We start from the raw sequence: 56,308 nt of genomic DNA, 5'->3' as shown, positions 1-56,308 counted from the left end.
GTGCCGTACTGCCTGGACGAGCAGGGCCGCCCGCTGATCCTGATCAGCCGCATCGCCCAGCACACCCATAACCTGCAAAAAGAGCCCAAATGCTCGCTGCTGGTCGGTGAGCGTGGGGCGGACGATGTGCAGGCGGTAGGGCGTCTCACCTACCTGGCCGAAGCCGAGCAATTGCATGACGATGCCGCCATCGAGGCCGCAGCCGAGCGCTATTACCGCTACTTCCCCGAATCGGCCAATTACCACAAGGCCCACGATTTCGATTTCTGGGTGCTCAAGCCGGTTCGCCACCGCTACATAGGCGGATTCGGCGCGATCCACTGGCTCGATCAAATGACCCTGGCCAACCCCTTCGCCGGCGCGGCAGAGCGCAGCATGGTCGAACACATGAACAGCGACCATGCCAAGGCGATTGCCCATTACGTCGACCTGGCCGGTTTACCCGTCAACGAGCCTGCGCAATTGGCCGGCATCGACAGTGAAGGCATGCACCTGCGGATTGGCCAGTCGCTACATTGGTTGCCATTTGCCGCGCCTTGCAACACGCCGACACAAGTGCGCGAAGCCTTGGTTTCACTGGCTCACGCCGCAGCCTGGCCGAAAAAAGCGGCGGCTGACGCTTGAATTCACGAAACGGCGACGTCATCTAAGGTGGACTGGCAAGGCATTCTTGCGTTGAGGAAACATTTGATGCGCCCTTTTTTATTGCTCTTTCTGCTGTTCCCGGTGTTGGAGCTGTTCGTCTTCGTTCAAGTCAGCGGTGCGATCGGGTTCTTCCCAGCATTGCTGTTGATTATTCTGGGCTCGATGCTCGGCGTTCTGGTGCTGCGCGTCGCGGGCCTGGCCACGGCACTGCGTGCCCGTGAAAGCCTGAATCGCGGCGAATTGCCCGCTCAGACCATGCTCGAAGGTCTGATGATGGCCCTGGCCGGTGGCCTGTTGATCCTGCCGGGTTTCATCAGCGACGTGGTGGGCCTGGTGATGCTGCTGCCGGTCACCCGCAGGCTGCTGGCCGGCAAGATGCGCCAGCGTGCCGAGGAGGCAGCTATTCGTCAGCGCGCGTTTGCCGAAGACCTGCAACCCCGTGGCGGCCCGGCTCCGCGCCAGCCCCTGGGCCGTGAAGGCGATGTGATCGAAGGCGAGTTCGAGCACCGCGACAGCAAATAACCGCTCCATTGGCACGGCACCTTCGGGTGCCGTGCTGCGTTTACCCGCTCCCGGACATAAAAAATTTCATTTGCCGCCCCTTGTAATAAGCCCAGGCGCCCTTATGTAACGGTCACCGCAAGGTTTCTGGTGGTGACACTAGACAGACTTCCGCGTTTCGCTCAGCGAACCGCGACCGGCACCGCCGGAATTTAACCCGCCGGAATTGATACCGGCCGATGAAAAACACAATTAGGAGAGATCGACAATGAGCAAGCTTCGTCCTCTGCACGACCGCGTCGTCATCCGTCGCAGCGAAGAAGAAAAGAAAACCGCCGGCGGCATCGTGCTGCCAGGTTCGGCTGCTGAAAAAGCCAACCACGGTGTGATCGTCGCTGCTGGCCCAGGCAAAACCCTGGAAAACGGTGAAGTACGCGCGCTGGCCGTGAAAGTGGGTGACAAGGTTGTTTTCGGCCCTTACTCCGGTAGCAACACTGTGAAAGTCGACGGCGAAGACCTGCTGGTAATGGCTGAGAACGAAATTCTCGCTGTACTGGAAGGCTGATTTCCCGCTCATTTTCCCGTTACTTCAAAGTATTTAAGGAATATCGATCATGGCTGCTAAAGAAGTTAAATTCGGCGATTCCGCCCGCAAGAAAATGCTCACCGGTGTCAACATCCTGGCTGATGCAGTAAAAGCGACCCTGGGCCCGAAAGGCCGTAACGTGATCATCGAGAAGAGCTTCGGCGCTCCGACCATCACCAAGGACGGCGTTTCCGTAGCCAAAGAAATCGAACTGGAAGACCGTTTCGAAAACATGGGCGCGCAGCTGGTCAAAGACGTTGCCTCCCGTGCCAACGATGACGCAGGCGACGGCACCACCACCGCCACCGTTCTGGCTCAGTCGATCGTCAACGAAGGCCTCAAGGCCGTCGCTGCCGGCATGAACCCGATGGACCTCAAGCGCGGTATCGACAAGGCGACCATCGCCATCGTTAAAGAGCTGAAGAACCTGTCCAAGCCATGTGCCGACACCAAGGCCATCGCTCAGGTGGGTACCATCTCGGCCAACTCCGACAACTCCATCGGCGACATCATTGCCGAAGCCATGGAAAAAGTCGGTAAAGAAGGCGTGATCACCGTTGAAGAAGGCTCGGGCCTGGAAAACGAACTGTCGGTTGTTGAAGGCATGCAGTTTGACCGTGGCTACCTGTCCCCGTACTTCGTCAACAAGCCAGACACCATGGTTGCCGAGCTGGACAGCCCGCTGATCCTGCTGGTCGACAAGAAAATCTCCAACATCCGCGAAATGCTGCCGGTGCTGGAAGCGGTTGCCAAAGCCGGTCGCCCACTGCTGATCGTGGCCGAAGACGTCGAAGGCGAAGCCCTGGCGACTCTGGTTGTGAACAACATGCGTGGCATCGTCAAAGTCGCTGCCGTCAAGGCGCCAGGCTTTGGTGACCGTCGCAAGGCCATGCTGCAGGACATCGCCGTTCTGACTGGCGGTACCGTTATCTCCGAAGAGATCGGTCTGAGCCTGGAAAGCGCCACTCTGGAAAACCTGGGTAGCGCCAAGCGCGTGACCCTGTCCAAGGAAAACACCATCATCGTTGACGGTGCTGGCGTTGAAGGTGACATCGAGTCGCGCATCGCTCAGATCCGCGCCCAGGTTGCCGAGACTTCCTCGGACTACGACCGTGAAAAACTGCAAGAGCGTCTGGCCAAGCTGTCCGGCGGCGTTGCAGTGATCAAGGTTGGCGCCGGTTCCGAAGTTGAAATGAAAGAGAAGAAAGCCCGCGTTGAAGACGCCCTGCACGCAACCCGTGCAGCCGTTGAAGAAGGCGTGGTACCTGGCGGTGGCGTTGCGCTGATCCGTGCTCTGGAAGCCCTGACTGGCCTGACTGGCGACAACGCCGACCAGAACGTCGGTATCGCTGTACTGCGTCGCGCTGTAGAAGCACCACTGCGCCAGATCGCTGCCAACTCCGGCGACGAGCCAAGCGTTGTGGTCAACGAAGTCAAGAACGGCAAAGGTAACTACGGTTACAACGCCGCCACTGGCGTCTACGGCGACATGATCGAAATGGGCATCCTGGATCCAACCAAGGTTACCCGTTCCGCTCTGCAGGCAGCATCCTCCATCGGCGGTCTGATCCTGACCACCGAAGCGGCCATTGCTGACAAGCCGAAGGCTGAAGGCGCGGCTGGCGGCGGTATGCCAGACATGGGCGGCATGGGTGGCATGGGCGGCATGATGTAAGCCAGCCTTACCCCCGTACTGAAAAGCCCCGCCTGCAGTGATGCAGGCGGGGCTTTTTATTGCGCGTTCGATAAAGAACGTACCTAGCGCTCGGTCAGCCGTGGGCTTGCCTCCTTGGGCGCTTTCCAACTCAATAACTGCTGTTTGAAATCATAGCTGGCGGCCTGGTAGTAGGTGATCGCCCGCTGAATCAACGGATCATCGCCGCCCACTCGCGATTCCTGACTCTCCGCCAACGCCTGATCGTGGCGACGCAAGCCCAAGCGCGGACTGAGAATGGCCAAGTCCTTGCCGTCGAACAGTCCCAGGTGCTGGTAGTTGCCGACTACCACGCGCGGCGGTAGCGGGTTGTCCTGAAGCAAATCGCGGCCAAAGAACGTCGACTCGTAGCTCAGGTTGATCAGGCCCAGCAGGGTCGGCGCCAAGTCGATCTGACTGGCCAGTTGCGCGGATTCCCGAGGGGCGATCAGCTTGGGGGCATAAATGAACAATGGAATCTGGTAGTTGGTGATGGGCAGGTCCTCTTTGCCCGCGCTGCCGGCCGTGTGGTCGGCGACGAACACAAAGATCGTGTTATCGAACCAAGGCTTCTGGCGTGCCGCATCGAGGAATTCGCCGATGGCATGGTCGGTGTATTTCACCGCACCGTCGCGGCCATTGCCGGATTTGATATCGATACGCCCATCCGGGTAGGTATAAGGGCGATGGTTGGAGGTGGTCATCAGTTGTAGCAGGAATGGCTGCTGCTTAGCGTAATCGGCATCGGCCAGTTTCAGAGTTTGTTTGTATAGATCCTCGTCGGCCATGCCCCAGGCGTTTTTAAACGAGATTTCGGTCTCGGGCACGCTGCTCTGATCGACCACGCGATAGCCGTTGCCGCTGAAAAACGCGTTCATGTTATCGAAGTAACCGCGCCCACCGTACACGAACACGCTGTCATAGCCGACCGCGGAAAGCTGTTGCCCGAGGCTGGCAAAACCGCTTTCACGACCGATGCGTTTGACGATTGAGCGCCCGGGTGTAGGGGGAATCGCCAGGGTGATCGCTTCCAGGCCGCGGTCGGTTCGGGTACCGGTGGCGTAAAAGTTATTGAAGTACAGGCTTTGTTGGCGCAGCGCGTCCAGATTGGGTGTGAGGTTACGCCCGTCGCCGTTGCTGCCCATGTATTTGGCGCTGAAGCTTTCGATGGTCACCAGCACGATATTGGGCGTGCGCAGCGGGCCCGGGTGGCTGATGGCGCGACGGATATCCAGTGGGTCCTGGCCGATGAAGCGCGCGTTGGGCTCGCTGAGTTCGGCGCGCAGTTGCCTGGCGACAACTTCGGTCGGCAGGCTTTTATAGAATTGTGCGTAATCCAACTCGTTGTTACGGAAGGCTGCGAAAAACTGATAAGGGCCGTTGCTGGCCAGTTCGTTTTTGTAGGCGTTACCGCCTTGGGTGCGGGGGCTGTCCTGACTAATCAACTGCAGGCTGAGGCCGACGGCCAGCACCAGCACCAGTGCATTGAGCAAACGGCCACGCAACGGCGGCAACGGGGCGTCCATGGCGGCGTTGAACGGTTTGCGCAACACCAGGCTCAACACAACGGCCAGCATCGCCAGCAAACTGAGCAGTTTGCCGATCGGGTAAGACTCCAGCAGGTTGTTCAACACTTCATCGGAGTACACCAGATAGTCGACGGCGATAAAGTTGAAGCGCACACCGAACTCGTCCCAGAACAGCCATTCGGCCACCGAGGTAAACAGCATCGCGAAAACGCTGACAGTGAGTACCGCCTGCAAAAACCAGCGATGGCCGCGACGCCGCCACAGACCGGGCGGGCAAAGCAGCACATACAGGCCCAGCGGTAACGCTGCGTAGGCCAGGAAACCCAGGTCGTAAACCAGGCCCACCCCGAACACCGGCAGCAGATTGCCGCCGACTTCGTCTAGGTGGGTGAGCAGCAGCACGGCGCGCGTCAGCAGGAATATCAATAACCAGGCACCGGTTATCAACAGCAGATAGCGCATTGGCGCTGTTTTGACGAAACCCATGTCTATGTTCCTTATATAAATGGGGGGCGATATTCGTCCTGACACTGTAGTCAGTTTGTGAAGCTATAGTGAAAAACTCGTTGCCCTGGCTATTTGATTGAAAACCTTGATCCACGGGCCTTTCAGGTCTATCCCTGAGCCCCACTTGGCCTTAAGCTGCGCGAGCCAACACGGCCGTTACCGCGTACGGAGACACTGCCCATGCGAATTCTATTGGTTGAAGACAACCGCGATATTCTGGCCAACCTGGCCGATTACTTGGGGCTGAAGGGCTACACCGTCGACTGTGCGCAGGACGGTCTGTCGGGCCTGCATCTGGCCGCAACCGAACACTACGATCTGATCGTGCTCGACATCATGCTGCCTGGCATCGATGGCTACACCTTGTGCAAACGCCTGCGCGAAGATGCGCGGCGCGATACGCCGGTGATCATGCTCACCGCACGCGACCAATTGGACGATCGGCTGCAAGGCTTCAAGTCCGGCGCCGATGATTACCTGCTCAAACCCTTCGCCCTATCGGAACTCGCCGCGCGCATCGAAGCGGTGCTGCGTCGTGCCCAGGGCGGCGGGCGCCGGGCGTTGCAAGTGGGCGATCTGAGCTACGACCTCGACACCTTGGAAGTGACCCGTGAAGGGCGCCTGCTCAAACTCAACCCGGTCGGCCTGAAGCTGCTGGCGGTGCTGATGCAAAAAAGCCCCCATGTGCTGCGCCGAGAAATTCTCGAAGAGGCGTTGTGGGGCGATGACTGCCCGGACAGCGACAGCCTGCGCAGCCATGTCCACCAATTGCGCCAAGTGATCGACAAACCTTTTGCCAAACCGCTGCTGCATACGGTGCACGGTGTGGGGTATCGCCTGGCCGAGGGTCGAGATGGAGTTTAAGCAGAGCCTTGCCCAGCGGATCATCATTGCCTTTGCCTTGATGAGCGCGCTGGTGGCGGGGGCTTTCGCCATGGGCATCGTGGCAACGGTGCACCTGGTGGAAGAGAAGCTGATTTCGGCGGGCCTCGGCGGCGATTTGCAACGCTTGCTGCTGATGGACAGCGTCGAAGACTGGAGCCATCGACCTGAGCCGGATCAGCTGTTCTATTTCAGCGGCGGCCGTGGCGATTTCGAATTACCCAAAGATCTGCGTCACCTGGAGCCTGGCTTTCACGAGGTATTCCGTGAGTCGCTGTCATACCACGCCATGGTCGAGGTCATAGACGGGCGGCGCTACGTGCTGCTGCAGGATCAGAGTGACTTCGAAGAGCGTGAGCGCGTGCTGTTCGCCGTGGTGCTGGTGGGCTTCGTGCTCAGTCTGGCCCTGGCCGTGTTCCTCGGTTGGGTGCTGGCGCGCAAAGTGATGGCCCCGGTGGTGCGTCTGGCCCGCCAGGTGCGCCATCGTGACCAGTTGCTGGGCTTGGCGCCGCCTTTGGCGCCGGACTACGCGGCCGATGAAGTGGGCGAATTGGCGGTGGCGTTCGATGCCACATTGGGCCGTCTGCGCCAGGCATTGTCCCGCGAGCAATTGTTTACCAGCGATGTGAGTCACGAACTGCGCACGCCGTTGATGGTGCTGGCCAGTTCTTGCGAACTGCTGCTGGAAAACCCGGCCATCGACCAGCGCGGGCGTAACCAGGTGCTACGCATTGCCAGGGCTTGCGAAGAAATGCGCGAGCTGGTGCAAACCTTCCTGATGCTGGCGCGGGCCCAGCACAACGATGCGGTGATGTCGCCCCAGGTCAGCCTCACTCAAGTGGCGGAGGACCTGTTGGGAATCTGGCGTGAGCCTATCGAGCAGAAGGGCCTGCAACTGATCTATCAACAGGGCAACCCTCTGGACACGCGCTATAACACCACCTTCCTGCACGCGGTAATGGGCAACCTGCTGCGTAATGCGTTGCACTACACCGAGCAGGGCTTTATTCGCCTGACTCTGGAACCGACCGGTTTTGTCGTGGAAGACAGCGGCGTCGGCATTCCCGAAGAAAAACGCGAAGCCATGTTCGAGCCGTTCGTACGCGGTAGTGAGAAACGCGGCGAGGGCCTGGGGCTGGGCCTGTCGCTGGTACAGCGCATCTGCGAGAACCAGGGCTGGAGCGTTAGCCTCAGCACCATGGAGCCTAATGGTTGCCGCTTTCATGTCGAGTTGAGTCAGGTCAAACCCTGACTCCACCGCCTGCCGTTATCCTGCCAATGGTCGCCGTAATTCGGCGAATATGGCCCGTTGATACTATTTGTCTTTGTAAAGTCTTGAAATGTATGAGATTGGACAGGACAAGTTTTTCACAACGAGTTGACCTATTGATCACGCGGCGCTGAATAGTTTGTAGGCATCAGTCATTGGAGACCTGTTGATGCCTACCCCGATCAAGCTCGAATTTTCCGAAAAGTACGACGATCAGCACGCAGAGAAATATTTGCTCAAGCATCAGGACAATCTGGCTCGCCGGTTGTCCCACAAACGCGACGAGCAATTGGCCCGTGGTGCGCTGGCCATGGCCGGTGAGCCTGGACTGGTGTTGGACTTGCCGTGTGGCGCCGGTCGTTTCTGGCCGCTGCTGGCGGAAAAGCCCAACCGCGTGATTATCGGTGCCGATAATTCCGCGTCGATGCTGAAGGTGGCCACCCAGGCGCAGCCGGCAGAGGTGGTGAAACGGGTACGTCCTTTGCACACCTCTGCCTTTGATATTGATTTGCCAGATAACGCGGTCGACAGCATTTTCTGTATGCGCCTGCTGCACCATATTGGTGATCCGGCCCATCGTCTGGCGATATTGCGCGAGTTTCAGCGAGTTACCCGTGACAGCGTGATTATTTCGCTGTGGGTCGATGGCAATTTCAAAGCGTGGAAACGTAAGCGCACCGAAGATCGACGTCGTAGGAAAGGTGAGCAGGACGGTTACCAAAACAGGTTTGTGTTACCGGCTGCTACTGTAGAAGCAGAATTCGAGCAGGCGGGTTTTCGTGTTCAGGACGCTCTGGACTTCATACCGCTCTACGCCATGTGGCGAGTATATGTATTACGCAAGAGGTAACAGGATGGCAGTTGAGTGCGTAGCAGGCAGTCACGTAGCTCCAGAAGAACGATTCGACTATTTCTGGCGTCAGCAGGGCGAATGGGTGGAAGAGCCCAATCGTCGGCGCGGCGGCGAAAGCGGTGTACAGCGGGTCATGAGCGCCAGCGGGCGTTTGCTCTATTGCAAGCGGCAGACCGGGCATATTTACCGCAGTTGGCTGCACCCGTTCGGGCGTCCTACGGTGCTGCGCGAGCGTGATGCGCTCAAGGGGCTTCGCCTGCTGGATGTGCGAGTGCCGGAAATGGTGTTCTGCGAAGCGCGTCGTGATCCTGAACACCAGTGGAAAGCCATATTGGTGACGGCTTCTTTGGATGGTTTCGACGAGATCGAAAAATGGTACGCCGCCGGCGGCCGTGAGCAGTACGGTGAACAGGTGCATGAGCGTCTGCTCAAGGAAGTGGCGACCACCCTGGCACGTATGCACAAGGGGCGCTGGCAGCACGGCTGTCTGTACATCAAGCATATTTTTGCGCGCGTGACGGGCGAGGGTGACTCGGCCACCGTCGAAGTGGCGTTGCTGGATTTTGAAAAATGTCGCCAGCGCCTTACCGCTTATCGGGCGGCTTCCCACGACATGCTGCAACTGCGGCGCCATTCGTCGTGGAGCAGCGCTGACTGGGAAAAACTCAGCTACTTTTACGAGACGGCGTTTGGCAGCGCTATCAAGGGTTTAACCAGATGAAGCTAGAAATAGCACGAGGTTTTTTTTTGGTGGGAGCGTTAGGCGTAGCAGCCTTGGCGCTGGCCGCCTGGGAGCAGCCTCGTACCCAGGTACTCAGCGCGTCGCAGGGCGGCGCGCAATGCCTGTTGCCGCGTGTCGCCAAGGCGAGCACCGCGGCCAAGCCCGATCATGAACTTTTGCTGTTCATGTTCGGAATGTCTCAAGGGATGAGGCCGCAAAGTTGAAACCTTTAAACCTCCCGAACAGGGCCTTGCGATGCGAGGCCCTTTTTTTTGCGGATTTTTCAGTCTGTCAGCGGGCGTTTATGCCAGATGCAGATGGTTATCCCAAAGCCCGGCCGGCAATTCCAACGGTTTAGCGACCAACTGTTTCTGTCGGCAATCGTAGAAGCGGCAACGGCCCTGGCCCGAGGTGACCACAAACCCATCCGCCACCGCTCCCACGCCCGCGCAGTCGGGCAGTGGGCCGTCCAGGCGCAGCTCACCGCTGTCCATGTCCCAGATAAAGAAGCGATTGCCGCGCGGGGCCGTCAAGGCGACCAAGCGCAGTTCGCTGTGCACGGCTACGCTGGCGGTGTAATGCCCCATGGCTTGCAACTGCGCATCGGCCACCGGAAATGCCACGAACGGTTGGCCGGGACGCTTGATGGCCAACAGTTCGGAGCGCTCCTGGGAAGGGCCCATAAACTGTTGGCCGGTAAGGATCGTGCCATCGCTGGCAATACCCATGTGACGTACGCTGTTCATCTGCTGGTTTAGGGTTTCCTTGCTGATCAGCGCGCCGTCGCGACGCATCAGCACCAGGCTCGGCTCCATGGCGTTGAGGTTCATCTCCACGCGGCTTTCCGCTTCGGTGCGGATGCCGCCATTGGCCACCACCAGGGTTTCGCCGTCGGGCATCCACGACACTTGGTGCGGGCCGATGCCATGGGTGGACAGCTCGCCGCTATGCACCAGGCGCTCACCCTCGAACTTGTACACACCGAGCAGGCCGCGGCCGGGGTCGGAGGTATCGTTTTCGGTGGCGTACAGCCACTCGCCACTCTTGTGGATGACCGCGTGGCCATAGAAGTGGCGATTGACGTTTGAGGAGATGGTTTGCAGCAGCGCGCCATCGCGCAGGTCGATCAGGTAGCTCTCGGTGCCCGGACGACGGGCCACAAACAGCGCAATCGGCAGCGTCGGGTGGTTGATGATGTCGTGGCAGCGCTGGCCGACCTGGGTGGCGAACACCCGCGTGCCGTCCAGGCGATAGCCCACGGCGTAGTGCTTGCCGTCCCCATCATCCCGCGCCGACAGCAGCAACGGTCCGTTGTCCTTGTGCTTGAACAGCGTCCAGCCGCCCAGAGTGATCGCGCTGAGCAGCACGCTGCCAATCGCCAAAGCCTGTCGCCTGAGCATCATCAGTCACCGTCGTTGGCGTTAAAGCCCAGTTGGATCCCCAGCGCCTTGGCCAGCTCACCTTCATGCAGGCGATGCACCACGTTGAGGCTGTCGTAGAGGTCGTTGAGTTGCTGACGCCCGGCGTCGTCGTTCAACAGTTCGTTGAGGCTGCGCTGGTTGCTGGCGAACAGTTTCAGGGACGCTGCATAGGCGGCGTCGATCTTGTCGGCCAAGGCTTTCTGATCCGACGGCAGCAAGCCACGCAAGCCTTTATTGTCGACGCCGACCCACACGGTCTGGGCGGCGGCGAGGCTGGCCTCCAGGCTTTGCAGCGACGACTGGCTACGCCAGGCATCGGCCTGGAACGGTTGCGGGATGCCTTTGGTCTGGCGGCCCATGGGCGTGCCGAGTTTTTTCTTCAGGGTGTCCAGCGCGGTCACTTGCACACGCAGCAGATCGGCGATCGCTTCGTGGGAATCGGCATAACGCTGGTTCGGAAATTTGCTCATCTGCGCGAGCATACCGTCGGTGCTGTTCCAACTGGCCAGGATCTCTTCAGCCAGGGCTTTCTGGCGCTCACCGATGGCCATTAGCAGCGGGCAATAGCGGGCTTTCTGGGCGCTGTCGGCGAGGTCGGTCTTGGCGTCGTAGAGGATGTATTCGTAGGCCGACAGGCCTTGCACAACCACGCTGGCCTTGGCCAGGGCGGCGCCGTCGATCTGCGGCTGGGCTTCCACCAGTTGCTCGACCTGGCGACCCACCAAGTTCTTTTTGTCCGGCCAGAACTGCACTTGCCACGCGCGGTTGCCTTCGGCCAACGGGCCGATCAGCAGCGGTTGCAGCTCGGCCCAGGCTTTTTGTGCGTGCAGGAAATCGGCGCGGGCGGTGTCCAGGCTTTCCTTGCCTTGGCAGTAGGCCAGCGCGCTGACCGCCAATTGGCGATCGGCGTCGACCCAGCGGCTGTAGGTAGGCAGGATCACTTGCTTGGCGATGGCCGCCGAGGTCACGGCTTGCGGGTCCTGGGGCGAACAGGCGCCAAGGGCGAGGGCGGCCAGGCTGGTGAACAACAACTTGGGACGGAACATGTCGAGCTCCCTTCTGTAATTGGGGCGAAGCTTATAAAGAGTTCAGAAACGCCAGCAACGCAGCGCGCTGCTCGGCATTGAAAGACAGCACATGCTGCTGCGCCGCCTGGGCCTCGCCGCCATGCCAGAGCACGGCTTCGAGCAGGTTGCGGGCGCGGCCGTCATGCAGAAACTGGGTATGACCACTCACGGTTTGCGTCAAACCGATGCCCCACAACGGCGGCGTGCGCCAGTCACGGCCACCGGCCTTGAATTCGCTGCGGTTGTCGGCAAGGCCTTCGCCCATGTCGTGCAACAACAAATCGCTGTATGGACGGATGGCTTGATTGGCCAATTCAGGCTCGGCGGCGTCGGCGGCGGTGGTGAACGTCGGCTTGTGACAACCCTGGCAACCGGCCTGATAGAACAGGTTTTTCCCGGCCAGCACCTGCGGTGCGTCGACATCGCGGCGCACCGGCACGGCCAGGTTGCGAGTGTAGAACAGCACCAGGCGCAGAATGTTATCGCTGACTTCCGGCTCGCCGTCGGGGCCATTCCCGTTGGGCGCCTGTTTGCAGGCGACTTGGGCGTCGGTGCAGTCATCGAAAGGTCTCAGGGTTGTGGTGAGGCCCATATCACCAGAGAACGCGTGAACATTTTGTTGATTGAGCGTGGGTTGCCCGGCTTTCCAGCCAAACCGGCCCAGCACGGTTTTCTGCTGGGCGTCGTCCCAGACCCAATTCGGCCGACCGACAATGGCGTCTTTGTCGGCGGTTTTCGGGTCGGTGTTGCGCAGGATATCCGCGTCGCTGATGGCTTCGAGCAGGCCCAGGCCGATCATCGGTGGCGCAATGCGGGCGGAGAAACGCGTGTCGGGGTGCATCGGGCCGTAGCCCAGTTGGGTGATTTGCAGGTTCGGCTTGCGCAGCTCGACCACGGTGCCGTCTTTGAATGTCACCTTGACCGGGGTGTAGTCGACCCGCACCTTGCCTTCCGGCACCACGCCCGGTACGGCCATGTCCTGCAATTGCCCGCCGTACACCGGCTCCGGCACCACGCCGAGTTGTTCGATCAGCTTGGCGTAGGGCGGTGCATCCGGTATCGACAGGCGCACCAGCATGGACACTGCGTTGGGCGCATCGGCCAGCGGCGGGTGCCCGCGACCGTCCTTGATATGGCAGTTCTGGCAGGCATTGGTGTTGAACAGCGGGCCCAGGCCATCACGGGCGGTGGTGGTGGACGGTGCAATCACCCAGGGGCTGCGGAAAAAACTGTTGCCGACGCTGAAGTCCAGGCGGCGCGTGGGTGACAGGTTGGCCGAGGGCAGGGAAAACGCGTTCTGGTCGCCTTTGTTTACAGTCGTCGCACCGCCGGCGCGCGCTTCACCGGGCTCGGCCTGGGTAAAGCGCGGGGCGTTGTCGCACGCAGTCAGGCCCAGGGCCATACATGCGACAGACAGACGAAAAAGCGAACGGAACATCGAGTTTCCTGAACGAATGCGAAAAAGGTGGGCGCAAAGTCTAACAGGGCGGGGCGGATTGAATAAGAGCAATTATCGTTTGATGGACTCACGGTTCATTCCCGCTAGAATGACCGCACATTTTTTTCTGGAGGTGGCCAATGCAGGCTCTCGACGCTTTGCTCAACCGTGTTTCCGTGCCGCGTTTGCTGGAGCCGGCACCGACCCCGGCGCAGCGCGAGGTGCTCTTCGCCGCCGCCATGCGCGCGCCGGACCACGGTCAACTGCGTCCGTGGCGCTTCCTCACCGTTGAAGGCGCGGCGCGTGAGCAAATGGGCACGCTGCTGGCCGAAGCCGCGCGCCTGCAAGACCCCCAAGCCCCGCAGGCCGCCATCGACAAGGCCCAGAATGGTCCGTTGCGGGCGCCGCTGGTGGTGGTGGTGATCGCGCGTCTGCAGGAGCATTTCAAGGTGCCAAAATCCGAACAACTGCTGGCAGCCGCCTGCGCCGCCCACGGCATTCTGCTGGCGGCTTATGCCCAGGGAATCGGTGCGGTGTGGCGCACTGGTGAATTGTCCTACTCGGCCCACGTCGCCAAGGGCTTGGGGCTGGCGGCGAATGAGGAAGTGATTGGCTTCCTCTATTTGGGCACACCGCAGAACCCGCCGCGTACGGCACCGAAGGAAGATGTGGCGGCGTTTGTGCAGGCTTGGCCCGGTCTTTGACAATGTGGGAGGGGGGGCTTGCCCCCGATAGCGATGTGTCAGCTACAGATGAGTTGACTGACACACTGCAATCGGGGGCAAGCCCCCTCCCACATTGGCCCCGTGGTGTTTGTTAAACCTTGAACTGATCCATGAGTTTCATCTGCTGGCTGGCCAACGCATTGAGCTGGCTGCTGATGGCCGCCGATTCGGTGGCCTGGCCGGTAAGGGTTTCGGTCACGGTGCGGATCGCCGAGACATTGCGGTTGACCTCTTCGGCCACCGCGCTCTGCTGCTCGGCGGCGCTGGCGATTTGCAGGTTCATGTCGCTGATCACCGTAACTGCGTCGCTGATCTTGCCAAGAGCCTGCACGGCCTGATGGATCTGTCCGGCATTGCTCTGGGCTTGGCTTTGGCTGGAATGCATGGTCGCCACCACGCCACGGGTGCCGCTCTGGATGCGTTCGATTACCTGGCGGATTTCCTCCACCGAATCCTGAGTGCGTTTGGCCAGGTTGCGTACTTCGTCGGCCACCACCGCGAATCCGCGTCCGCTTTCCCCGGCGCGCGCTGCTTCGATCGCCGCGTTGAGCGCCAGCAGGTTGGTCTGCTCGGCGATGCTGCGGATCACCTCCAGCACTGAGCCGATCTGCTCGCTGTTGACCGCCAGCGCTTCGACTTCACCCACCGCCTTGCTGACTTCGTCGGCCAAGGTGGTGATGTCGCGGGTGCTCTTCTCGATAATCTGCATGCCTTCACGGGCCGACTGGTCGGCGCCGCGCGCCGCACTGGCGGCGTTGGAGGCGCTGTTGGCGACGTCGTGGGCCGTGGCACTCATCTCGTTGGAGGCGGTGGCCACCTGGTCGATTTCGCGGAACTGCACTTGCATGCCTTCACTGGTCTGGCGAGCAATGGCCGACGATTGATCCGCTGTGCCCCGGGCTTCGGTGATGCTTTGCTTGATCTGTGCAATGGTCGGCTGCAGCTTGTCGAGGAAGCGGTTGAACCAGTTCACCAACTCGCCTAGTTCGTCCTTCTTGGCGTAGGCCAGACGCTGCGTAAGGTCGCCTTCACCGCTGGCGATATTCTTGAGCATGGCCGCCACGCTGTTGATCGGACGGGTCACGCCGGTGGCGGTGAGCCAGATCAGCAGCAGGCCCAGCAGGCCGGCAGCGGCCCCTACCAGCAGCGCCTTGATTGTGCCGCTGGCCTGGGCTTCGTCGAGTACCGCTTGGAGCTTGACGTTATCGGCCAGCATCACGCTTTTGGGCAGTTTGATCACCACGCCCCAAGGCTTGGCATCGGCGAGTGGTTTGACCGGGTACACCGCGCGGATGGTGTCGCCCTGTTCGCGGATCATGCGGCTGTCACTTGCCAGCAACTGCACGATCTCCTTGCCTTCTTCACCCAGGGTGTCGATCAAATTCTTGCCGACCCTGGCCGGTTCGCCGCTGTAGGCCGCAATCAGACCGCTGCTGGAGAGTATCTCCAGGTGCGCAGCCCCGTTGAACAGGTCTTTTTGTGCGACGTCGGTGGTTTCCTGCAAGGCGGTCAGCGCAATGTCCACGCCGACGACGCCGATAAGCTTGCCCTCTACAATCAACGGCGATGCGATGGTGGTCATCAGTACCTTTTTGCCACCTACCGTATCTTCATAGGGTTCCAGCAGGCAGGTATTGCGGGTGTCGCGTGGGCACGTGTACCAGATGTTGTAGGGCGTACCGTTGAGGGTGACGGTGGTCTTGTTCAGGTCCTCTTCAACCATGATGGTGTTCAAGCTTTCGCCGCCGGCACGGCTCCAATAACTGGAGAAGCGCCCTTTCTCATTGGAAGCGCGGGCCTTGTCATCAAGGAATTCGCTGTCCTTGCCGTCCAGAGCGTTGGGTTCGAACGACAGCCAGAAACCCAATACTTTGCTGTTGCGATCGAACGTGGTTTTCATGCTCTGATTGAGGTCCTCGCGCAGCGCACCGGCTTCCAGGCCACGTTTGTTGGCCATGATGCGCAGGTCCTTGATCTGGTCGGCCAGTGCGGTCAGCGCCAGCAGGCTGTCGCCGAATGTTTCCTGCAACTGCACCGCCTGTTCGGCCGCCTTGGCCTGCAGCAACTGTTCCACGCCGTCAGTGAGCATGCGTGAGCTTGAGTCACTGACCAGTTGATCATTCTGGTTGGTGTTGTAAATGTTGATGCTGACCACCAGCGCAATCACCCCTAACAGGCAAAGCCCGGACAGCAGCACGATTTTCAAGCGGATAGAGAGGGTGTCGAACATAGGTTCACTCACGAATGGACGTAGTGGTGGGCAAGGCACGGCCAAGTCCATTCAGCGCTATGTCTGCAACATCGGCGCAACGGATCGATTCATGAGCAGAAGGCGATAAGCGGTAGGAAAACAACTACAGCCTTTGTTACGCGGGGGCTGGCAGCCTTTCGGGGCGCGACCAGATCCACAGGTTGCCCAGGCTCATGCCGACGATTGCCAGGTACACCGGCCAGCCATGGTCGAGCATCACCAGCATCAGGATCGCGCACAGCAACATGCTCACGGTGGCGCTGATTTTGGCGCGACGGGCGATGATCTTGCCGTTGCGCCAGTTGAACAGGATAGGTCCGAACAGGCGGTGGTTCTCCAGCCACGCGCTCAGGCGCGGTGAGCTTTTGGTCGCGGCCCAGGCGGCCAGCAGGATGAATTCGGTGGTGGGCAACCCCGGCACCACAATCGCAATCAAGCCGATGCCCAGGCTCACATAAGCCAGCAGGCCGAAGAGGAGCTGGGCGATTTTCGAGGTGGATTGGGTCTGGCGGGTCATGGGATATGCAGATTCGGGAAAAAACAAAGACAAAGGTGGGAGGGGGCTTGGCCTCGATTGCCGTGCATCAGCCAACAAATAGGAAACTGACCCGCCGTCATCGGGGGCAAGCCCCCTCCCACAGTCGATTGCATTTCAAAAGCGAGATCAGGCCAGTTCTGGGGCGCTAGCGTACGCCTGTTCCAGCAAAACGGTGAAGCGTACAAACGCGTCAATCGCGCCTTTTTCCGCTGCCGCTTCTTCTTCGGCGCTCAATTGCAGTGCATCCAGGGTGCGGGTGAAGCTTTTCCAGCCTTCGGCGCGTCCGCCGGCCGGCTCACCCAAATGGCGTGCGCCAAAGGTGTCGCTCAGGCCCAGGCCCACGGCGCGCTTGATCAGGAACGCAGCGCCCAGCTTGGAACCTTCGGACACAAACAACCAGCCCAGGGCTTCGGCCTTGCTTGGGTTTTTCAGTGCGCCCGGGGCCGGGGCTGGCACGTCGGTCTCCAGGTCGGCCAGGTCCAGCCTGGCGGCTTCGGCGCGGCAGCGTTCGGCCAGGTCCGGTACCAGCTTGATCAGCTCGGGATCGGTGTACAGCGCCACCAGTTCCGATTGGAACAGGTATTGCGCCACCACGAACCGCGCGAAGTTGGCCTGGGTCTCGAATGGGGCGTGGGCCTTGACCAGCGCGTCGAGCTTGGCGTGCGGGGCGTGGGTGATCTGGTTCAGGCGCTGGGAGCGCAGGCTCGGGCGTTCTGCGGTAGGGGAAGCGGTCATAAGAAAGTCCTTGATGGGGGGGCGCCGGGTTGTTCTTAAAGAGAGTGGTTATCAACTAGACGAACAAGAAGACGCAGCACAGTAAAAAATCCTCACCTCGCCGCTGACATTTCGGCGAAGTGAGGTCGATGCGGTCAGATATCCCAGATCACATTGACGGCAAAGTTGCGGCCGGGCTGGGTCAGGCGGTCGAGGTTGGCCGGACCGGTCACAGCCGCTTCGCCGACGCTGTCGTAGCTGCGCACGTCATCCCAGTTCCAGTATTTCTTGTCGGTGAGGTTGTAGACGCCGCCGTTGATGGTCACGTCGTCAGTCACTTTGTAGAAGGCCGTCAGGTCGACCACGCCGAATCCTGGGGTTTTGAACGGGCCGCTGGTATCGCCGTCCGGCGCGTGGAAGGTACTGCTGTCAACGCGGTTCTGTTTTTTCACCAGGGTCCAGCTCAACAGGCCACCGTAGTTGTCCTGGTCATAGCCCAGGCCCAATACGCCCTTAAGCGGGTTGACGCTGTTCAGCGGCTCGCCGTTATCGTCGTTGCGGCCGTAGGCATAGGAAACCGCACCCTGGGTATAGAGGCCTTGCGGGGCGCCGAAGGCATCCAGGTTCAGGCGACCTTTGGCTTCCGCACCCTTGATGGTGGCGCGCTTGATATTGACCGCCTGGAACTGTTCAACCGTGCCCCCGACGACGGCATTGTCTTCGTCGATAAAGTCGCGGTATTTGTTGTAAAACAACGCGATTTCAAAAGAGCCCTCGTTGAACTTGCCACGAATCCCGGTTTCGACGCCTTTGCTGGTTTCTGGCTTGAGGTCGGGGTTCGGTTCGACCGTGTAGCCCAGGTTGAGGTTTTCAAAGCGCCCGTACAGGGCCTTGGCTGACGGTGTACGGAAACCTTCGGCGTATTGGCCGAACCAGGTGTATTGATCGGTCAGGGCGTACGTCAGGCCAAACTTGGGCGTTATACGGTGCCAGGTTTTTTCCTTGTCACTCACCGGGTCCGCGCCGGTCGGGTTGACGGTGTTGAGGAACTCTTGGGTCAACTTGGGCTTGAGCCGGGTGTAGTCGTAGCGCACGGCCGGCAGGAAGGTCCATTTGTCCCAGGCGATCTGGTCCTGGGCGAACAGCGAGTAGGTATTGATGGTCGGGTCGGGAAAGTCGCTGGACTTCTTCACGCTGTCACTGGCCATCGGGCTGGGCGCGCCGATGGCGGTGCAACCGCTGCCGACGGCCAGGCACGTCGCGCTGCCCTCCCGCGAGCCGGTGACCTTCTGCTGCTTGAGGGTGGTGCCGTAGGTCACTTGGTGATCGGTGGCACCCAGGCTGAATGCTTTGTCCAACTGCGCATCGAAAACCCACTGTTTTTCCTGGTACAGGGTGTCGCGCGTGCGCAGGACGCGACGGCCTGACTGATAGATCTCGGCAGTGGTCTGGTCGGTCTTGGCGATCTGGTAATTGAGGCTGGTCTTGATGCGATCGGCAATCGGCGACTCAAGCGCGAAGCTGTTTTCCAGGCCGAAACGCTCGCGGGTGATGGTGTCGTTGCCTCGACGATCACGGTAGAGGTTGAACCCTCGGCCACCGATGAACGGACCACCCACGGCGTTCTTCAAGTTGACGTCGCGGTCATCCTTGTACTTTTCGTAGGTCAGGCCCAGGCGGTTGTCCTCGCCGTAGTTCCAACCGAGCTTGGCCAGTACGTTGGTGGTGCGTGCGTCTTCCGGGTTGGCGCCGGTGCGGGCCAGGCCGGTGGCGTTGTTGCCGTTGTAGGATTCGGTTTCATGGCCGTTGCGCTGGCTCAGGTGCAGCAAACCGTCGACGTCGCCCACGCGGCCGGCGAAGGTGCCGGAGGTCAGCCAGCTCTCGTCGGCGGAGCTGTAGCCGGTCTTCAGGCGCGCACCGACATCCTGGCCGGGCTTGATGATGTCGTCCGGGTCGAGGGTGAAGTAACTCACGGCACCGCCGATGGCGCTGCTGCCGTACAGGGCGGAGGCCGGGCCGCGCAGGATTTCCACGCGCTTGACGATTTCCGGATCGACGTAGTTGCGGCGCGTCTTGGCGTAGGGGCCGTTGAAGAAGTTGTCCGGCACTTCCACGCCGTCCACCTGGGTGAGGATGCGGTCGCCGTCGATGCCGCGGATGTTGAAACCGGCATTGCCCGAACGGGTGCCGGCGCCGCCCACCGAAACCCCTGGTTCATAGCGGGCCAGGTCGCGAATGGTGTTGACGTTCTGGCGGTCGAGTTCCTCGCGCTCGTGCACGCTGACGGTGCTCGGTACGCTGTCGACGTCCTGGGCGTTGCGGGTGGCGCTGATGGTCACCTGTTGCAGGTTGAGGGTGCTGCCGGCGGCGCGTCTCTCTAGAACAATGTTGTTATTGCCCAGTTTGCGATAGCTCAGGTTGGTCCCCACCAACAGCCGATCCAAGGCTTTTTCCGGCGGCAATGGGCCGCGCACGCCCGGAGAGGACACGCCCTGGCCGAGTTCCGCCGGCAGGCCCACTTGCCAGCCAGTCACCGCGGTAAAGGCATTGAGGGCCGAGACCAGCGGCTGTTGTTCGATGCTGAATTGATAATTGCCGTGGCTGCGCGGCGCCGGTTCGGCGGCCGTGGCGCTGACGGCGGGTATGCCGGCCAACAGGATGGCGGCGGTGAGCAAGGACAGAACGGGCGAAGAAGACCGGCGGTTGAAACGAGAGGACATCGAGAGCGCTCCGGGGTACGAATCTTATAGTTGCAAACCTTTCCAAATAGGAATTAGTTGCATTGGCTAAGACGAGACGTACCACCGCCGGCTATCGAGTAAAAATAATTCTCATTTAGTTCAATATCACCAAGGCGGGGTATTCCGAGAGCGTGGCTGAAGTGATGTGGGCCAGTGAGCGCACTACATCCAGAGGTTGGTCGAGGCGGTAATTACCGGTGACGGCCACACTGGCGAGTTGCTCGTTGGTGTTGACGATCCAGCCGGGGTAGTAGCGACTTAGTTCAGCAAGCACCTCGCTCAATGGGCAGTTTTCGAAAATCAGCCGGCCCCGCACCCAGGCCAGGTCTTTGTTGGCATCCAGCTTGGCCGGCTGGCCGAAGCCCTTGGGGCCGATGCGGATACTTTCCCCGGCGCTCAGGCGCACCCGGGCGTCGTCGAAGGTGTTGCTCAGGTCCACATCGCCGCGTTGCACCTGCACTTGTGCCTCGCCATTGAGGTAGCGAACGGCGAACGCGGTGTCACTTACGCTGGCGCGCACCGGGCCGGCATCGATTTCCAGGGGCAGGCCATGGGTGGCCGCCACGTCGAAAAACGCTTCGCCCTGATAGAGGCGGGCGATGCGCTGGTGGTTCTGAACGCGGCTGGAAAACGCCGAGTTGGTGTTGAGCAACACGTTGGCGCCTTCGTCCAGTTGCAGGCGCTGCCGTTCACCGACCACGGTGAGGTGGTCGGCTTGCAGGCGCATCGGCAGACTGCTGAAGCTGAACAGCCCGATCACCAGCACGGCGGCGGTAGCCAGGGGTTTCCAGTGCGGTTGGATACGGCGCCAGGCGCTCGGTTTGCGCGGCGCGGCCAGGGCCACGGCGGCGCTGTGTACCGGCGCGCCGCCCCAGGCGGCTTGGGCTTTATCGAAGGCGTGAGCATGGGCCGGATCGCGGGCCAGCCAGGCTTGGAACTCAGCCTGCTGGCCGGGCTGCGGGCACTGCAGGGCGATCAGCCAATCGAGGGCATGGTCCATCGCCGGGTCTTGCAGCACCTCATGCGCCAGCGCTTCGGGGCGCGGGTTATTCGGGTCGGTCACGGGGTTCCTCGGGTCTTCGCCACGTTTTTATTCAATTTTCCTACGGCCTGCGTCGACACTTCTGTGGGATGCAGCTTAAGACTGATCCAGCCGTTCGGCCACACCTACGCAGATGGCCATGATCAATTTCAGTTCCTTCTGCACCGTGCTCAAGGACACACCCAACTGGTCGGCAATCTCCTGATAGCTGCAACCGTGCAGGCGACTGAGGATGAAAATCTGCTGCTGACGCGCGCTCAATTGGCCCAGGCTGACGCTCAGGTGCTCCAGCAGTTGCTCGGCCTGGGTCGCGTCCTCGGGGGTGGTGGTGGGGGCGACGACGCTTTGCAGAATCTGCAGCGGTACGTCTTCTTGTAGGGTGCGGGCCTGGATTTTGCGCGCGCGTAGATGATCCAACGCCAGATTGCGCGCTGTTTGATAGACGAAAGGTTCGAGGTGATCGATCGGCCGCTCGTTCAGGGCCCGGGTCACGCGCAGGTAGGTTTCCTGCAGCAAGTCTTCGGCGGTGCTGTGGTTATGCACCATGCGTTGCAGGGTGCGCAGCAGAATCGCCCGTTGAGTGAGGAAGACGTGGTTGAAGCGAGATTGGCTCACAGTGACACCAGACCGATAGGCAGTTAATGATAATGCTTATCATCAACGCAAATGGCAAGTGGCTATTCCTCTGTTGCTCAATACAAAGCCAATGCGGGAGGAGGCTTGCCCCCTCCCGCACAACCCCCATTACTCGGCGTTGCAGAGTGCCAGGCAGTTATCCAGCATACGGTTGGAGAAGCCCCACTCGTTGTCATACCAGGCGAGCACTTTCAGCAATTTACCGCTGACCTTGGTGTGATTGGCGTCAAAGATCGACGACAGCGGGTTGTGGTTGAAGTCACTGGAAACCAGCGGCAGGGTGTTGTAGCCGAGGATCTTGGAGTGCTGGCTGGCGTCCTTGAGCAGCGCGTTGACTTGCTCTGCCGTGGCTTCTTGCTTCAGTTGCACGGTGAGGTCCACCAGGGACACGTTGATCACCGGCACGCGCACGGCCATGCCGGTCAGTTTGCCCGCCAGTTCCGGCAGCACCAGGCCGACCGCTTCGGCAGCGCCGGTCTTGCTTGGGATCATGTTCTGGGTGGCCGAACGCGCGCGGTATGGGTCGGTGTGGTAAACGTCGGTCAGGTTCTGGTCGTTGGTGTAGGCGTGGATCGTGGTCATCAGGCCGCTTTCGATGCCCAGCTCACGGTGCAGCACCTGGGCCACCGGCGCCAGGCAGTTGGTGGTGCACGAAGCGTTGGAGATGATCTGGTGGGATTGGCGCAGAATGTCATGGTTCACGCCGTAGACCACGGTGGCGTCCGCGCCCTTGGCCGGGGCGGAGATGATCACCTTGCGCGCGCCGGCGCTGATATGGGCGGCGGCTTTGGCGCGGTCGGTGAACAGACCGGTGCATTCGAACACCACGTCGATATTCAGCGCGGCCCACGGCAGCTCGGCCGGGTTGCGAATGGCACTGACGGCGATCCGGTCACCGTTGACGGTCAGGCTTTCCTGATCGTGGGCGACCTCTGCATCGAAAGTACCGTGTACGGTATCGAATTTGAGCAAGTGGGCATTGATCGAACTGTCGCCCAGATCATTGATGGCGACGATCTGCAAATCCTGGCGGTAGCCTTGGGTATACAGTGCGCGCAGGACATTGCGGCCGATACGGCCAAAACCATTGATTGCGATACGAAGAGTCATTGGAAAGTGCCTGTCGTCGATTTGTTGTAAGAATTACAAGATTATTCGCATAAAAATAGAAAACAAGCCTTTTTAGTGGCAATATTTTGTTCAATCTACAACGAGTGACCTGAATCAACTGGTCCGATGATCCAAACGACACCCTGCCATCCCATGCGCTGTGGGCGTTTGATCAGCATAGACACTCAGGTCGCCACATCCGTTAGCCTGGAGTTCTACACATGCATCCCCGCGTCCTTGAGGTCACCGAACGGCTTATCGCCCGCAGCCGCGCCACCCGCGAGGCTTACCTTGCGCTCATCCGCGGCGCAGCCAGCGACGGTCCGATGCGCGGTAAGCTGCAATGCGCCAACTTCGCCCATGGCGTGGCCGGGTGCGGCACCGAAGACAAACAGAGCCTGCGCATGATGAATGCTGCCAACGTGGCAATTGTTTCTTCATATAACGACATGCTCTCGGCGCATCAGCCCTACGAACATTTCCCTGAACAAATAAAGAAAGCCCTACGTGAAGTGGGCTCGGTCGGCCAATTCGCTGGCGGCACTCCGGCGATGTGCGATGGTGTGACCCAGGGCGAACCGGGCATGGAGCTGAGCCTGCTCAGTCGTGAAGTCATCGCCATGTCCACGGCGGTGGCGCTGTCCCACAACATGTTCGATGCGGCGCTGATGCTGGGCATCTGCGACAAGATCGTGCCTGGCCTGATGATGGGCGCGCTGCGCTACGGGCATTTGCCGATGATCTTCGTGCCGGGCGGGCCGATGCCGTCGGGCATCTCCAACAAACAGAAAGCCGATGTGCGCCAGCGCTACGCCGAAGGCAAGGCCAGCCGCGAGGAGCTGCTGGAATCGGAGATGCAGTCCTACCACAGCCCCGGCACCTGCACCTTCTACGGCACCGCCAACACCAACCAACTGCTGATGGAAGTGATGGGCCTGCACCTGCCGGGCGCGTCGTTCGTCAACCCGTATACACCGCTGCGCGATGCGTTGACCCGCGAAGCCGCGCACCAGGTCACGCGGCTGACCAAGGCCAACGGCAACTTCACACCGATCGGCGAGATCGTCGACGAAAAATCCATCGTCAACTCCATCGTGGCCCTGAATGCCACCGGTGGCTCCACCAACCACACCCTGCACATGCCGGCCATCGCCATGTCGGCGGGCATCATCCTGACCTGGCAGGACATGGCCGACCTCTCCGAGGTGGTGCCGACCCTGTCCCACGTTTATCCAAACGGCAAAGCCGATATCAACCACTTCCAGGCAGCGGGCGGTATGTCGTTCCTGATCCGTGAACTGCTGGAAGCCGGGCTGTTGCATGAAGACGTCAACACCGTGGCCGGCAAAGGCCTGAGCCGCTACACCCAGGAACCGTTCCTGGTCGACGGCGAGCTGATCTGGCGCGACGGCCCCATCGAAAGCCTCGACGAAGCCATCCTGCGCCCGGTGGCCCGTGCGTTCTCGCCCGAAGGCGGGCTGCGGGTAATGGAAGGCAACCTCGGTCGTGGTGTGATGAAAGTCTCCGCCGTGGCCCTTGAGCACCAGATCGTGGAAGCGCCGGCGGTGGTGTTCCAGGACCAGCAGGACCTGGCCGACGCGTTCAAGGCCGGCGAGTTGGAAAAAGATTTCGTGGCGGTGATGCGCTTCCAGGGCCCGCGCTCCAATGGCATGCCGGAACTGCACAAAATGACGCCGTTCCTTGGCGTGTTGCAGGACCGTGGTTTCAAAGTGGCCTTGGTAACAGATGGGCGCATGTCCGGCGCGTCGGGTAAGATTCCCGCCGCGATCCATGTGAACCCCGAAGCCCAAAGCGGCGGGCCGCTGGCGCGCGTGCGCGATGGCGATATCATTCGCGTGGATGGCGTCAAAGGCACCCTGGAGCTTAAGGTGGACGCCGAAGAATTTGCAGCGCGAGCGCCTGCCACGGGCCTGTTGGGCAATAACGTGGGGGCCGGTCGCGAGCTGTTTGCATTTATGCGCTTGGCCGCAAGCTCCGCAGAGCAGGGCGCCAGCGCCTTTACCTCTGCCCTGGAGACGCTTAAGTGAAGTTAGCGCTGGTCGGTGACATCGGTGGTACCAACGCCCGTTTCGCGTTGTGGCGGGATCAAGCCCTGCATTCGATCCGCGTGCACGCCACGGCGGATCACGACAGCCCTGAGGCGGCCATCCAGGTCTACCTCAAGGAAGAGGGCCTGAGCGTCGGCGACATCGGCGCGGTGTGCCTGTCGGTGGCGGGGCCGGTGAGTGGCGATGAGTTCAAGTTCACTAACAATCACTGGCGCTTGAGCAAGACCGCATTCTGCAAAACGTTGCAGGTGGATGAACTGCTGCTGGTCAACGATTTCTCGGCCATGGCTCTGGGCATGACGCGCCTGCAACCCGACGAATTCCGCGTGGTTTGCGAAGGCACGCCCGAGCCGTTGCGCCCAGCGGTGGTGATCGGCCCAGGCACCGGGCTGGGGGTCGGCACCTTGCTGGACCTTGGCGCCGGCCGGTTCGCGGCGTTGCCGGGGGAGGGCGGCCATGTCGACCTGCCCCTGAGCAGCCCACGGGAAACCCAGCTGTGGCAGCACATTTACAACGAGATCGGTCATGTCAGCGCCGAAACTGCCTTGAGCGGCGGCGGCTTGCCGCGTCTGTATCGGGCGATTTGTGCGGTGGACGGCCATGTGCCGGTGCTGGACACGCCCGAAGCCATCACGGCGGCGGGCCTGGCCGGCGATCCGATCGCCATGGAAGTATTGGATCAGTTCAGCATCTGGCTGGGTCGTGTGGCCGGTAACAACGTGCTCACCACCGGCGCGCGCGGTGGCGTGTATATCGTGGGCGGGGTGATTCCGAGATTTGCCGACTTCTTTATCCACAGCGGCTTTGCCAAGAGCTTTCGTGACAAAGGCTGCATGAGCGAGTACTTCAACGGTATTCCGGTGTGGCTGGTGACGGCGCCGTATTCCGGCTTGACCGGGGCGGGGGTGGCGTTAGAACAGGCATTTGCTTAGGCAGTGATAGCCACCCTCAGCCGTGTGGAAGGGGGCTTGCCCCCGATGAGGCCAGCAACAACACCCCATAACAACAAGGAGGCCCCTCGTGAGCGTTATCAGTAAATCCATTCTCCTGGTCGACGACGACCAGGAAATCCGCGAATTGCTGCAAACCTACCTCAGTCGCGCCGGCTTCCAGGTGCGGGGCGTGGCCGATGGCGCGGGGTTCCGTCAGGCGATGAACGACGCGCCGTGCGATCTGGTGATCCTTGATGTGATGTTGCCGGACGAAGACGGTTTCAGCCTGTGTCGCTGGGTTCGCCAGCACCCGCGCCAGGCGCAGGTGCCGATCATCATGCTCACCGCCAGCTCCGACGAAGCCGACCGCGTGATCGGCCTGGAGCTGGGCGCCGATGACTACATCGGTAAGCCGTTCAGCCCACGTGAGCTGCAAGCGCGGATCAAAGCGCTGTTGCGCCGTTGTCAGTTCGGCCAGGAGCGCAATACTGGCGGCGACGTGGTGGTGTTCGACGAGTGGCGCCTGGACATGATCAGCCACCGCCTGTTTCACGTCGATGGCGAAGAAGTGATTCTGTCCGGCGCCGACTTTGCCCTGCTCAAATTGTTTCTCGATCATCCCCAGGAAATTCTCGACCGCGACACCATCGGCAACGCCACCCGTGGCCGCGACCTGATGCCGCTGGACCGTATCGTCGACATGGCGGTCAGCCGTCTGCGCCAACGCCTGCGCGATACCGAAAAGCCTCCACGGCTGATCCGCACCGTACGCGGCAGCGGCTATCAACTGGCAGCCAACGTGGTTGCCGGCAATGCCCACTGAACCAGTAGCCGAACGTCGCCGCCGCTTTCCGGTGCCACGCTCGCTATTGGGGCGCATGTTGTTGCTCACGCTGCTGGTGGTGCTGTTCGCCCAGGCGCTGTCCAGCGTGATCTGGGTCTCGCAATTGCGCGCCACCCAGCTCGAAGGTCTGGTCACCAGCGCGCGCAGCCTGGCGCATTCGATGACCGCCAGCGTGAGTTACTTCCGTTCCCTGCCGGTGGCCTATCGCCCATTGGTGCTCGACCAACTGCGCAGCATGGGCGGCACTCGCTTTGTGGTGACCCTCAACGATCGCCCCCTCGACATGCAAGTGCTGCCTGAAACTCCGCGCAAACAAGCGGTGCTGGTAGCGGTGGATGAAGTGTTGCGCCAGACCCTGGGCGCTGATGTGCACATCTCAGTGGAATTCGTCAGCGCCGAAGACCTGCGGATTTTCAACGCGGGCCTCAAGCTCGATGAATTGCCACGGTCCTGGGCCCATTACGCGCTGACCCTGGAGCCGGTGAACCCGCCAGTGCTGGTGACCCAGATCCAACTGGCGCCTGGCGAATGGCTGTATATCGCTTCGCTGCTGCCCGAACCCTACACCAGCCTCGAAGAACAGGGCCTGCCGTCTCAGCAGGTGTGGTTCATCGTGTTGACCAGCGGCCTTCTACTGCTGTTTATCGGTTTGTTGGTGCACTGGCAGAGCCGGCCCCTCAAACGCTTGGCGCGGGCGGCGCGGGACATGTCCCTGGGCGCCGACGTCGAACCGGTAGCCGAAGGCGGCGGCAGCGAGGTGGTAGAAGTGGGGCGTGCATTCAATGCCATGCGCGAACGCATCAGCCGCTACCTGACCGAGCGCAGCCAGTTGTTCAGTGCAATTTCCCACGACCTGCGCACGCCGATCACACGTCTGCGCCTGCGCGTGGAGCTGCTTGAAGATGAGAACCTGCAAGCCAAGTTCGGTCGCGACCTGGATGAGCTGGAACTGCTGGTCAAGGGTGCGCTGCAATGCGTGAAAGACACCGATATCCACGAGAACATCCAGCCGGTGGACCTCAACCATGTGCTCGAATGCCTGGTGGAGCCCTACGTGGCGCCCAGCGGCAACGGCCGCGTAACCCTGGACGGCATGGCGCTGGCGACGTACCCGGGCAAGCCGCTGGCCCTCAAGCGCTGCATCGGCAACCTGATCGACAACGCGTTGAAGTACGGGCAAAACGCTCATCTGCATATCGAGGACGATGGCGTGCAGTTCATCCTGCATGTGGACGACGAAGGCCCCGGGGTGCCGGAGCAGCGTCTGGAGCAAGTCTTCGAACCGCACTTTCGGCTCGCCGGCCAACAACAGGGCTACGGCCTGGGGTTGGGTATCGCACGCAACATCGCCCACAGCCATGGCGGCGAAGTGAGTTTGCAGAACCTGCGCGAGGGCGGCTTGCGCGTCACCCTGCAACTGCCCCGAACCCTGGACTGATAAGACTATCGGACAAATATGGGAGGGGCGGTGCGACGATTCGACTGGCCCCCGATAGCAGTGGCTCAGTCAGCCCATTTGCCGCCGACGCACTGCTATCGAGCACACCCTCGGCTGCAATGGTTTTCTCTGGTGTATCAGATGCTTTGGCGCAGCCGCGCCAGATCCCGCAGCGGTGGTGCGCCGAACAAGCGGCTGTACTCGCGGCTGAACTGCGATGGGCTTTCATACCCCACCCGATAGCCTGCCGCCGACGCTTCCAACCCTTCGGCGATCATCAGGCGTCGCGCTTCCTGTAAACGCAGCTGCTTCTGGTACTGCAGCGGGCTCATTGCCGTGATCGCCTTGAAGCGATGGTGCAAGGTCGACACGCTCAGGTTCACTTCCTTGGCCAGGTCATCGATGCGCAGGGGTTGCTCATAGTTGCCGTTGAGCCATTTGATCGCCTGGCTGACTCGATGGCTCTGGCTGTTGGCCACGGCAATTTCATACAGCCGATAGCCCTGCGGCCCACGCAGCAAGCGGTAGAGGATCTCCCGATTGATCAACGGCGCGAGCATGGCGATATCTTTGGGCGTGTCCAGCAAACGCGCCAGGCGCAGCACGGCGTCGAGCAGCTGGGTGTCGATGCGGTCCACGTACATCCCGCGGGAGGTCGGGCGCGTGGGCACGCCCATGGGGCCGGCTTCGGCGATCAGGGCGGTCAACTGGGCCGGGTCGATATTGATACGCACCGACAGGTTCGGGTCCTCGGGTGTGGCGTCGATGATCCGCCCGGCCACCGGCATCGCCACCGAGAACACCAAGTAATTGAGGGGGTCGTAGGCGAAGACCTCGTCGGCCAGGCGCACTTCCTTGCTGCCACTGGCGAGGATGCACAGCGCCGGCTCCACCAGCACCGGCGCGAAATCCCGCGGCGTGTTGTGGCGGTTCATGAACAGCGAAGTAATTGCCGTGCCGTAAGAGCCGTCTTCCCAGGTATGCCGATGCACGATGCTGGCGAGTTCGGCACGCTGTTTTTCCATCTCGGCATCGAGGGGCGGGGAGAGGTGGTCGAGCGACGGCATGGGATGTCCTCTGGGCGGTGCTTGGATGGAGCTCAGCTTAGTGGCGGCTATTGAAAAAGTGTTAGGTCGATTCTGCACAATCCTTGCCTGATCCTGCGGCCCGTCGTGAATCAGGCAAGCCCGTTACCGGTCACGGGCCTGTAATACGGCGTTCTTGCTTTGCCTGAAACCGCGGGTCTGCACAGCGGTTTCAGGCTTCTCGCAGGATTGTGCAATAAGCCGGCAGGAATCGACTAACCGACTACGCGCCCGCGCCGCTATTGTTGATCCTGTGGCAACACGCCCCTCACAGTGCTTGCCGAGCATCACTTCTCAACGGGAGAGTCGAATATGTCCACCCCCATTCCCGCAAGCCATATGGCCTTTATCCGCGCCCGCAGCGGGTGCAGCACCGAACTGGGTGCACGCTTGAGCAGTTTGATTGAACCGGGCCGTCAGGCGCAGGGTTGTCTGCAATTCTCCTTGCAGCATTCCCAGGTCGACCCCGATGTGTGGCTGGTCTCAGGTTTTTGGAGCAGTGAGCAGGCGATGAGCGCTTACTTCAACTCGCCGGCCCTGATGATCTTTACCGAGCTGTTGAACGACATGGTCGTGCGCAGCATGGACTTCCAGACCTTCACCGATGCGTCCGCCGCCCACGCCTATGGCGAGTACCTGCAACTCGCCGGTTGAAGCGGTTTAGAATGGCCGACTTTTCATTGGCCAGGACCTGCAATATGGCACGTAAACAATTTGCCCATCACGAAGCCGTTTCCGCTGTTGTACCGGGGGAAGGGGGCTACAGCGCCGCCGTCGCCGTGAAGGCGCTGGACGGCATGGGCGCCCCACGGTTTCACAAGATCCTCGACGGGCAGACGTTCAAGACGGCTTCGGATGCCGATGATGCGGCCGTCGTGCAGCTTGAGCAGTTGGTCGATGTCGATGAAGAGGGTCAACTGACCTGGGCGAATGCCGCCAGCTGAAACTGCGGCAGGGGCCTTCGGTTATTTCAGTCAGGGTTTGCTGGCGCCTGGGCGGTACATCTTGAACAGCGCCTCCGGCCCTAGCTGGAAGTAGTCCGCCGGGCCTCCGCCGCGCAGAATCGGCTCGGCCGCGGCGGTGTCATAGATGCCGTCCTTGAGCAGCCATTTGGCGATGTGCACCGCAACCACTTCGCCCAGCACCAACCAGCTCGGTACCAGGGTTTGATCGGCGCGTTGCAGCTGGATGATCTGGGTGACTTTGCATTCGAACGACACCGGGCTTTCACCCACCCGTGGCACGCTGACGATCTTCGACGCCACCGGTGTCAGGCCGGATAACGCAAATTCATCCACCTCGGGCGCCACCGCCGCGCAGCTCTGATTCATCTGCTCGGCCAGCGGGCGAGTCGCCAGGTTCCAGACGAACTCGCCGGTCTGTTCGATATTGTTCAGGCTGTCTTTGCGCCCAACGCTGGAGAACCCAATGATCGGCGGAACGTAATTGAACGCATTGAAGAAACTGTAGGGCGCCAGGTTCAGGCGGCCTGCTTGGTCGTGGGACGAAATCCAGCCAATCGGCCGGGGACCGACGATGGCATTGAACGGATCATGAGGCAGGCCGTGGCCGTTGGCGGGTTCGTAGAAGTGGATATCGTCAGGCATGGCCGGGTTCCTGCTGCGGGGGTTCTGGAAGGCAGCCATAGTGCAATCCATAGCGACGAATTTCCATCCGCCCATAGAATTTTCATTCAGCGTCCACCTCTTTTTCACAGCGGCCCGTTCAGTCTGCGCCAAGGTCGACACCCCTTATAAGACTGAGCCTCGGAGCCTTCTACCGCATGAATAAACTTCCTCAGATCACCCTGGCGTTCTGGGTCATGAAAATCTGCGCAACCACCCTGGGCGAAACCGCCGGTGACTTGCTATCGATGACCCTCAACGTCGGTTACGCCCTTAGCTCGATGATTTTGATCAGCGTGTTCCTGGTCACTCTGGTGACACAACTTTGGTCGAAAACCTACAACCCGGTGCTGTATTGGATCGTGATTTTATCCACCAGCACTGCAGGCACTACCATGTCCGACTTCATGGATCGCACCCTGGGCCTGGGGTACGCCACCGGTTCGATGATTCTGATCGTGATACTGATCATCATCTTCGCCCTGTGGCACCTCAGTGGCGACTCACTGAACGTGAACAAGGTGCAGACGTTCCGAGGCGAGTTGTTCTATTGGATGGCCATCCTGTTTTCCAACACCCTGGGCACGGCCCTGGGCGACTTCCTGGCGGATGATTCGGGGTTGGGCTTCGCTGGCGGAGCATTGCTGATTGGCTCGACCATCGCAGCGGTGGTAGCGCTCAAGTACTTCACCCAAATCTCGTCGGTGCTGTTGTTCTGGGTGGCATTTGTGTTGACCCGGCCGTTTGGTGCGACCTTGGGCGACTTCTTGACCAAGCCCTATGAAAAAGGCGGCTTGGATTTCGGCACCATTGGGTCCTCGGCGGTATTGGCGGCGGTGCTGGTGGTGATGATTGCTGGGGCGTCGTATGCACAGCGGCGGTATGGCCGGAGCCCAATAGCAGAGGTGTCCTGACTCAAAATAATGAGATGGTCACCTTGCAGAAAAGGCGGGAACCCTAGATGTGGGAGGGGACAAGCCCCTCCCACATTTGTTACTGCATCCAACCGTTAGTTCGTAGTAATCCGCGAATGTTTGCGAGTGTCTTTCATGGTCACGTAGACCATCAGCGACACCGCGATGCAGGCGGTCACGTACCAGTAGTAACCGGTTTCCATGCCGATGCTTTTGAACCACAGCGCGATGTATTCCGCAGTCCCGCCGAAGATCGATACGGTCAGTGCATACGGCAGGCCCACGCCCAGGGCGCGGATTTCGGTGGGGAACAGTTCGGCTTTGACCACCGCGTTGATCGAGGTGTAGCCGCTGACGATGATCAGCGCCGCCATGATCAGGAAGAACGCTCCCCACCAGGTTTGGATGGTGTGCAAGGTGGTGAGGATCGGCACGGTGAACAGCGTACCGAGGATGCCGAAGGCGATCAGGATGGGGCGGCGACCGATCTTGTCCGACAGCCCGCCGATGATGGGTTGCAGGCACATGAACAGAAACAGCGTCGCCGCCGAGATGGTGGTGGAGTCGGAAATGCTCATGCCGACAGTGTTCACCAGGTACTTCTGCATGTAAGTGGTGTAGGTGTAGAAGGCCAGGGTGCCGCCCATGGTCAGGCCGACCACGGTCATCAATTCCTTGGGGTGACGCAGCAAGGTGCGCATGGCGCTTTCCTTGGCTTTTTCCTTCTTGGTAAACGACTCGGTTTCTTCCATGCCACGACGCAGGTACAACGCAACCACGGCACACAGGGCGCCGATGGCGAACGGAATACGCCAGCCCCAGGCGTAAAGTTGTTCGGTGGTCAGCACTTGTTGCAGCACGATCAACACCGCCAGCGCGATGAGCTGGCCGGAGATCAGGGTTACGTATTGGAAGCTTGAGAAGAAACCACGGCGTTCCTTGGTTGCCATCTCGCTGAGGTAGGTGGCCGAGGTGCCGTATTCGCCACCCACCGACAAACCTTGCAGCAAGCGGGCAAACACCAGCAGGATCGGCGCGCCGACGCCGATGGTTTCATAGCCGGGGCTGAGGGCGATGATCAGCGAGCCGAAGCACATCAGCAGCACCGAGGCCATCAGCGCGGCCTTGCGCCCTTTGTAGTCCGCATACAAGCCCATCAGCCAGCCGCCGATCGGGCGCATCAGGAAGCCCACGGCGAAGATCGCGGCGGTGTTGAGCAATTGGGCGGTGGTGTCGCCTTTGGGGAAGAAGGCTTTGGCGAAATACAGCGAGAAGGCGGCATAGACGTACCAGTCATACCACTCGACCATGTTGCCCACCGAGCCGCTGAAGATCGATTTGATCCGGCTGGTGGTGGTGCGTTCTTTGGCCGGCGAAGCCGCCGACCCCGCAGGCAGGGTGTTGGAGTTATCCATCGAAGGATCCTTCATCTAGTTGTTTTTATGGAGCAGCGCGAGCGTTGCCTGGCTGGGGCTATAGCATGAGCTGTGCCAAGGGGATGAAGGCCCGGTTTAGAAGGGTTTGAGGAGAATTTTGAGCGAAAAGTCGCTGATGATTTTGGTGGTGATGAGCGGAAATCCGCTCACTCGTCCGGCAGAAACATTTCTCGGGTCAGGCCGTGGCGCTGCATTTTTTCATTGAAGGTGCGTCGCGGCAGTTGCAGTTCCGCGAGCACCGCTTTGATATCGCCCTTGTGTCGGGTCAACGCAGCTTTCAGGCACTGCGCTTCAAAGGCTTCCTGCTGCGCCGCCAGGGATTGCCCGGTTTCGACAGTGTCCGGTTCCGGCTCGCCCAGGCCCAGCACCTGGCGTTCGGCAACGTTGGCCAACTCTCGCACATTACCCGGCCAGTCATGGCTGAGCAGACGCCCCAACTGCGCGCCGCTCAAGGGCTCAACATGGCGCCCAAGGCGCTCGGCGGCGCTCTGGGCGAAGTGCTCGTAGAGCAGGGGAATGTCTTCGCGCCGCTCGCGCAGCGGCGGCAGGCGCAACTGTGCGACGTTCAGGCGATACGCCAGGTCTTCGCGAAAGCGTCCGGCGCGGGCCTCTTCCAGCAAATCGGGTTTGGTCGCGGCGATGATGCGCAGGTCCACAGGGATGCTCTGGTTGGAACCCAGGCGCTCCAGCTTCTGCTCTTGCAGTACCCGCAGCAGTTTGACTTGTTGGGCCAGGGGCATGCTTTCGATTTCGTCGAGAAACAGCGTACCGCCGTGGGCGTATTCCAGTTTGCCGATGCGTTTGCCCTGGGCCCCGGTAAAGGCGCCGCTTTCGTGTCCGAAGAGCTCGGCCTCAAACAGCTGCTCGGGGATCGCCGCGCAGTTGAGCGCCACGAACGGCTTTTTCGCCCGTGGACCGAAATCATGCAGGCAGCGCGCGACCAGTTCCTTGCCGCTGCCGGTCTCGCCACGGATCAGCACATTGACCGGCAGCGCCGCCAGATCCAGCACTTGGCGGCGCAGGTTCTGTAACGCGCGGGACATGCCGAGCAAGCTCGATTCCAACTGCGCGCGCTGCCCGGCCTGCTGGTGCAGGCGGCGGTTTTCCAGGACCAGCCCGCGCTTGTCCAGGGCGCGGCGCAGGCTGTTGAGCAAGGCGTCGGGGCTGAAGGGCTTTTCCAGGAAGTCGTAGGCGCCGTCGCGCATGGCTTCCACGGCCATCGGCACATCGCCATGGCCGGTGAGCAGAATCACCGGCAGGTCCGCATCGCGCCGCTGCACTTCGGCCAGCAGTTCCAAGCCGCTGAGCCCGGGCATGCGCACGTCACTGAGGATGACTCCGGCAAAGTCCCTGGGCAGTTGTGCCAGGCATTCCTCGGCGCGACTGAACAATTGCACCTCAAAACCGGACAGGCTCAACCATTGTTCGACGGCCGTGCGGATACTGGCTTCGTCGTCGACCACAATTACCGCGTTCAACATAGGTCCGGCGTCTCCAGCGCGATGGGCAGGGTCAGGGTGAATACCGCGCCGTCGCCTCGGTTAGCGGCGATCAGGCGTCCGCCGAGTTCGTGCACGATGGCGTAGGACACCGCCAGCCCCAGGCCGAGCCCGTCGCCCACCGGTTTGGTGGTGAAAAACGGGTCGAACACACTGTTCAAGTGTTCTTCGGCAATGCCGCCGCCGCTGTCGCTGACGGTCAACTGCCACAGCTGCTGGTCGGCGTGCAGGCGGATTTCCAGGCGCTTGCGCGGTTTGTCGGCCATGGCATCCAGAGCGTTGCGCAGCAGGTTGATCAGCACCTGTTCCAGGCGGATCGCGTCGCCGCGTACCCAGGCAGGGCGGGTCAGGTCCAGCACAGTGCCGATGTTCTCGTCGCGCAGGCGCGCGTCGAGCAAGTGCAGGGATTGGTCGACCACGGTGGCCAGGTCCAGGCGTTCGCGCAGGCCGCTGGGGCTTTTACGCGCAAAGGTCTTGAGATGGCCAGTGAGCGCGGCCATGCGCGTGAGCATATCGTCCAGCGGCGCAAGAGCCTTGTAGGCGTCGTCCACGCGGCCATGGTCGAGCAGCAGGCGCAGGGTGGCCAGTTGCATGCGCTGGGCTGTCAGCGGCTGGTTGATTTCATGGGCCAGGGCCGCCGACATCTGCCCCAGGGCCGCCAGCTTGGCGGACTGCACCAGGCCATCCTGAGCAGTGCGCAGGGCTTGGGTGCGCTCTTCCACCAGGCGCTCCAGCTCTTCGCGACTGCGCTGGCGCAGGCGTGCCAGGCGCCAACGCTGGGTCAGGAACAGCACCAGAAACACCAGCGCCAGCCACGAACCGGCAGCAGCCAGACCGGCATTGCGTTGGTCTTCGAAAGCGAACTGGGGTTTGCGCAACAGGTGCAAGGTCCACCCTTCGGCCTTCAGCGGCAGGGATTCCCAGATGTAATTGGCACTGCCGTCTGGGCCGTTGACGCGCATCAGGTGACTGTTTTCGTCGAAGCGTTGCAGGGGCTGAGTGTCCAGCGGCTGCAGCTGTTTCTTATCGTATTGGCGGGTGGCCTTGAGTTCGGCGAGGTCGCTGTCCGACAGCGGTCGCAGGTTGCGGTAGCGCCAGCCCGGCTGGTTGGCGATAAATACGATGCCACGCGCATCGCTGACCAGCAGCAGATCATTGCCCTGGGCCCATTCGCGCTCAAGCTCGGGAAACTCCAACTTGACCACCATGGCGCCGAGGAACTGCTCGTGCTCGTCCAGTACCGCGCTGGACAGGAAATAGCCGGGAATGCCCGTGGTCACCCCCACCGCATAAAAACGCCCGGTGCCCTGGCTGCGGGTCTGGCTAAAATAAGGCCGGAATGCGTAGTTGTGGCCAACATAACTGCTCGGCAAGTTCCAGTTACTGGCCGCGACGGCCAGACCGGTGCGATCCATCAATTCCAGGGTGGACGACTGCGCGGCGCCGTTGATGCGTTCCAGCTTGCGGTTGAGCAAGTCCTGGGTGGCGCCGTCCAGCGGACCTTTCAAGGCGTTGATCATTTCCGAATCCAGCGCCAGCACCGCAGGCAGGGCGCGGTAGCGTTCGATCAGGGTGTGCAGGGAGTTGGCATACAGCGCCAATTGCTGATTGGCACGGGCGGCATCGTCCACCAGGGCTTGGCGTTCGGCATGCCGCGTGGCCAGGGCGGCGGCCAGTACCGCACCGGCGATGATCAGCAGGGAGTAGAAGGTCAAACGCAGGGGGCGAGGGATCACGATCATACGGTGATGAACAGGCACGGTAAGGGGAGTGCACCATAGCATGAGCAGCAGCGGTCTTGGGGTGCGCCAGGTCATTGTAAATGGGCAGGTTGCGCAGGTTTTGCGGCAAGCCCGTCATTGAGAAATCGGCAGGCAATAAAAAAGCGACCGTGCTGATCGCAGCGGTCGCTTTTTCTGTCGCTCAGGCAGTGCTTATTGCACTTCTACCGCCAGGCTTTCACTGATCTTTTTCTGCCAGATGGCAGGACCGGTGATGTGGACGGATTCGCCCTTGCTGTCCACCGCCACGGTGACCGGCATGTCTTTGACCTCGAACTCGTAGATCGCTTCCATGCCCAGTTCGGCGAAGGCCACCACGCGGGACTTCTTGATAGCTTGCGCCACCAGGTAGGCAGCGCCGCCCACGGCCATCAGGTACACGGCTTTGTGGTCCTTGATCGCGTCGATGGCGGTCGGGCCGCGTTCGGATTTACCGATCATGCCCAACAGGCCGGTCTGATCAAGGATCTGACGGGTGAACTTGTCCATCCGCGTGGCGGTGGTCGGGCCGGCTGGGCCGACTACTTCTTCGCGCACTGGATCAACCGGGCCGACGTAGTAGATGAAGCGACCCTTGAGGTCCACTGGCAGGGTTTCACCCTTGTTCAGCATCTCGACCATGCGCTTGTGCGCCGCGTCGCGACCGGTGAGCATCTTGCCGTTGAGCAACACGGTTTCGCCCGGTTTCCAGCTCTGCACGTCTTCCGGGGTCAGGGTGTCGAGGTTGACGCGGCGGGCAGACGGGCCGGCCTCCCAGACGATTTCCGGGTAGGCGTCCAACGGTGGTGCCTCCAGCGACGCCGGGCCCGAACCGTCGAGCACGAAGTGCGCGTGACGGGTGGCGGCGCAGTTGGGGATCATGCACACCGGCAACGAGGCTGCGTGGGTCGGGTAATCCATGATCTTCACGTCGAGCACGGTGGTCAGGCCACCCAGGCCCTGGGCGCCAATGCCCAGTTGGTTGACCTTCTCGAACAGCTCCAGGCGCATCTCTTCGATACGGTTCTGCGGGCCGCGTTTTTTCAGCTCGTGGATGTCGATGGATTCCATCAACACTTCCTTGGCCATCACGGCGGCTTTCTCGGCGGTGCCGCCGATGCCGATGCCGAGCATGCCAGGTGGGCACCAGCCGGCGCCCATGGTCGGAACGGTCTTGAGCACCCAGTCGACGATCGAGTCGGACGGGTTGAGCATGGCCATTTTCGACTTGTTCTCGGAGCCGCCGCCTTTGGCCGCCACGTCCACTTCCACGGTGTTGCCCGGAACGATGGAGTAGTGGATGACCGCAGGGGTGTTGTCCTTGGTGTTTTTACGCGCGCCGGCCGGATCGGCGAGAATCGAGGCACGCAGGACGTTTTCCGGCAGGTTGTAGGCGCGACGCACACCTTCGTTGATCATGTCGTCCAGGCCCATGGTGGCGCCATCCCAACGTACGTCCATGCCCACGCGCACGAACACGGTGACGATACCGGTGTCCTGGCAGATCGGGCGATGGCCGGTGGCGCACATGCGCGAGTTGATCAGGATCTGGGCCATGGAGTCACGGGCCGCTGGCGACTCTTCGCGCAGGTAGGCTTCGTGCATCGCCTGGATGAAATCCACGGGGTGGTAGTAGGAAATGAATTGCAGGGCGTCGGCAACGCTCTGAATCAGGTCGTCTTGCTTGATCACGGTCATGAGTCGCGCTCCTCTATAAGACGGGAACATTCAATAAAGGTGGCATCAGTGGGGTGCATCGGTCGGCTGAGGCCACCTTTCCAAGGCACGCCAAGTGGTGCAGGCGCGACGCTAAAAAGGCGCGGCAGTATAACCCGGCGCGGTGGCCGATACACCCGACTATGGTCAAACTGTGCCGAGCGTGATTCCCTGTGCACGCCTTTTGATGCGAGATGTTCCATGCCTGAACTGCATGTCGGCGAACGCCATTGGTCGGTACCCACCGGCAGTAACCTGTTGGATGCCTTGAACCAGGCGGGCGTGGCCGTGCCTTACAGTTGCCGGGCCGGCAGTTGCCATGCGTGCCTGGTACGGTGCGAGGGCGAGGTGGATGATCGCCAGCCGGAGGCTTTGAGCCCTGCGCAACGCCAGGACGGCTGGCGCCTGGCGTGCCAATGTCAGGTGAGCGGGGACGTGCAGGTCGAGACATTTGATCCGCTGCGCGATGGCGTAACGGCCGAGGTCGTGGCGACGGATTGGTTGACCCCGAGCGTTTTGCGCCTGCGCGTGCAAGCGCAACACAACCTGCGTTATCGGGCCGGGCAGCACCTGGTGCTGTGGGCGGGGCAGGTGGCGCGGCCGTATTCCCTGGCGAGCTTGCCCCAGGAGGACGGGTTCCTGGAGTTTCATCTCGATTGCCGCCAGCCCGGTCAATTCAGCGATATCGCCCGCCAGTTGCAGGTCGGCGAGCGTTTGGTCCTGGGCGAATTGCGCGGCGGCGCCTTGCACTATGACCCTGATTGGCAATCCCGGCCGCTATGGCTGTTGGGCTCGGGGACAGGGCTGGGCCCTTTGTGGGGCGTGTTGCGCGAGGCGTTGCGCCAGGATCATCAAGGGCCCATCCGCGTGATTCACCTGGCCCATGACGCCACCGGCCATTATCTGGCCGAACCCCTGGCGGCGCTGGCCGCCCGTCACCCGCAGTTGACCGTGGAGCTGTGGACCGCGGCTGAGTTGACCCAGGCATTGGCGCAACTGCGGCTTGTTTCCCGGCAAACCCTGGCCTTACTCTGCGGGAGTCCTGCCAGTGTCGAAGCGTTTTCCAAGCGTCTGTTCCTGGCCGGGCTGCCGCGCAATCAACTGCTGGCTGATGTGTTCCTGCCCCGTGGTTGAGCGCTGAATTCCACCGCCGCGAGACTCGCCATGACCGACGCCATCCTCCAGCAACGTGACGGCGGGCTGCTGACCCTGCAGCTCAATCGCCCGGACAAGAAGAACGCCCTGACCCGCGCCATGTACACCCGCTTGGCCGAGGCGCTGGAACAGGCCGATGCTGACCCGCAGATCAATGCCGTACTGATCCAAGGCAGCAGCGAATGCTTTACCGCCGGCAACGACATCGGCGACTTTCTCGACCAGCCGCCCAGCGACTTGGACACCCCGCCGTTTCACTTTATGAAGAGCCTGCTCAATTGTCGCAAACCGGTGATCGCCGCCGTGGCCGGAGCAGCGGTGGGCATCGGTACGACCCTGCTGCTGCACTGCGACCTGGTGTACGTCAGTCGTGATGCGCATTTGCGCATGCCGTTCGTCAACCTGGGGCTGTGCCCTGAGTTCGGTTCCAGCCTGATCCTGCCTCGATTGCTGGGGCACGCCAAAGCCGCCGAGCTGTTGCTGTTGGGCGAAGGGTTTACCGGTGAGCAGGCCGCGGCATGGGGCATCGCCACCGAAGCCTTGGGCAGTGGTGAGGCGACGTTGGCCAAAGCCAGGCAAATCGCTGAGCGTTTCGACACCTTGGCGCCGGGGGCAGTGCAGATCACCAAGCAACTGATGAAAAGCGTGGACCGCGAGCAGTTGCGTCAGGTGATCGAAGAGGAGGGGGCGTTGTTTACACAACGGTTAAGGTCGCCGGAGGCGATCGCGGCGTTGTCCGGGTTCGTCACTCGACGCTGATCGTAAGCAAGGCCTTCTATCACGAAAAGCAAAAAGCCCCGTCACTTGCATGACAGGGCTTTTGTTTTCAGCGATCGATCACTCAGACCATTGGGTCGCCAACGTGCAGGATCTTCATGCCGTTGGTGCCGCCGATGGTGTTGTAGCTGTCGCCCTTGGTCAGGATGACCCAGTCGCCTTTCTCCACAACGCCGCGCTTGAGCAGCTCGTCGATGGCCGCCTGGCTGACTTCATGGGGTGGCAACGACGCCGGGTCGAACGGTACGGTGTAGACACCCCGGAACATGGCCGCGCGGGCCTGGGTTTCGCGGTGCGGGGAGAACGCGTAGATCGGTACCGACGAACGGATGCGCGACATGATCAACGGTGTGTAGCCACTTTCGGTCAGAGCGATGATCGCTTTCACGCCTGGGAAATGGTTGGCGGTGTACATCGCAGCCAGGGCGATGCTCTGGTCGCAGCTTTCGAACACTTTGCCGATGCGGTGGCTGGAGGTCTTGCTGGTCGGGTGCTTTTCGGCACCGACACAGATACGCGCCATGGCCTGGACGGCTTCCAGCGGGTACGGGCCGGCGGCGCTTTCGGCCGACAGCATGACGGCGTCGGTGTAGTCCAGCACGGCGTTGGCCACGTCGGACACTTCGGCGCGGGTCGGCATCGGGTTCTGGATCATCGACTCCATCATCTGGGTCGCGACGATCACCGCTTTATTGTGGCGACGTGCGTGCAGGATGATTTTTTTCTGGATACCGATCAGTTCGGCGTCGCCGATTTCAACGCCCAGGTCGCCACGGGCAACCATCACGGCGTCGGAAGCCTTGATCAGGCCGTCGAGGGTTTCGTCATCGGCCACCGCTTCGGCGCGTTCGATCTTCGCCACCAGCCAGGCGGTACCGCCGGCCTCGTCGCGCAGCTTACGGGCGTATTCCATGTCAGCGGCGTCGCGGGGGAAGGACACTGCGAGGTAGTCCACTTCCATTTCGGCGGCCAGCTTGATGTCGGCTTTGTCTTTTTCGGTCAGGGCCGGTGCGGTCAGGCCACCACCGCGACGGTTGATGCCTTTATGGTCCGACAGTGGCCCACCGATGGTCACGGTGCAGATCAGCTCAGTGCTGGTGGCGGTGTCGACGCGCATGACCACGCGGCCATCATCCAGCAGCAGCTCGTCACCGACGCCGCAGTCTTTGACCAAGTCCGGATAGTCGATACCCACGACTTGCTGGTTGCCTTCGGTCAGCGGGTGGCTGGTGGAGAAGGTAAAGGTGTCGCCGATCTTCAGTTCGATTCGCTTGTTGGCGAATTTGGCGATACGGATTTTCGGGCCTTGCAGGTCGCCCAGCAACGCCACGAAACGGCCGTGCTTGGCGGCGAGATCACGCACCAGCTTGGCGCGAGCCTTGTGCTCGTCGGGGGTGCCGTGGGAGAAGTTCAGACGGGCAACGTCCAAACCAGCCAGAATCAGCTGTTCGAGGACTTCCGGCGAATTGCTGGCCGGGCCAAGGGTGGCGACGATTTTGGTACGACGGACGGACATGCACAGACTCCTGAGTTCAAGCGCTGAGGAAGGCTACTATGCTCTTTCGTTGTAGTCATTGTTCGTTTGCACTACTTATCGAACATTCACTTGTTTTGGCAGTGGGCTAAAAGATGAACGACCTTGAAGATTTTCGACGAAGGGTCGATACACTCCACAAGACAGGAGAACCCTCATGCGAATTTTGCTCGTTGCTGCCCTGGCCGTCAGTGTTGTCGGCTGCACCCGCTGGTCGATGGACCATCATTTGAATAACGCCTACCGGGCTTATGGGGTCGGTGATTGCCAGCGCGTCACCCTGGAATTGTCCCAGGTGGACCGCGAAAGCCGCAGCCGTCGGTACGTGCAGCCGGAGGTCTCGATGTTGCGTGGGCAGTGTCTGGAACGGCAGAAATTGTTCGTCGATGCGGTGCAAACCTATCAATTCATCATTACCCAATACCCGTCCAGCGAGTACGCCTACCGCGCCCGCGCGCGTCTCGACACCCTGCAACAACTGGGGCATTACCCCGGCGCCAGTGCTGCTCAGCCACGTCCTGCGTCCTTGTGAGGATATTTACCGTGGGTTAACTGGCCCGTTGCCAGTCTTGGGCTATCCTTTGGATGATCGTTTGTACAAGTTTCTATTCGAACGAATGAGGGGCCCGGATTCGGCGGCTGTCTAGTGCACAACGCAGTGTGTTGTCACACCGAGATCCAGGGAGAGCGAGCGTTTATGCTCGTTCCGAATCACTGGCACGGCCAGAGTCATGGCCACTGGATGGCGATCTCACCATGTTTACCGACCGACGGATCGAGCGGCATCAATTACCGAGTTTCTTGCAAGTGTTTAACCGTCTTACCGACAAGCCCATTGGTTTTCTGGGCAATGCCTCGGAAGACGGACTGATGTTGATCAGCCTATTGCCCATGATGATTGATGTGGATTTTGAGCTGCGGTTAAAGATTCCTGCGGCGGATGGCGACTTTCATGCCATTGATCTCACCGCGACGTGTTTGTGGAGTCACGAAGACATCAACCCGCAGCACTACGATTCCGGCTTTCGCATCATCAGCGCCAGTGAGGAATATGGGCAATTGATCAGCGTTTTGGTGCATTACTTCAGCTTTGATCCTTTGCAGGCGTCTGCCTAGCGCTAAGCGTTGTCGGCTCGGCATGGGCCTCAGAGCCCCTGTCGTGTCGAGCACAGCTTTTAGAACACGCCAGCTTTTTTCCAACCCAGATAACGAGTCACCAGGGCCGCGCCCATCTCCGAAGGCAAGGTATCCAGTACTGACAGGCCATGTGCGCCCAGCCGGTCATGCAATTCGTCGCGTCTGGTGAGGTAATCCACCGTGCCGCTGTAAACCAGGGCCTCAGGTAAGGTTTGCACGGGGGACTGCCGCAATTGGTCCAATACCTCCTCGCGCAAACTCGCCACCAGCACTCTATGTTGGCGGCCGATACGTTTGACGGCCGCCAGCAGCGCTTCATCGTCCTCATCCCGCAGGTTGGTGACGATGATCACCAACGCCCGACGCTTTTGCCGAGCCAGCAATTGGTTCGCCGCTGCGAGGTAGTCGGCCGACCGGCGAGTTGTGTCCAGGTCGTATACCGCGTTCAACAACAGACTCAACTGGCCGCTGCCTTTAACCGGTGCCAGGTAGCGGGGCTGATCGCCAGCAAACGTGCATATCCCCACCGCATCGCCCTGGCGCAAGGCGACATAGCTAAGCAGCAGGCAAGCATTGAGGGCATGGTCGAAATGGGACAGTTCATCGTCCTGGCTGCGCATGCGGCGGCCGCAATCGAGCATGAACACGATCTGCTGGTCGCGTTCGTCCTGATACTCCCGGGCGATCGGTGTGCGTTGTCGCGCGGTGGCTTTCCAGTCGATCTGACGCAGGCTGTCGCCTTCGCGAAATTCACGTAATTGATGAAACTCCAACCCCAGGCCGCGTCGTTGACGCTGGCGAACCCCCAGCTGGCTCAGCCAGTTATCCACACCCAGTAGTTGGGCGCCGTACAACCGGGCGAAATCCGGATAGACGCGGGTGACATCCTGGGTCTCGATAAAGCGCCGTGCCGACCATAACCCCAAAGGGCTGGGGATATGGATTTCACAGCGGTCGAATGGGAAGTGGCCACGGCGCAAGGGGCGCAGGCGATACCCCAGTTCACTGCGTTCGCCGGGACGTAGTTCGATGGTTTGCGGCAGGTTGTCGACGCTCAGCCCATCGGGAACATGGTCGAACACCTGCACCGTCAGCGTTTGTGCAAAGGCGTGTTCCAGGCTCAGGCGAACGTCGCCCCAGCGTCCTAGCGCCAGACTGCCGGGCATTTGCCGTTGCAATCGCGGAGTAGGCCGGTGGCGCAGGCGCAGGGCATCCAGCACGGCCAGCAGTAACAATGCTAGGAGCAAGCCCCAGGCCACCGAGTGCAGTGTGTCGGGCACCTTCAGGTGCAGCGCTGCCGTGGCGCCCAGCAGAATGCTCAGGCCCAGCAGCACGCTGAGCCAGGTTAATAGCAGACGGGTCGGTTTCATGGGCGATTCATTGCCGCGGAGCCGGGATCTGGTCCAGCAGTTGCTTAAGTACCTGGTCGACTTCCAGCCCGTCGATATCCAGTTCTGGCGCAATACGTACCCGATGCCGCAACACCGCCAGGGCACATCCTTTGATGTCATCCGGAGTGACGAACTCGCCGCCGCGTAGCAAGGCTCGGGCACGGGCGCCACGCACTAGCGCGATTGAGGCTCGCGGCCCCGCGCCGATGGCCAGCCCTGGCCAGCTTCGGGTCGCTCGCGCCAGGCGCACGGCGTAGTCGAGTACGTGTTCGTCCAGGGCCAGTTCGCTGGCGATCTGTTGCAGTTGCATGACATCGTCGGCCTGCAGCACGGTGCGCAAGGGTTGCACATCCAGCATATCGGCCCGGGATGAACGCGTAACCTCGCGCACCATATCCAATTCCTGCTGCGCTTCTGGATAGTCGATGCGCACTTTGAGCATGAAGCGATCCAGTTCCGCCTCCGGCAGGGGATAAGTCCCTTCCTGTTCGATGGGGTTCTGGGTGGCCAGTACCATGAAGGGCTGACCGATGGGCAGCGCCTCGCCTTCCAAGGTCACTTGCCGCTCTTGCATGGCTTCGAGCAGAGCGGCCTGGGTCTTGGCCGGGGCGCGGTTGATTTCGTCGGCCAGTAACAGGTGGGTGAAGACCGGGCCTTTGCGCAGCTTGAATTGTTCGGTGTGCAGGTCATACACGGCATGGCCGGTGACATCGCTGGGCATCAGGTCCGGCGTGAATTGGATGCGCGCGAAATCGCCATCGAAGCAGCGTGCCAATGCGCGTACCAGTAAGGTCTTGCCGAGGCCGGGTACGCCTTCGAGCAATACGTGGCCGCCGGCGATCAGGGCGGTGAGCACATCATCAATGACCTGATCCTGTCCAATAACGGCCTTGCGCAGTTCGACGCGCAAGGCCTGGGCCTGCTGGCTGGCGCGATGCAGGGTTTCGCCGGTCAGGGCGGTGGCGCTTGGAAAATCGCTCATAGGGCATTCCTGAGGGTTTGCAGGCATGCCACCTGCCGGCTGAAATCGGCGCTGGAAAGCCGCTTTTCCGGGAGTGGGCCGAGGGCCTGGCTGATGACATGAGAAGGTTGATGCGTCAGGTGTTCGAGCACCTGCCACTGTTGTGCATCATCGAGGTGTTCGAAGCTGGGATGGCGATGCCTGGCGGCGCGCAGGATATCCCGTTGCAAGGCCTGCACCAGCGTGCGTTGGCCATTGCGGCGCAGCAGGAAGTCGGCGCTGGCTTTCAGATGTTCCTGCAGTTGCCGACGAGCCTTGGGCGCGGGTGCCTGGATAGGTCCCTGGCGCATACCCGCGTGCCACAGGGCCAGGGCGATCAAGGCCGTCAGCGCTACCAGTGCTTGGGGGAAATAGCGCAGCAGCAGGCTGAACAGATCGTCCACATCACCGTTGGCCAACAGAGTCACGGCCGTGCCCTGTGTCAGGTACCACAGCAACCAGGCATTGTCGTGCTTACCGATATTTGCGGTTTTCCACAAGTCGCTGTCGGTGATCACGGTCACGCGACCCTGGCCGAGGTCGAGTTGCATCAGATGACTCGACTGGGCGCTGTTGGCGGAAAATTGCGCCAGATGCTTGGGGTCGGTGAGGTTGAAAGCGGTATCGAAACCGAAATAGGCCGGGGCGGTTTCATTATCGATATAGAGCCTGGTCAGGTCGGGTGTTTTCTTTTTGCGCGCTGGCGCGGGCTCTTCGGGCTCGTCGCTGAGCACTTGGCGTATCTGGAGGCGGTCGAGTAAGAGATCGCCACTTTTGCCGGTTTCTTCATCCCACAGGGCTTCTGCTACCACCAGCAGGTGGCCGCCGGAGCGGGTCCAGTCCAGCAACTGCTCAACCTGACGGGGAGACATATTGCTGCGCTCCGTCAGTAGCAGAAGACTATGGTGTTCGGACGGGAGGTCGGCCAGGCGATCAAGGCCAAAGGCATGGTCCACGGGCAGGCCCTGCTTACGCAGAAAGTGCTCGGCGGCCAGATAAGGGTTGGCCTGCGCTTCAGGGGAAGGTCCGCGGTCGATTACCTCGTCGTAGGGCGTGGCTTTGCTCCAGGCATAAAAACCAGCCGCTGCGAGTAAACACACCAGCAGTAGCCCTGCCCACATTAAAAGCCGGTTCATTGGGCTCCCCCCGAACTGAACAGGGCACGCCAATCGCTGCAGAGTTTTTGCTGGATCGTGGTGGGTGGAAGGCGGTGGCCGTAAGCGAGGTTCTGCCAGTGCCGGGTCAGTTCATCACTGAAGGCCAGCAATTGCGGCTGTTCCAGTTGGTGAACGCGTTCCAGCACTTGCCCTTCGGTGTCGGCACTTTTAAGGGGGAGATTGAAATCATGCAGTAAACGGCTCAATAGGCCGCGATAAAGCAGACCGAGAGCTTCCCTGGGCTGGGTGGCCCAAAGTTGCTCGGCGGTGCTGGCAATATCCGTGGGCAAGGTCTCGGCGCCCAGCGCCAGGCCGAACAGTTGCGTGGGGGCAGGCTTGAGGACTTTGGGGCTGGCAGGCGCGCGCCGGCTGACAAAAGTGCGCAGCCAGTCACGATAGCGCCACGCCAGTAGGGCCAGGCCGCCAATCAGCAGGCTCCATAGCAGTACTTCCAAAGCCTGGGCAAAATGCTTGAAGGTATCGCTGTTAAGGTTGTCCAGAAGCGTCTGTAGCCACGCTGGAAGTTTGCTATCACCACGGTCCTTGTTCTTTACGGTGGGTTTGTCATCGCCAAAGCGATAACGGGTGACGGTTTCCGGGTTCTTGAACGGGGGCTTGTCCAGCAGCGCCTTGACTGACTGGCTTGCACTCTGAGTGCTCAGCGGCGTCGATTCATCGGCCATGGCGGGCGGATTGATGGGCAGCAATGTCAGCCCGATCACCAGCAATAGCAGAGGGGTCGCTGTGCTCAGCCGTTGGCGCAGACGCCTGAATACCAGTTCCAGATCCCAAGCCTCCAGCACGGTGCGGCGGTTGAGATAGAGGCTGAAACCACAGGCCACATAGATCGGTTCCCAGAACACCAGTATCACGGCATAAAACGCGTTACTCAGATGCTCCAGCCACAGCCCTTCAGAACTGGTGGCCAGTATGAGCCGCTGCCAATCCCAGTTCTGCTCGACGTTTTGCGGAATGAAGAGGTAGAACAGGGCCATGCAACCGAACCAGAGCCCGATTTCCAGATGCACTCCAACGGTGGTCAGCCAGCGCGCGGCGCCGGCGTCACGCTGTTGCAAAACGCCCAGGCGCTTTTGACGCGCCTGGCCATCCAGACCTTCCAACTGGCTGACCGGCATGACGAAGCTGCGGCTGAGACTGAGGCGGCGCCAGGTCAGGCTGGCCAACAATTGCCCCTTGAGCAGACGCGGCCACTGGCGTACCGCCTGTTTAAGGCTGGGCGTGTCACCGAACAGCGCCTTTGACAGGATATAGAGCGGCAGGCGATCGAATGCCGGCTTGAACCACCAGAACAGGAATATGGCGGTGGAGGGGTATTTCCACAGCGCTGCGCTGAGCAGAATGAACACCGGCAAGGTCACCAGCGCCCAACTGGCCGTTAGTAATAAACGATGTTCCCTGGCCATCAGGACACCAAGGTCCATGGCTTCCCAGGCGGTACGCGGGCGAATCGCCACGCTGGCATCACTTAGGCGCATGTTGAGTCCGCCCTGCAAAGATCAGGTACGCCGCGACCAGCAGCCACAATACGGCGCCCACCAGGTATTTGACCCATGCCGCGATGACCGTGGTGGACGACCAGTAGGCTTCAATGAACGCGGCAATCAGCAGGAAGACCATGACACCACAGAGCAATTGCACGCTCTTATGTGCCGCGAGCCTCAAGGATTCGCCCCGCGTCAGTCGCCCCGGCGAGATCAGTGCCCAGCCCAGTTGCAAACCCGCTGCCCCGGCGAGGGCAATGGCTGTCAACTCGAATGCACCATGACCGACGACGAATGACCAGAAGGTCTGCCCGTAACCGATCTCGGTCAGGTGTCCGGACACCGCGCCGATGATCAGCCCGTTGAAGATCAGGAAGAACACGCTGCCCAGGCCAAACAGCAAGCCGGCGGCGAATGTCTGGAAGGCAATGCCAATGTTGTGCATCACGTAATAGCCGAACATCATCCAGTCCTCGCTCGATGCACGCTCGGCGGCGCGGCCCAGGCGACTGGCATCGGGGTCGTACATGTCCTGCATCTCAGCCACCTGCTGGGGGCTGATGATGCTGTAGATCAGTTCGGGAAACAGGTAGACCAGCAGCGCTATGCCCAGCAGGCTGCCAAAGAACAGCACGCTGGCCACCGCTACAAAGCGCCACTGTTCGCGTACCAGCCGCGGAAAACCGGCCAGGACAAAACCCAGCATGCTGGCGCCCAGGTGGCTGCGGTGACGATAAAGTTGCTGATGGCCGCGCAGGGCCAGTTGCTGCAGCGGGTCCACCAGATAGCTGCTGTAGCCGCGCTCCTGAGCCAGCGCCAAGTGCTGGCAAAGGCGCCGGTATTGATGAGGGAAGTCGGCAACATCGCTCGCTTTAGCCGTGCCTCGTTCCAACCGATTGAGTTGTTCGGCAAAAGCTTGCCATTGGGGCTGGTGACGGCTTTCGAACAGGCTCTGCTTCATGTTGGCCCCAGGAGGCCGCGGGCCACGCCGTTGAGTTGTTGGGCCGCGCGAGCTGGGGAAACCTGCAGGGACGGCGCGAGGATAGCGGCCAGTTCGTGTACCCGTTCAGCGGACAATTCACCCTGGCGTTCGGCAAAACCCAGAATGGCCCGTTGTTCATTCAGGTCCAGGGCAAAGGGCAGGCGCAGGGCTGCCGCCTGAGGAATCTGAGGACGTGGTAGAGGGCGTTCGCGGTAGACCACCAGCGTGCCGGCGGCGAGGTCGCCGAGGCGTTTGAAATGGGGATGTTGCAGGCAGCTGATGGCGCCAAGAAAGTAGCCAAAAGGCAGCATGTCGACAAATCGCAGCAGGTTGCGGATCAGCGAGGCCGACCAGCCGACGGGTGTACCGTCGTCCTGTACCACACGCAATCCCATGACTTGCTTACCCGGCGAACAGCCTTGGTTGAGCACTTCGAACAGCACCATGTACCACCAACTGACCAGGAACAGCAGCAACGCGCCGAGGCCGAGACCTACATTGCCGAGCAACGCCAGCGGCACCATGAGCACGCCCATGATCACGCCGCGCGCCACCAGGTCGAAGGCAAAGGCCAAGACCCGGGGTACCAGGCCGGCCGGGCGCAACGGTAGGTCGATACCTTCCGGGGTTTCGATCTGGTAGCGCGTATCCAGTGGGGTTGATGGCATTGCGATCCTTGGCAGTGCAGAGCGGCTGGGAGAGACGGATGCTAGCAGTGTCGGCGATGGAAGCAACCATTCAAGATTTTGCTGGATGTTTATACAGTTAAATTGCTGCTGGCCGCGGATGTGGTTCCACGCCTAGACTTTGTCGATCTTCAGTACAGGAACAGCCCGTGACCTCCATTTTCTGGTACGACTATGAAACCACCGGCATCAATCCGCGCAGTGATCGCCCTCTTCAGGTAGCCGGAATTCGTACGGACCTCGAACTCAACGAGATCGGCTCTGCGCTCAATATTTATTGTCAGCCCGCCGACGATATCCTGCCTCATCCCGCCGCCTGTGCGATCACCGGTATCACCCCGGCGATCCTGGCGCAAAAGGGCTTGGCCGAGGCCGACTTCATGACCCGTGTACACGCCGAGCTGGCCGCTCCTGGGACTTGCGGCGCAGGCTACAACACCTTGCGGTTCGATGATGAGATGACGCGCTACAGCTTGTATCGCAACTTTTTCGACCCTTACGCCCGCGAGTGGCAGGGCGGTAACAGCCGCTGGGACCTGATCGATGTGGTGCGCACCGCCTACGCTTTGCGCCCGGATGGTATCGAGTGGCCGCAGCAGGACGGGCGCGTGACGCTCAAGCTGGAACGCCTGACTGCAGCCAATGGAATCGATCATGGCCAGGCCCACGATGCGTTGTCCGATGTGCGCGCCACTATTGCTCTGGCACGGTTGGTCCGCGAGAAACAGCCCAAGCTCTATGATTGGCTCTTCCAATTGCGCAGCAAGCAACGGGTGATGGATCAGGTGCGCCTGTTGCAGCCGATGCTGCACATCTCCGGGCGGTTCTCCGCCGAGCGTCATTATTTGGGCGTGGTATTGCCTTTGGCCTGGCATCCGCGCAACCGCAATGCGTTGATCGTCTGCGACCTCGGGCTCGATCCGCAGGGGCTGCTGGACCTGGATGCAGAGACCTTGCGTCAACGCCTTTACACCCGCCGGGATGAGTTGCCCGAAGGTGAGCTGCCGGTGCCGCTCAAGCTGGTGCACATCAACCGCTGTCCAGTGGTTGCTCCGCTGAGCGTGCTGCGGGCCGAAGACCGTGAGCGCCTGCAACTGGACTTGGAGATCTGCCAGGCGCGGGCGCTGCGGCTATCTGGCGCACAAGAAGTTTGGTGCGATAAGTTGGCGGCCATTTATGCGCAGGAAGAATTTTCTTCGACGACAGATCCGGAACAGCAGCTGTATGACGGTTTTATCGGTGATCGTGATCGGCGGTTATGTGAACAAGTCCGCCTGGCTGAGCCTGCTCAATTAGCGCGTCAGCAGTGGCCGTTCGATGATCAGCGTTTGCCTGAATTATTGTTCCGCTACCGTGCGCGTAACTTTCCCGACACCTTGAACAATCAGGAGCAACAGCGCTGGAAACTTTTCTGTCAGCAACGTTTGTCTGACCCGCAATGGAGTGCGCCAATTACCCTAGAGGCATTTAAGCAGGCCAGCCAGGAGTTGGCTGTTAGTGCGACACCGTTTCAGCAGCAGGTGCTGGCACAGTGGCAGGAATATGCCGATTCTTTAGCGGCTCGTGTGAACCTGTAGTCGATTTTGCGCAATAACACGGGCAATAAAAAACGCCAGCAAGCTGGCGTTTTAATGTGCTGCGTAGCAGGGCACGGGCCCGGTGAGCTTAGCCCAGCAGGGTAGCCCAGCCTTCAACCACGTCACCGCCCCACTTGGCTTTCCACTCTTTCAGCGTTTTGTGGTTGCCACCTTTGGTTTCAATCACTTCGCCGTTGTGCGGGTTCTTGTATTGCTTGACCTTGCGCGCACGCTTGGTGCCGGTAGTTTTCACGGCGCCGCGAGGAGCTTTAACTTTCGAATCCGGATCCAGCAGCGCGATGATGTCACGCAGGGATTTGGAGTATTCGCCCATCAGGGTGCGCAGCTTGCTTTCGAATTCCATTTCACGTTTCAGGCTGCCATCTTTTTCCATTGCTGCCAATTGGGCTTGCAGCTCTTTGATGGCTTCTTCTTTAGCACGGTATTGGGTGATCAGAGACATATGGCTACCTTATGTAGAGCGCTGATTGACAGGGATAATGGCCCAATAATAGTCAGGCGGTTTGTCCAAGTAAACATTTAAGCATGCATTTATGTGAATTACTTTGAATGTTTGTAGTGATGCGCTGCAATCGACTTAATTACAAGGGCGCAATGCTACATATCAATCCCGCGAATTCTTGACGGCGCTCCAGATGTAGCCCTTGATTCATATAAGGGTGGTAAAACCATAGGGCATTAAGGGACAAGGCCGGGCCGGCCATCAGAATAAACGTTAACCAATACTGCAGTTTTTCTTCGCAATCGCTAGAATGGCGGCCTTTGCGAAGTTCTGGAGTTCCCCCCTAATGCGCACTTTTCGGCTGGTGATTGCTTGCCCGGACCGGGTCGGCATCGTTGCCAAAGTCAGTAACTTTCTGGCCTCCCATAACGGTTGGATCACCGAGGCGAGCCATCACTCGGACAACCTCAGCGGTTGGTTCTTTATGCGTCACGAAATCCGTGCCGACACGCTGCCCTTTGGTCTTGAAGCCTTCCGCGAGGCCTTCGCGCCGATCGCAGAAGAGTTTTCGATGACCTGGCAGATCACCGACACCGAGCAGAAGAAACGCGTGGTGCTGATGGCCAGCCGCGAATCCCACTGCCTGGCGGACCTGTTGCACCGCTGGCACAGCGACGAGCTGGACTGCGAGATCGCTTGTGTGATCTCCAACCATGACGACCTGCGCAGCATGGTCGAGTGGCATGGCATCCCTTATTACCATGTGCCGGTCAACCCGCAGGACAAGGAGCCGGCGTTCGCCGAAGTGTCGCGCCTGGTCAAGCATCATGACGCCGATGTCGTGGTGCTGGCGCGTTACATGCAAATCCTGCCGCCGGAGCTGTGCCGCGAATATGCCGGTAAAGTCATCAACATCCACCATAGCTTCCTGCCTTCGTTTGTCGGGGCCAAGCCTTACCATCAGGCGTCCCTGCGGGGGGTGAAGTTGATTGGCGCAACCTGCCACTACGTCACCGAAGAGTTGGACGCTGGTCCGATCATCGAGCAGGACGTGGTGCGCGTCAGCCATAGCGACAGCATTGAAGATATGGTGCGGTTTGGTCGCGATGTCGAGAAGATGGTTCTGGCCCGTGGCCTGCGCTACCACCTCGAAGACCGCGTATTGGTGCACGGCAACAAGACCGTTGTGTTCTGATTCAAGCGCGCGGATTGAATATCGAAGGGTCTGGGCGTTAAATCGTTCCAGGCCCTTTTTATTTATCCGCACGTCAGGACTGCACCATGACCGACCCACTCGATAAAGCCACCTCCAAAGCGCCTGCGACGTTGGGCGAGGGATGCTTGAGTCGGTACGATCCTGATGCGCTGGATGCCGAAGACGGTACCGAGTTTCCAGGGGCGGCTCAGTTGTGGGAACAGATGCAGGAGGCAGAGAAGCTGCCCGCTTCTGATCAGCAAGATTCTTGAGCACTCGTCCCGTCGCCATGGCGGGGCATTACGGCTGGGTTGCGAGCCAGTCCACTTTGGTCAATGGCGTACGCCCCGTCTGCAGTAGGTGTTGCAAGGTATCGAGCCAATAGCGACGAGCACCTTCGTAACGCAGGTCGACCGGATGCACGCCTAGGCGAATGACCGGTGCCGACCGCCAGCGCCGTTGCCTTTGATCGCTGAGATGTTTGGACAGGCTTCGGCGCCAAGCGCTGCGGGCGCTCCACACCAAACCTGGGGCGCCGACGCGGGTAAAGTCGGGCAGCCGATAAAGCTGTTGCGGATCGCTGGTGTAGTTCAGCGGCAACTGCCGCAAGGCGTCCTTGGTACCCTGGCTCATCAGCCAGGCCGGAGCGACGAACCCATGCAGCGGCCAGTCGTTGCGTCGGAAGACCTCGATGCCGTCGCTTAACCGCTGCAGGGCCTGGGCCTCTGACAACTGGTAAAACTCTCCCTCATGGGTATAGATGCGGCGCATGAACCAATCTTTGGGCGTACGCGGTGGCGGCTGGTCGTCGCTATGGAAATAGCCGTGCAAGGCCAATTCATCGCCCTTGGCCACGCGGCGGTCCAACAGGCGGCGAAATTCGGCGTGGTCGGCCAAGGTGCCGCGATGATGGAAATCCGGAACCACCAACCAAGTGATGGGGATGTCGCCCAGAGCGTCCACCGCCTCCACAAAGGGGCGATAGTCGGACCAGGTTTGCGGGGCCACATCGTGCAATACCAGCACTACCGAGCGCTTAACCATGGGCAAGCATCGGTTTGTGGCTATCGAGCACTGCGTAGTAATGGCCCAGCAGGCTCTCCACCACGGTGTCCCACGCATACTGCTGCTCCACATGGCGTCGAGCCTGTACGCCGAGACGCTGAGGATCGCGGCTGAACAACTCGCGCACCGCATCGGCCATCGCTCGTGGATTGTTGGGCGCGCAGAGCAAGCCGCAATGCTCGTCGACGATTTCAGTGAAGGCGCCGGCAGCCACGGCGACCACTGGTATGGCGCAGGCCATGGCCTCAAGAATGACCAGTCCGAACGTTTCCTGATCGCCGCCATGCAGCAGGGCATCGGCACTGGCCATTAAACGCGCGACTTGCGATGCCGGCTGGAAGCCGTCGACCACGGTGACATTCTCCGGCACCTTAGCCGGCATGCCGGACCCTACCAGCAACAGGTGATACCGATCTCCCAAGCGCTTCATGCACTTAAGCAGCACCGGCAGGTTCTTCTCCTTGGAACCGCGCCCGGCGAAGATCAGCAGTCGCGTATCCTCAGCGATTCCCAACTCAGCGCGTAAGCCGGGGTCGCGTACCTGCGGGGTGAACGTCTGCAGGTCCACACCCAGCGGCTGTACAAAGACGTTTCTGACGCCCAACCCCATGAGCTTGTCGGCCATAACCTGACTAGGCGCCAGTACTCGGTCAAAACTCCCATAGAGTTTGCTGACATAGGCTTCAACATTTGGCGTGAACCACGGCCCCATACGGTTGCTTACCAGCAACGGCAAGTCGGAGTGATAAAAGCCGATAACCGGAACATCAAGCTGGCGCCTGGCATCCAGAGCGGCCCAGGCCGTGAGATAGGGATCGCCGACCTCGATCAGATCGGGCTGTAAATCATGCAGGACATTTCGCCATGGCGTCAGCCGCAGCGGGAATCGATAACCTTTGCCGAAGGGCAGGGCAGGTGCGGGTACCTTGAACACCCCATCCTGTTCGCTCAAGTGGGCGCCAGGGATCAACAGGCTGTGGCGAATGCCCGGCTTGAGCGTCAGGCGCCGGTGCTTGGCGTCCAGGTAAGTGCGTACGCCGCCACTGGCCGGGGCGTAGAACATGGTGATGTCGGCGATATGCACGATGAACATCCCTCCTATCCAGGCTCTCCTAACGTGGACATTAGGCAAGAATAGATGTTCGGTCGGGATGTCGGGTGCGGCGTTTTGCCTTGCTGCCGCCCTGGGAGGCGGTATGAGCCGCTGCCCAGGGCGAGAGCTGTCAGATGCGGAAACTACCGACCAAATGCTTGAGCCGTGCGGCCTGTTGCTCCAAGTCGGCGCAGGCGCGCAAGGTCGATTGCAGGTTTTCCACGCCTTCCTGGTTGAGGGTGTTGATCTCGGTGATGTCCATATTGATCGACTCCACCACCGACGTCTGTTCCTCGGTAGCGGTGGCGACCGATTGGTTCATACCATCAATCTCGCCGATGCGCTGGGTCACGCTGTTGAGACGCTCGCCGGCCAGGTTGGCGATTTCCACGCTGTCATGGCTGTGGCGCTGGCTTTCGCTCATGGTGGTCACCGAATTCCGCGCGCCCACTTGCAACTCTTCGATCATGGTTTGCACCTGTTGCGCCGATTCCTGGGTGCGATGGGCCAGGTTGCGTACTTCATCGGCTACCACGGCGAACCCGCGCCCGGCCTCTCCGGCACGGGCGGCCTCAATCGCGGCGTTCAACGCCAGCAGGTTGGTTTGTTGAGAGATGCTGGTGATCACCTCAAGAATCTGACCAATATTCACGGTTTTGCTGTTAAGTGCTTCGATATTGCTGCTGGATGCGCTGATCATCGTAGAAAGGTCAGTCATGGCTTTGATGTTCCGTTCCACCACCTGCTGACCGTCTTCCGCCAACTGCCGCGCATCGCTGGCCTGACTAGAGGCCTGCGCCGCATTGCGGGCGATTTCCTGGGCGGCTGCACCCAGCTGGTTGATGGCGGCCGCTACGCTATTGGTGCGGTTGGCCTGCTCGTCGGAGTTGACCATCGATGAGTTGGAGGCACTGACCACCCGTAGCGCCACTTCGTTGACATGTTCGGTGGCCGAGGACACTTCGCGAATCGATGTGTGAATCCGCTCCACGAAGCGGTTGAATGCATTACCCAGAGTGCCGAATTCATCGTGATTCTGGATGGTCAGACGTCGTGTCAGGTCACCCTCGCCGTCGGCGATATCCTGCATCGCGCGGGTCATCACATGCAGCGGTTGCAGCAGCACGCGGATCAGCATGCCAAGCAGAGCGATGATGATGGCCACCGCAATGAGGGTGGCGATCACCGCCGACGTGCGGAACTCGCTGAGCATGGCGAAGGATTTGTCTTTATCCACCGAGATACCCAAGTACCACTGCACTGACGGCAAGCCTTTGATCGGCGTGAAGGTCACGATGTTGTCTTTGCCGTTGGCTTGGACTTCGCTGAAGTCGCGGCTGATCTTGGGTGTATTTTTCGGATACAGATCGGCCAGGGTTTTCATCACCAGGGTTTTGTCCGGGTGC

The 56,308-nt window shown here is 60.7% G+C and carries 51 protein-coding genes and 3 pseudogenes (2 of these 54 cut by a window edge); 24 read left to right on the top strand and 30 right to left on the bottom strand.

Annotated features, from left to right (window positions below):
• From ACFZPT_RS12510 to groL, 4 genes are all read left to right on the top strand, one after another.
• Positions 1-624: the 3' portion of a HugZ family protein gene (locus ACFZPT_RS12510; protein ID WP_034100300.1), read on the top strand. 108 nt of this gene lie to the left of the window's left edge; only the last 624 of its 732 coding nucleotides appear in the window; the start codon falls outside the window, past its left edge; it ends in the stop codon at positions 622-624.
• A gap of 66 nt (positions 625-690) precedes the next feature.
• Positions 691-1,167, top strand: a complete 477-nt coding sequence (locus ACFZPT_RS12505) for an FxsA family protein (protein WP_034100298.1) — start codon at positions 691-693, stop codon at positions 1,165-1,167.
• A 247-nt stretch (positions 1,168-1,414) separates the two neighbouring features.
• Complete coding sequence (groES, locus tag ACFZPT_RS12500) at positions 1,415-1,711, top strand: co-chaperone GroES (RefSeq protein ID WP_017846112.1); 297 nt, start codon at positions 1,415-1,417, stop codon at positions 1,709-1,711.
• A 49-nt stretch (positions 1,712-1,760) separates the two neighbouring features.
• On the top strand, positions 1,761-3,407 hold the full coding sequence (gene groL, locus ACFZPT_RS12495) for a chaperonin GroEL (protein WP_034100295.1): 1,647 nt from the start codon (positions 1,761-1,763) through the stop codon (positions 3,405-3,407).
• An 83-nt stretch (positions 3,408-3,490) separates the two neighbouring features.
• On the opposite strand, the gene ACFZPT_RS12490 is transcribed toward groL, so the two are convergent.
• The gene (locus tag ACFZPT_RS12490; RefSeq protein ID WP_034115005.1) at positions 3,491-5,440 is read right to left on the bottom strand and encodes an LTA synthase family protein; all 1,950 of its coding nucleotides are present in this window, start codon (positions 5,438-5,440) and stop codon (positions 3,491-3,493) included.
• 201 nt (positions 5,441-5,641) lie between these two features.
• On the opposite strand from ACFZPT_RS12490, the gene colR reads away from it, so the two are divergent.
• The 5 genes from colR to ACFZPT_RS12465 all read left to right on the top strand — a co-directional run bounded on the left by colR (position 5,642) and on the right by ACFZPT_RS12465 (position 9,411).
• A complete protein-coding gene (gene colR, locus ACFZPT_RS12485) occupies positions 5,642-6,325 on the top strand; it encodes a two-component system response regulator ColR (protein WP_034100290.1) in 684 nt (227 codons plus the stop codon).
• The gene (locus ACFZPT_RS12480; RefSeq protein WP_034100289.1) at positions 6,315-7,595 is read left to right on the top strand and encodes a HAMP domain-containing sensor histidine kinase; all 1,281 of its coding nucleotides are present in this window, start codon (positions 6,315-6,317) and stop codon (positions 7,593-7,595) included. Before colR ends, ACFZPT_RS12480 begins: the two co-directional genes overlap by 11 nt.
• 187 nt (positions 7,596-7,782) lie before the next feature.
• Complete coding sequence (locus ACFZPT_RS12475) at positions 7,783-8,463, top strand: class I SAM-dependent methyltransferase (protein WP_034100287.1); 681 nt, start codon at positions 7,783-7,785, stop codon at positions 8,461-8,463.
• A 4-nt stretch (positions 8,464-8,467) separates the two neighbouring features.
• Positions 8,468-9,187 carry a lipopolysaccharide kinase InaA family protein gene (locus ACFZPT_RS12470; RefSeq protein WP_034100285.1) on the top strand — a complete coding sequence of 240 codons (720 nt, stop codon included), beginning with the start codon at positions 8,468-8,470 and terminating at the stop codon, positions 9,185-9,187.
• Complete coding sequence (locus tag ACFZPT_RS12465) at positions 9,184-9,411, top strand: hypothetical protein (RefSeq protein WP_034100283.1); 228 nt, start codon at positions 9,184-9,186, stop codon at positions 9,409-9,411. Before ACFZPT_RS12470 ends, ACFZPT_RS12465 begins: the two co-directional genes overlap by 4 nt.
• Positions 9,412-9,489: 78 nt before the next feature.
• Here ACFZPT_RS12465 and ACFZPT_RS12460 read toward each other — a convergent pair whose 3' ends face one another.
• The 3 genes from ACFZPT_RS12460 to ACFZPT_RS12450 are packed head-to-tail and all read right to left on the bottom strand — an operon-like array spanning position 9,490 to position 13,113.
• Positions 9,490-10,587 carry a DUF1513 domain-containing protein gene (locus tag ACFZPT_RS12460; RefSeq protein WP_034115087.1) on the bottom strand — a complete coding sequence of 366 codons (1,098 nt, stop codon included), beginning with the start codon at positions 10,585-10,587 and terminating at the stop codon, positions 9,490-9,492.
• A gap of 2 nt (positions 10,588-10,589) precedes the next feature.
• Positions 10,590-11,654: an imelysin family protein gene (locus ACFZPT_RS12455; RefSeq protein WP_034100282.1), complete on the bottom strand. Its 1,065-nt coding sequence runs from the start codon at positions 11,652-11,654 to the stop codon at positions 10,590-10,592.
• Positions 11,655-11,685: 31 nt separating this feature from the next.
• Entirely contained in the window at positions 11,686-13,113 is a 1,428-nt protein-coding gene (locus ACFZPT_RS12450; RefSeq protein WP_034115004.1) for a di-heme oxidoredictase family protein, read from the bottom strand.
• 140 nt (positions 13,114-13,253) lie between these two features.
• On the opposite strand from ACFZPT_RS12450, the gene ACFZPT_RS12445 reads away from it, so the two are divergent.
• Positions 13,254-13,817: a nitroreductase family protein gene (locus ACFZPT_RS12445; RefSeq protein ID WP_034115003.1), complete on the top strand. Its 564-nt coding sequence runs from the start codon at positions 13,254-13,256 to the stop codon at positions 13,815-13,817.
• A 112-nt stretch (positions 13,818-13,929) separates the two neighbouring features.
• Here the strand turns inward: ACFZPT_RS12445 and ACFZPT_RS12440 are convergent.
• From ACFZPT_RS12440 to gap, 8 genes and pseudogenes are all read right to left on the bottom strand, one after another.
• Positions 13,930-14,451 (bottom strand): annotated as a pseudogene (locus ACFZPT_RS12440) (methyl-accepting chemotaxis protein); the annotation flags it as partial.
• A gap of 384 nt (positions 14,452-14,835) precedes the next feature.
• Positions 14,836-15,738, bottom strand: a pseudogene (locus tag ACFZPT_RS12435) (chemotaxis protein); the annotation flags it as partial.
• A 466-nt stretch (positions 15,739-16,204) separates the two neighbouring features.
• Positions 16,205-16,606, bottom strand: a complete 402-nt coding sequence (locus ACFZPT_RS12430) for a YbaN family protein (protein WP_034100274.1) — start codon at positions 16,604-16,606, stop codon at positions 16,205-16,207.
• Between the two features lie 147 nt (positions 16,607-16,753).
• Positions 16,754-17,362: a biliverdin-producing heme oxygenase gene (locus ACFZPT_RS12425; protein ID WP_034115001.1), complete on the bottom strand. Its 609-nt coding sequence runs from the start codon at positions 17,360-17,362 to the stop codon at positions 16,754-16,756.
• 134 nt (positions 17,363-17,496) lie between these two features.
• The gene (locus ACFZPT_RS12420) at positions 17,497-20,061 is read right to left on the bottom strand and encodes a TonB-dependent receptor (RefSeq protein WP_034115000.1); all 2,565 of its coding nucleotides are present in this window, start codon (positions 20,059-20,061) and stop codon (positions 17,497-17,499) included.
• Positions 20,062-20,176: 115 nt separating this feature from the next.
• Positions 20,177-21,145 carry a FecR domain-containing protein gene (locus ACFZPT_RS12415; protein ID WP_034114999.1) on the bottom strand — a complete coding sequence of 323 codons (969 nt, stop codon included), beginning with the start codon at positions 21,143-21,145 and terminating at the stop codon, positions 20,177-20,179.
• 75 nt (positions 21,146-21,220) lie between these two features.
• Positions 21,221-21,739 carry an RNA polymerase sigma factor gene (locus ACFZPT_RS12410; RefSeq protein WP_034114998.1) on the bottom strand — a complete coding sequence of 173 codons (519 nt, stop codon included), beginning with the start codon at positions 21,737-21,739 and terminating at the stop codon, positions 21,221-21,223.
• Between the two features lie 129 nt (positions 21,740-21,868).
• Positions 21,869-22,870, bottom strand: coding sequence for a type I glyceraldehyde-3-phosphate dehydrogenase (gene gap / locus ACFZPT_RS12405; RefSeq protein ID WP_034114997.1), 1,002 nt, complete (start codon positions 22,868-22,870; stop codon positions 21,869-21,871).
• Between the two features lie 221 nt (positions 22,871-23,091).
• Between gap and edd the strand changes: the two genes are divergently transcribed.
• From edd to ACFZPT_RS12385, 4 genes are all read left to right on the top strand, one after another.
• Positions 23,092-24,918 carry a phosphogluconate dehydratase gene (gene edd / locus ACFZPT_RS12400; RefSeq protein ID WP_034100262.1) on the top strand — a complete coding sequence of 609 codons (1,827 nt, stop codon included), beginning with the start codon at positions 23,092-23,094 and terminating at the stop codon, positions 24,916-24,918.
• Positions 24,915-25,871, top strand: coding sequence for a glucokinase (locus tag ACFZPT_RS12395; RefSeq protein WP_034100260.1), 957 nt, complete (start codon positions 24,915-24,917; stop codon positions 25,869-25,871). The genes edd and ACFZPT_RS12395 overlap by 4 nt, the downstream gene beginning before the upstream one ends.
• An 88-nt stretch (positions 25,872-25,959) precedes the next feature.
• A complete protein-coding gene (locus ACFZPT_RS12390; protein ID WP_034100258.1) occupies positions 25,960-26,694 on the top strand; it encodes a response regulator in 735 nt (244 codons plus the stop codon).
• Positions 26,684-28,153 carry an ATP-binding protein gene (locus tag ACFZPT_RS12385; protein ID WP_034100255.1) on the top strand — a complete coding sequence of 490 codons (1,470 nt, stop codon included), beginning with the start codon at positions 26,684-26,686 and terminating at the stop codon, positions 28,151-28,153. Before ACFZPT_RS12390 ends, ACFZPT_RS12385 begins: the two co-directional genes overlap by 11 nt.
• 137 nt (positions 28,154-28,290) lie before the next feature.
• Here the strand turns inward: ACFZPT_RS12385 and ACFZPT_RS12380 are convergent, their stop codons facing one another.
• Positions 28,291-29,220: an AraC family transcriptional regulator gene (locus tag ACFZPT_RS12380; RefSeq protein WP_034114996.1), complete on the bottom strand. Its 930-nt coding sequence runs from the start codon at positions 29,218-29,220 to the stop codon at positions 28,291-28,293.
• A 330-nt stretch (positions 29,221-29,550) separates the two neighbouring features.
• Between ACFZPT_RS12380 and ACFZPT_RS12375 the strand changes: the two genes are divergently transcribed.
• Both ACFZPT_RS12375 and ACFZPT_RS12370 read left to right on the top strand, forming a co-directional pair.
• A complete protein-coding gene (locus ACFZPT_RS12375; protein ID WP_034100252.1) occupies positions 29,551-29,892 on the top strand; it encodes an antibiotic biosynthesis monooxygenase family protein in 342 nt (113 codons plus the stop codon).
• 44 nt (positions 29,893-29,936) lie between these two features.
• Positions 29,937-30,182 (top strand): hypothetical protein, encoded by a 246-nt coding sequence (locus ACFZPT_RS12370; RefSeq protein ID WP_034100250.1) that lies wholly within the window; start codon positions 29,937-29,939, stop codon positions 30,180-30,182.
• 30 nt (positions 30,183-30,212) lie between these two features.
• On the opposite strand, the gene ACFZPT_RS12365 is transcribed toward ACFZPT_RS12370, so the two are convergent.
• Complete coding sequence (locus ACFZPT_RS12365) at positions 30,213-30,845, bottom strand: flavin reductase family protein (protein WP_034114995.1); 633 nt, start codon at positions 30,843-30,845, stop codon at positions 30,213-30,215.
• A 176-nt stretch (positions 30,846-31,021) separates the two neighbouring features.
• Between ACFZPT_RS12365 and ACFZPT_RS12360 the strand changes: the two genes are divergently transcribed.
• Positions 31,022-31,777, top strand: coding sequence for a membrane protein (locus ACFZPT_RS12360; RefSeq protein WP_034114994.1), 756 nt, complete (start codon positions 31,022-31,024; stop codon positions 31,775-31,777).
• Positions 31,778-31,872: 95 nt separating this feature from the next.
• Here the strand turns inward: ACFZPT_RS12360 and ACFZPT_RS12355 are convergent, their stop codons facing one another.
• The 4 genes from ACFZPT_RS12355 to ACFZPT_RS12340 all read right to left on the bottom strand — a co-directional run bounded on the left by ACFZPT_RS12355 (position 31,873) and on the right by ACFZPT_RS12340 (position 38,170).
• Positions 31,873-33,192, bottom strand: coding sequence for an MFS transporter (locus ACFZPT_RS12355; protein ID WP_034100245.1), 1,320 nt, complete (start codon positions 33,190-33,192; stop codon positions 31,873-31,875).
• A gap of 167 nt (positions 33,193-33,359) precedes the next feature.
• Positions 33,360-34,694, bottom strand: a complete 1,335-nt coding sequence (locus tag ACFZPT_RS12350) for a sigma-54 dependent transcriptional regulator (protein WP_034114990.1) — start codon at positions 34,692-34,694, stop codon at positions 33,360-33,362.
• Complete coding sequence (locus ACFZPT_RS12345; RefSeq protein WP_034100241.1) at positions 34,688-36,454, bottom strand: ATP-binding protein; 1,767 nt, start codon at positions 36,452-36,454, stop codon at positions 34,688-34,690. Before ACFZPT_RS12345 ends, ACFZPT_RS12350 begins: the two co-directional genes overlap by 7 nt.
• Before the next feature lie 192 nt (positions 36,455-36,646).
• Positions 36,647-38,170 (bottom strand): fumarate hydratase, encoded by a 1,524-nt coding sequence (locus ACFZPT_RS12340; protein ID WP_034100239.1) that lies wholly within the window; start codon positions 38,168-38,170, stop codon positions 36,647-36,649.
• Between the two features lie 219 nt (positions 38,171-38,389).
• Between ACFZPT_RS12340 and ACFZPT_RS12335 the strand changes: the two genes are divergently transcribed.
• The gene (locus ACFZPT_RS12335; protein ID WP_034114989.1) at positions 38,390-39,322 is read left to right on the top strand and encodes an iron-sulfur-binding ferredoxin reductase; all 933 of its coding nucleotides are present in this window, start codon (positions 38,390-38,392) and stop codon (positions 39,320-39,322) included.
• Between the two features lie 30 nt (positions 39,323-39,352).
• Entirely contained in the window at positions 39,353-40,102 is a 750-nt protein-coding gene (locus ACFZPT_RS12330) for an enoyl-CoA hydratase-related protein (protein WP_034114988.1), read from the top strand.
• An 82-nt stretch (positions 40,103-40,184) separates the two neighbouring features.
• Here the strand turns inward: ACFZPT_RS12330 and pyk are convergent, their stop codons facing one another.
• Positions 40,185-41,636, bottom strand: a complete 1,452-nt coding sequence (gene pyk / locus ACFZPT_RS12325; RefSeq protein ID WP_034100233.1) for a pyruvate kinase — start codon at positions 41,634-41,636, stop codon at positions 40,185-40,187.
• A 175-nt stretch (positions 41,637-41,811) separates the two neighbouring features.
• On the opposite strand from pyk, the gene ACFZPT_RS12320 reads away from it, so the two are divergent.
• Both ACFZPT_RS12320 and ACFZPT_RS12315 read left to right on the top strand, forming a co-directional pair.
• On the top strand, positions 41,812-42,186 hold the full coding sequence (locus ACFZPT_RS12320) for a tol-pal system YbgF family protein (RefSeq protein ID WP_034100231.1): 375 nt from the start codon (positions 41,812-41,814) through the stop codon (positions 42,184-42,186).
• Positions 42,187-42,410: 224 nt separating this feature from the next.
• On the top strand, positions 42,411-42,770 hold the full coding sequence (locus ACFZPT_RS12315; protein ID WP_034100229.1) for a pilus assembly protein PilZ: 360 nt from the start codon (positions 42,411-42,413) through the stop codon (positions 42,768-42,770).
• A 59-nt stretch (positions 42,771-42,829) separates the two neighbouring features.
• Here ACFZPT_RS12315 and ACFZPT_RS12310 read toward each other — a convergent pair whose 3' ends face one another.
• The 6 genes from ACFZPT_RS12310 to ACFZPT_RS12285 are packed head-to-tail and all read right to left on the bottom strand — an operon-like array spanning position 42,830 to position 49,491.
• The gene (locus tag ACFZPT_RS12310; protein WP_034114987.1) at positions 42,830-44,161 is read right to left on the bottom strand and encodes a DUF58 domain-containing protein; all 1,332 of its coding nucleotides are present in this window, start codon (positions 44,159-44,161) and stop codon (positions 42,830-42,832) included.
• 7 nt (positions 44,162-44,168) lie between these two features.
• Entirely contained in the window at positions 44,169-45,164 is a 996-nt protein-coding gene (locus ACFZPT_RS12305) for a MoxR family ATPase (RefSeq protein WP_034114986.1), read from the bottom strand.
• Positions 45,161-46,318 (bottom strand): DUF4350 domain-containing protein, encoded by a 1,158-nt coding sequence (locus tag ACFZPT_RS12300; protein ID WP_034114985.1) that lies wholly within the window; start codon positions 46,316-46,318, stop codon positions 45,161-45,163. The genes ACFZPT_RS12305 and ACFZPT_RS12300 overlap by 4 nt, the downstream gene beginning before the upstream one ends.
• Positions 46,315-47,835: a DUF4129 domain-containing protein gene (locus tag ACFZPT_RS12295; RefSeq protein WP_034114984.1), complete on the bottom strand. Its 1,521-nt coding sequence runs from the start codon at positions 47,833-47,835 to the stop codon at positions 46,315-46,317. Before ACFZPT_RS12295 ends, ACFZPT_RS12300 begins: the two co-directional genes overlap by 4 nt.
• On the bottom strand, positions 47,822-48,802 hold the full coding sequence (locus ACFZPT_RS12290) for a stage II sporulation protein M (RefSeq protein WP_034114993.1): 981 nt from the start codon (positions 48,800-48,802) through the stop codon (positions 47,822-47,824). Before ACFZPT_RS12290 ends, ACFZPT_RS12295 begins: the two co-directional genes overlap by 14 nt.
• Positions 48,799-49,491 (bottom strand): RDD family protein, encoded by a 693-nt coding sequence (locus ACFZPT_RS12285; RefSeq protein WP_034114983.1) that lies wholly within the window; start codon positions 49,489-49,491, stop codon positions 48,799-48,801. The genes ACFZPT_RS12290 and ACFZPT_RS12285 overlap by 4 nt, the downstream gene beginning before the upstream one ends.
• Before the next feature lie 167 nt (positions 49,492-49,658).
• On the opposite strand from ACFZPT_RS12285, the gene sbcB reads away from it, so the two are divergent.
• Complete coding sequence (sbcB, locus tag ACFZPT_RS12280) at positions 49,659-51,086, top strand: exodeoxyribonuclease I (RefSeq protein WP_034114982.1); 1,428 nt, start codon at positions 49,659-49,661, stop codon at positions 51,084-51,086.
• Between the two features lie 88 nt (positions 51,087-51,174).
• Here sbcB and mvaT read toward each other — a convergent pair whose 3' ends face one another.
• Positions 51,175-51,549 carry a histone-like nucleoid-structuring protein MvaT gene (gene mvaT / locus ACFZPT_RS12275; protein ID WP_034100216.1) on the bottom strand — a complete coding sequence of 125 codons (375 nt, stop codon included), beginning with the start codon at positions 51,547-51,549 and terminating at the stop codon, positions 51,175-51,177.
• Positions 51,550-51,895: 346 nt separating this feature from the next.
• On the opposite strand from mvaT, the gene purU reads away from it, so the two are divergent.
• On the top strand, positions 51,896-52,744 hold the full coding sequence (purU, locus tag ACFZPT_RS12270) for a formyltetrahydrofolate deformylase (protein ID WP_034100214.1): 849 nt from the start codon (positions 51,896-51,898) through the stop codon (positions 52,742-52,744).
• 86 nt (positions 52,745-52,830) lie between these two features.
• Complete coding sequence (locus ACFZPT_RS12265) at positions 52,831-53,016, top strand: hypothetical protein (RefSeq protein ID WP_034100212.1); 186 nt, start codon at positions 52,831-52,833, stop codon at positions 53,014-53,016.
• A gap of 28 nt (positions 53,017-53,044) precedes the next feature.
• Here ACFZPT_RS12265 and ACFZPT_RS12260 read toward each other — a convergent pair whose 3' ends face one another.
• The 4 genes and pseudogenes from ACFZPT_RS12260 to ACFZPT_RS12245 form a co-directional block, all read right to left on the bottom strand.
• Positions 53,045-53,788 carry a DUF2334 domain-containing protein gene (locus ACFZPT_RS12260; RefSeq protein ID WP_034114981.1) on the bottom strand — a complete coding sequence of 248 codons (744 nt, stop codon included), beginning with the start codon at positions 53,786-53,788 and terminating at the stop codon, positions 53,045-53,047.
• Positions 53,781-54,902: a glycosyltransferase family 1 protein gene (locus tag ACFZPT_RS12255; RefSeq protein ID WP_034114980.1), complete on the bottom strand. Its 1,122-nt coding sequence runs from the start codon at positions 54,900-54,902 to the stop codon at positions 53,781-53,783. Before ACFZPT_RS12255 ends, ACFZPT_RS12260 begins: the two co-directional genes overlap by 8 nt.
• A gap of 130 nt (positions 54,903-55,032) precedes the next feature.
• Entirely contained in the window at positions 55,033-55,797 is a 765-nt protein-coding gene (locus ACFZPT_RS12250; RefSeq protein WP_371263989.1) for a methyl-accepting chemotaxis protein, read from the bottom strand.
• A gap of 93 nt (positions 55,798-55,890) precedes the next feature.
• Positions 55,891-56,308 (bottom strand): annotated as a pseudogene (locus ACFZPT_RS12245) (cache domain-containing protein) (its annotated part continues 614 nt past the right edge of the window); the annotation flags it as partial.

The organism is Pseudomonas sp. MD330_10 (assembly GCF_042610415.1).
In the GTDB taxonomy this organism is placed as follows: domain Bacteria; phylum Pseudomonadota; class Gammaproteobacteria; order Pseudomonadales; family Pseudomonadaceae; genus Aquipseudomonas; species Aquipseudomonas rhodesiae.
Note: the sequence above shows the minus strand (reverse complement) of the source record. Positions and strands in the feature narration are given on the sequence as shown.

Coding starts and splice junctions, on each gene's coding strand:
- edd (WP_034100262.1), top strand. CDS start 23,092: ATGCATCCCCGCGTCCTTGAGGTCACCGAACGGCTTATCGCCCGCAGC.
- groL (WP_034100295.1), top strand. CDS start 1,761: ATGGCTGCTAAAGAAGTTAAATTCGGCGATTCCGCCCGCAAGAAAATG.
- ACFZPT_RS12285 (WP_034114983.1), bottom strand. CDS start 49,491: ATGCCATCAACCCCACTGGATACGCGCTACCAGATCGAAACCCCGGAA.
- ACFZPT_RS12315 (WP_034100229.1), top strand. CDS start 42,411: ATGTTTACCGACCGACGGATCGAGCGGCATCAATTACCGAGTTTCTTG.
- ACFZPT_RS12295 (WP_034114984.1), bottom strand. CDS start 47,835: ATGCGCCTAAGTGATGCCAGCGTGGCGATTCGCCCGCGTACCGCCTGG.
- ACFZPT_RS12305 (WP_034114986.1), bottom strand. CDS start 45,164: ATGAGCGATTTTCCAAGCGCCACCGCCCTGACCGGCGAAACCCTGCAT.
- ACFZPT_RS12460 (WP_034115087.1), bottom strand. CDS start 10,587: ATGCTCAGGCGACAGGCTTTGGCGATTGGCAGCGTGCTGCTCAGCGCG.
- purU (WP_034100214.1), top strand. CDS start 51,896: ATGCGCACTTTTCGGCTGGTGATTGCTTGCCCGGACCGGGTCGGCATC.
- ACFZPT_RS12430 (WP_034100274.1), bottom strand. CDS start 16,606: ATGACCCGCCAGACCCAATCCACCTCGAAAATCGCCCAGCTCCTCTTC.
- mvaT (WP_034100216.1), bottom strand. CDS start 51,549: ATGTCTCTGATCACCCAATACCGTGCTAAAGAAGAAGCCATCAAAGAG.
- ACFZPT_RS12490 (WP_034115005.1), bottom strand. CDS start 5,440: ATGGGTTTCGTCAAAACAGCGCCAATGCGCTATCTGCTGTTGATAACC.
- ACFZPT_RS12310 (WP_034114987.1), bottom strand. CDS start 44,161: ATGAAACCGACCCGTCTGCTATTAACCTGGCTCAGCGTGCTGCTGGGC.
- ACFZPT_RS12330 (WP_034114988.1), top strand. CDS start 39,353: ATGACCGACGCCATCCTCCAGCAACGTGACGGCGGGCTGCTGACCCTG.
- ACFZPT_RS12370 (WP_034100250.1), top strand. CDS start 29,937: ATGGCACGTAAACAATTTGCCCATCACGAAGCCGTTTCCGCTGTTGTA.
- ACFZPT_RS12340 (WP_034100239.1), bottom strand. CDS start 38,170: ATGACCGTGATCAAGCAAGACGACCTGATTCAGAGCGTTGCCGACGCC.
- ACFZPT_RS12265 (WP_034100212.1), top strand. CDS start 52,831: ATGACCGACCCACTCGATAAAGCCACCTCCAAAGCGCCTGCGACGTTG.
- ACFZPT_RS12290 (WP_034114993.1), bottom strand. CDS start 48,802: ATGAAGCAGAGCCTGTTCGAAAGCCGTCACCAGCCCCAATGGCAAGCT.
- ACFZPT_RS12345 (WP_034100241.1), bottom strand. CDS start 36,454: ATGATCGTGATCCCTCGCCCCCTGCGTTTGACCTTCTACTCCCTGCTG.
- ACFZPT_RS12385 (WP_034100255.1), top strand. CDS start 26,684: ATGCCCACTGAACCAGTAGCCGAACGTCGCCGCCGCTTTCCGGTGCCA.
- ACFZPT_RS12260 (WP_034114981.1), bottom strand. CDS start 53,788: ATGGTTAAGCGCTCGGTAGTGCTGGTATTGCACGATGTGGCCCCGCAA.
- gap (WP_034114997.1), bottom strand. CDS start 22,870: ATGACTCTTCGTATCGCAATCAATGGTTTTGGCCGTATCGGCCGCAAT.
- ACFZPT_RS12375 (WP_034100252.1), top strand. CDS start 29,551: ATGTCCACCCCCATTCCCGCAAGCCATATGGCCTTTATCCGCGCCCGC.
- ACFZPT_RS12355 (WP_034100245.1), bottom strand. CDS start 33,192: ATGGATAACTCCAACACCCTGCCTGCGGGGTCGGCGGCTTCGCCGGCC.
- ACFZPT_RS12255 (WP_034114980.1), bottom strand. CDS start 54,902: ATGTTCATCGTGCATATCGCCGACATCACCATGTTCTACGCCCCGGCC.
- ACFZPT_RS12425 (WP_034115001.1), bottom strand. CDS start 17,362: ATGACCGCTTCCCCTACCGCAGAACGCCCGAGCCTGCGCTCCCAGCGC.
- ACFZPT_RS12470 (WP_034100285.1), top strand. CDS start 8,468: ATGGCAGTTGAGTGCGTAGCAGGCAGTCACGTAGCTCCAGAAGAACGA.
- ACFZPT_RS12380 (WP_034114996.1), bottom strand. CDS start 29,220: ATGCCGTCGCTCGACCACCTCTCCCCGCCCCTCGATGCCGAGATGGAA.
- ACFZPT_RS12480 (WP_034100289.1), top strand. CDS start 6,315: ATGGAGTTTAAGCAGAGCCTTGCCCAGCGGATCATCATTGCCTTTGCC.
- ACFZPT_RS12475 (WP_034100287.1), top strand. CDS start 7,783: ATGCCTACCCCGATCAAGCTCGAATTTTCCGAAAAGTACGACGATCAG.
- ACFZPT_RS12360 (WP_034114994.1), top strand. CDS start 31,022: ATGAATAAACTTCCTCAGATCACCCTGGCGTTCTGGGTCATGAAAATC.
- colR (WP_034100290.1), top strand. CDS start 5,642: ATGCGAATTCTATTGGTTGAAGACAACCGCGATATTCTGGCCAACCTG.
- ACFZPT_RS12505 (WP_034100298.1), top strand. CDS start 691: ATGCGCCCTTTTTTATTGCTCTTTCTGCTGTTCCCGGTGTTGGAGCTG.
- pyk (WP_034100233.1), bottom strand. CDS start 41,636: ATGTCCGTCCGTCGTACCAAAATCGTCGCCACCCTTGGCCCGGCCAGC.
- ACFZPT_RS12465 (WP_034100283.1), top strand. CDS start 9,184: ATGAAGCTAGAAATAGCACGAGGTTTTTTTTTGGTGGGAGCGTTAGGC.
- ACFZPT_RS12300 (WP_034114985.1), bottom strand. CDS start 46,318: ATGAACCGGCTTTTAATGTGGGCAGGGCTACTGCTGGTGTGTTTACTC.
- groES (WP_017846112.1), top strand. CDS start 1,415: ATGAGCAAGCTTCGTCCTCTGCACGACCGCGTCGTCATCCGTCGCAGC.
- ACFZPT_RS12455 (WP_034100282.1), bottom strand. CDS start 11,654: ATGTTCCGTCCCAAGTTGTTGTTCACCAGCCTGGCCGCCCTCGCCCTT.
- ACFZPT_RS12320 (WP_034100231.1), top strand. CDS start 41,812: ATGCGAATTTTGCTCGTTGCTGCCCTGGCCGTCAGTGTTGTCGGCTGC.
- ACFZPT_RS12350 (WP_034114990.1), bottom strand. CDS start 34,694: ATGTTGAACGCGGTAATTGTGGTCGACGACGAAGCCAGTATCCGCACG.
- ACFZPT_RS12420 (WP_034115000.1), bottom strand. CDS start 20,061: ATGTCCTCTCGTTTCAACCGCCGGTCTTCTTCGCCCGTTCTGTCCTTG.
- ACFZPT_RS12450 (WP_034115004.1), bottom strand. CDS start 13,113: ATGTTCCGTTCGCTTTTTCGTCTGTCTGTCGCATGTATGGCCCTGGGC.
- ACFZPT_RS12365 (WP_034114995.1), bottom strand. CDS start 30,845: ATGCCTGACGATATCCACTTCTACGAACCCGCCAACGGCCACGGCCTG.
- ACFZPT_RS12445 (WP_034115003.1), top strand. CDS start 13,254: ATGCAGGCTCTCGACGCTTTGCTCAACCGTGTTTCCGTGCCGCGTTTG.
- ACFZPT_RS12250 (WP_371263989.1), bottom strand. CDS start 55,797: ATGGTCAACTCCGACGAGCAGGCCAACCGCACCAATAGCGTAGCGGCC.
- ACFZPT_RS12335 (WP_034114989.1), top strand. CDS start 38,390: ATGCCTGAACTGCATGTCGGCGAACGCCATTGGTCGGTACCCACCGGC.